This window comes from Dyella solisilvae, assembly GCF_003351225.1.
GTDB classification, from domain to species: domain Bacteria; phylum Pseudomonadota; class Gammaproteobacteria; order Xanthomonadales; family Rhodanobacteraceae; genus Dyella; species Dyella solisilvae.
Map to the genome: position 1 here is coordinate 746882 of NZ_QQSY01000002.1, position 57671 is coordinate 804552.

The following is a 57671-nucleotide window of genomic DNA, read 5'->3' on the forward strand; positions in this document are numbered from 1 at the left end:
AGGTCTTGCGGAACATGGACGCGAGCTCGTCGAACAAGGGGCCACGCACATCGGCCTGATAGCGCACCTGATTGCCCTGCTCGCTGCGAATCACCAGGCCGGTGTCGGTCAACTTGTCCAGCTCCCGCCCCAGCGTCCCCGCGTGGCTGCCAGTCAGGCGAGCCAGCTCCCGGAGGTGGAAGCTTTCCTGCGGATTGAGCAGCAACTGCGCCAGCACCCGTTGCCGGGCGCCCGGGAACAGCAGATCCATCAGGGCGGAAGTGTTGCTCATATGGCAACGAATGTTGCCTTTATTGCAACATCCGCACAAGAGCTGCCGGCGGGATGCGGCCCATCAACCCTCGCTATAGCTTCGGCTCAGCAGGGGCTTGGCCTTTTCCAGGTCGGCCATGGTGCGCAACGTCAACTCCAGGTCGCCTGTGCCCCAGTGGCCAATCTGACGGACGTCGCGACTGAAGCCCTCCTCCAGCGCCACCGTTTCCGGATTCACCTTCAGGATGGCCAGCATCTTGTTCGGATACATCACCACGCTGACGAAGTTCTTCAGACGACGAAATGCGTTGTACAGCTTGAGGCGCCGCTCCTGTACGTCGTCGCCAAGCGACCGGACATAGGAGGCCAATGCGTCATAAAGCTCGCGCGTTTCGGGCAATGCTCCGGCGTACTGGTCGTCGAAGCTCTTGTCCTTGCCGCCTGCCTTGGCGTTCGCAACGGCGGGGACAGCGTCGGGTTTTACGGCAGTAGCGTCGGTCACGCTCACCGCGTTAACCAATTCAAGCAGCAGCAAGTCGTCAGCAAACAGCCTGTAGCGCAGCAACTCGATGTTGCGAGGAATCTGCTGCACGGCGTGTTCGTCGTAACGGGTGAAATCCCCCGCGATGCACAGCAGCCGTGTGCCGCTCCAGTCAATGGAGTCGGCCGTCTCCTTGCCTAGCTTCTCCATCACCAGCCAGCGAAATTCGGCCTGGTGATCCAAGAGCCAGTCCAGATAGAACAGACCCTGGTTGATGACGTTCTCGTTGCTGTGTCGCTTGTATTCGATGATTACCGGGCTGCCATTTTCGTCCAGCCCAAGCGAATCGATGCGGCCTTTGTGAGTCTTCCCCGTCGCATATTCGGTGGCAAGGAAGCGCACGCCGAGAAAGGTCACCATCTGCGCTTCGATCAGGTTTTGCAACTGACGCTCCAACGCTACGGTGCGCCCGGGCAATTCGGTGGCGCTTCGTTCACTGATGCGAAAGAGCCGGATGTCGGTCATGCGGGAAGCTCCGTTTCCTCAGGGACCGTGCCGCGTACGTCAATCTGGCCGGTAACGGCAGCGGCGATGAGGGCGCTGCGGCGTTCTTTGAGGAGGGCGATAATGCGCCCGGCCTCGCCATCAAGGTCATCGAGCCTCATCGTTTCTGTCTCCAAAAACGCGAAAATTGCGCGCTGCTCTTCAAACGGCGGTTCGGCAAGTACATAGTTGCGAATAGTTCCGACATTCACATGTGGCGAGGTCGCGCCAACAGTGTCCAACTGGCCTTGCCTGTAGGTGCTCAATGAATTGAGTTGCCACATCAAGTAGCCCGCATGCATTGCATCAGAAGTTCGAAACTGCATCATTCGCTGCCCTAGACAGAACTCGTCGTCGCGAGGAATTTGAGCCGCGAGTCCCCAGCGCTCACCTTCCCGCCCGTAGACAATGTCATCCTTCTTCAAGAACTGCCGACGGATGCGATTCCGATACTCCAACTCGCTCACGGCGTACATCTTGTCAGTATGGAGCTCCCCTTCAGTCAAATCCGCCGTTCTTACTACCTTGTATGGCCCCTCCTCATCGTAGACGGGGGTTTCGTGCGGACAATCGACAATCATTGAAGTCGCGTACTTTAGCCGCGAGATCTTCCAATGGGCCGGCACCTCTCCCAGCCACACCAAGCCGGAATCCTTCATGGGGGCGTCGGGGTTAAGACCTCGGGTGACGGCGTGGGAGATGGTGGCCTGGCGCTTTTCGGCCAGCAGCGCGATCAGCTTTTCCTGTTCGGCAATCAGTGCGTCGATTTTGGCGGTTTCGCGATCCAAAAATGCTGCAATGGCAGCCTGCTCAATTGTTGGCGGGAAAGGCGCCTGCTCGTTGAAATAGCGGTCCTGATCAAGGTTCTGAATACCGGACGTCTGATTAATCGCCCCGACATTAACTCGCACGGAATACGCCGCGCTGTGCACGTAGTTCCAGTAGGACGGGAACATGCCCGAAGCTAGCGTCATCTTTGCAACGAAATTGGAGCAAACCGCCGGGACGGTGCACTGGTACATCACTACTTGCCCGACCGGCTGGAGCTCACCTCCACCAGACTTTTCGAGGAGCAAATTTCCCTTCTCAAGAATCCGCCCCACTCGCTCTTTTTCCGAAACATTTCGCAGGGTCGGAATTTTGCCTTTCACAACAAGTCTTGATCGATCAAAGTCGGCCACTCGCACACAAGCAATATCGTCGCCATTGCCGTTCGGCTCCCCACCCCAGATGCCGTTTCTGCAGGACTCGATGGAAGCCTTGAAGCGATCGATACGCCAATGGGTAGGCACGTTTCCCAGCCACTCCACCCCACTGCTCCGATACTCCGGATACTTTGGCAAACTCATTCCGCCAACTCCCCAAGCATCTTCATGATGCTGGCCGACACTGCCTTCAGCTCCTCGTCAATCTCATGCAGGCTGCGCGGCGGTTCAAACACATAGAAGTGGCGGTTGAACGGAATCTCGTAGCCGACCTTGCTCTTGTCCTCGTCAATCCAGGCGTCCGCCGCGTGCGGCAGCACTTTGCGCTGGAAGTAGGCATGGATGTCCTCGCCCAGCGGCACATTTTCGGTATCGCGCAGCGCGCTGTCGGCCTGCGGCTTGCCTTTCTGCTTGCCCTTGAGGCCTAGCACCACCTCGCCCGCCTCGTCGCGCAACGGACGCTCGACGGTGATGGTGGTGTAGCCGAAATCCTGGTTATTGAAGATGCGCGAGATGGGTGCGCGCTTGAGCTTGCCGCCCTCCGGCTCGACGGGTGCCTTGTCCGAGGTCGTGACCAGCTGCTCAGCGATCTGCTTGCCGTCGGCATCGAACACGGTGACGAGTTCGGCCTCGGTGAACTCACCGAACAGGCGAGTGACGGTGGCGATGTGCTCGTCGCTCATCTCCTTGCGCTTGGAGCCCAGGCTTTTGCGCATTTTCTGCCAGAAGCTTCCGGCGTCGATCAGCTGCACCTTGCCCTTGCGCTGCGCGGGTTTCTTGTTGGAGATGATCCACACGTAGGTGGCGATGCCGGTGTTGTAGAACATGTCGGTGGGCAGGCCGATGATGGCTTCCACCAGGTCGTTCTCCAGCACGTAGCGCCGGATTTCGCTCTCGCCGCTGCCGGCGCCGCCAGTAAACAGCGGTGAGCCGTTGAGCACGATGCCAAAGCGGGTACCGCCTTCGCCGTTCGCCACCGGCGCCATCTTCGACACGAGGTGCATGAGAAACAGCATCGAGCCATCGGACACGCGCGGCAGGCCGGGGCCGAAGCGGCCGTCGAAGCCTTTTTCCTCGTGCTCCTTGCGCACCACCTTCTCAACCTTTTTCCATTCCACGCCAAAGGGCGGATTGGAAAGCATGTAGTCGAACTTGCGTCCGCCGTGGCCGTCTTCGCTCAAGGTATTGCCGGCGATGATGTTGGCCACATCCTGGCCGCGGATCAGCATGTCGGCCTTGCAGATGGCATAGGACTCGTCGTTGAGCTCCTGGCCAAACAAGGTGAGGCGTGCGGCGGGGTTGTGTTCCAGCAGGTGCTCGGCGGCCACCGAGAGCATGCCGCCGGTGCCGGCCGTGGGGTCGTAGATGGTGCGCACCACGGCGTTGCCGGGGGTGAGCACGTCGTTGTCCTCGATGAAGATGAGGTTGACCATCAGGCGGATGACTTCGCGCGGGGTGAAGTGCTCACCGGCGGTTTCGTTGGAGAGTTCGGCGAACTTGCGGATCAGCTCCTCGAACACGAGGCCCATCTGCGCGTTGTCGACGCGCTGCGGATGCAGGTCGACGTTGGCGAATTTCTCGGTGACCAGGTACAGCAGGTCCGCCTTGGCCAGACGCTCGATCTGCGTGTAGAAGTCGAATCGTTCGAAGATGTCACGCGCCGAGGGCGAGAAACCCTGGATGTAGGCGTAGAGGTTCTGGCGGATGTGGTCCTGATCGCCCAGGAGCTTGGGCAGGTCCAGCTCCGAAGTGTTGTAGAACGACTGCCCAGACTTGCGCAGCAGGAACGGATCGGGATTGAGGCCCGCCTGGGTCTTGGCGGCAAATTCGGCAAGCACCGCCGGCTTCGTCGCCTCCAGCACGCAGTCCAGGCGACGCAGCACGGTGAACGGCAGGATCACGCGCCCGTATTCGGACTGCTTGTAGTCACCGCGCAGCAAGTCGGCGACAGACCAGATGAGGGCGGATAGCGCGGATTGATTCATGGTGTGCGGTACGTCCTTGAAAGGGTCACAGTCTTGGCAAAGTAGTGTGCCGGAAACGGGTGGTGATCTCGTTGAGATGTGCGCGGCCCATGGCGCGCCCTGGGGCCAGGCATGCTCCGATATGGTTCTCCCGCAGCCTGAGACGCGGCCACGCCTCACGGCAACCAGCCACGCGCAGCTCTCGAGCGATCTCACGCCGCCCCTGGAAGGGCAAGCGAACTAATGAGAGGGGAGACAAATAGCGCGCCCACGCTCGGGAACAATTCCGGCCCTGCGGGAGGCTGGGCTCTGGAAATCACCGGGAACGTCTGATTGGCAGGGCTCGAAGCCCGAATGGTGGCTATGGGTGGACTCGAACCACCGACCCCAGCATTATGAGAGCTAGTTCGATGTAGTACATCGATCCACTTAAAGTTACATGGTAACTGCGAAGCAAAACTGCCAAGTAGTACAAAATACTACGTATATTCATATAGATATATAGTTACAAGATTCTAACCGATGTGTCGGCGGAATCAGGGAAATTTCTGGCACGGCCGTCCTGAACAGCACTCTTTGTAGATTGAGGTAGTTAGATCGCTGTCACGTACGTTGCGGACGGGCTGACTCCAGCACTATTGTGTCGGCATGGACTCGCGGGCTTCCCAACTCCGTGTGTTGGACCAACTGGATGGCGTCGCCATCCCGGGGGCGTGGGCCAAGGCTGTGGCAGATGCCTTGAACTACCTGTGGGCTTCAGCCGCTCCGGAAGACCGCACGATCTTGTTCCCGCTCGGTCACTTCCTTGCCGAGAATGCGAATGAACTGGCCCTCCTCAGGGCGACGGGCTCGCCTGGCGCCCGACCACCCCCGGGTAGCCGCCAAGACAATCCGGTCTCCGCCACACTCCTTCTCTTTCGCCCCGAGATGCAGTTTCCCGGGTTGAACCGGTTGCTCCTCGTCCTAGCGACGGCGGCAATCGAGGTGGGATCTTCGGTGCCAGACAAGCAGCGAAGGCGGATCGCCGGGCTGGCCGGGATCATTCGCGGCGCACTAGAGGACCGCGATTCGCCCCTTCGATTGATTCTCGGGGATTCCCCTTCTCTGCCGAGGATGATTCTCAGCGTCGACACGCAGTTTCGAGATGGCGGTGATCGACTGCACCAAACGTTTGGGGCGGCTTGGCGACAGTGGATACGTGACACCCTCATCCGCTGGATTCGGGCCGACCCCATTCAGCTCTCAGCCGCTCTTCGACCACACGCTCTCCTCCTGGATATCGAAGCTCCCAGCCAAGAGGTTGGCGGGGGTGCCGACCCCGATGACCAGTCGGTCGTCCAATGCGACGTGTCGGAGCCTGCATCGGAGGGGGAGCCCGAAGATTCGCCGCGGATCAGGAAGTGCAAGGCCATCGCCAATGGAATGGTGCGAGCCAGCGGGGGGGACCTCTACTCGCCTGTTGACCAGATTGCACCCAGCGAACTAATCACAACGCTCGCGAAGGCTGCGATGCAAGCCGCCAAGGCAGCCGTCGCAACCGGTCATTCTGTCGAGGCAGAGGGACCCGCGGCGCTGGCCTTGGCGCTTGCGACAGGAATCCGCGAGTTGGATCTGGAGCTCGTCGTCTGGGGTACAAAAGCATCAGACAAGACGATCGCCATCGATCCCAACCATCCATGGCTGTACCGCTGCATCTGCATGCCCCCGTATGCCGTCAAGCCGCCATCCACCTTGAATGGCTGGCTGGAGGAACCGGCTGAGCAACTGGCTTGGCCATTGCCACCAGGCCTGCATCATGTGTTGCGGCAGATATCCCCCAGTGGGGCACCCACGGTTGGCACCGCAGTGCTCCCCCGGCGCTCCATGCCGGCGGCGGATCGCTACCACCTTTGGGGCATCAGCCAACGCCTGGCGCCGGAGATCGGCCTCGCCCCGAGTCAGGTTCGACTTGCCCTTGCCGCCGAGCTCACGCAAAGGTTTGGTTCCGAGATCGCGCAGCTGGTACTTGGAGACACGTTCTCCTTGTCTGCCGCCCCGGCACATTATTCGGCGCAACCGGGAGGGGAGGTGGTTGCCGCTGTCACGGCCATCCAGCAGCGCTGGTTCGGCGAAACCGTCCAATCAGCACCCGGGGCATCACAGACACTGGGGTCGAAGCTCGTCTTGACCGATGAAGCGGCTCGGCGCTGGCCTGCGCAACTACGACAACAGATGCGTTCCGCATCCCACCAAAGGAAGGGTTCCGAGATTGCCCAATGGCGCGCCCACAGGGATCACCTTGTGGGCGCCCTCTGTGCGGTGACCGGAGCGAGACCGCACAGCTGGCTCGGAGAGATCGACCTCGATCAGGTGGTTCCCGAATTCGCAGTGATCGTCATCACCGACAAGGCCAGTGACATGCTGCGGATGACACGCATCGCTGCAACCGGTCGCCGATGGCTGGCAGACCTCAGGATCTTCCTGGACCGTCTGTGCCAACTGGCCGATGGCGCCCCTGATACTGAAGCCGCCCGCCACGCTGTGCGCATCCTTCGTTCCGACGCCCCCCTTTTCTCAATGCCGGATGGCGAGGGGGGCCCGCTAACAGTGGCCGAATTCCGCTGCACCATGCCAGAGCCGCTGCGGGACACGCCTAACCACTATCGCCATCGCCTCAATGCGTGTTTGCAACGCGAACACGTCGATGCGGAGCTGCGGCATGCACAACTGGGCTGGGTAGTGACCCCGGCCCATGCGCTGGCCGACTTGTCTCCCTGGAGCGCGAAAGCGTTCGGCGACGTGATGGCACCCGTGCTGGACGAAATCATGGTCCGCGACGGCTGGTATCCACCGACTCAGCGCACGCCCAGATGGTCGTGGGACGGTGTGCCCGAGCGTCCACTGAAGGACTGGGCATCCGTGGCTCAAGCGCATGCGTCTAAGCACGATGAAAACGTCCGTCGCCTGAAAGCCAAGTTGGTGGAACGCTGGAAGGAAGTGTCCGGTGACGTCTGCGAACGCCTGGCCCAAGCCGTCGCCGAATACTTTCCGTCCCTACGCATCAATATTGAAACCCGCCGCCTTGAGCTTGCATCCGACTTGCAGAAGGCTCCTGCGGTGGAGATGTCCCAGGCCCATTACGGCTTGCTCTGTGATCGGGTCCGCCAAGGGGATAAAGAACCCAACGATGCGACCGAAGGCATTGCCGCCCGCATCCTTTTGTTTCGCATCATCCTGGCTGCCCGGCGACGCGGGTTGGTCCAGGGGCCGCTTCCGAGCCGGCCAATCTTGAGCGTTACATCGAATCCATCGCCATTCCTACCGGGACTGGGCCTGGCGGTCCGCCATGCGGAAGCGCTCCGATATCGGCTTCTCGAACGCGCATCGAAAGGGCGCGCACACGATCAAGGCCCATTGGCGACGACCAGCGTACTGGCGTACTCAGCCTATCGCGATCTCCCTTTGGCGACAGCTGCAGTAGCCGCCGCCGCCAAAGGGGTCCGGAGCCACGCCCGCGTCGACTGCATCCGCATTCCCGCCGTGGTTGATCGGGCCCTTGTCCCGATGGCGTTTGGTGGCTTGCCCGCCTTGGTGCTTGCGCGTCGGAGCCATGACGCACCAACCGCACGCGCGCCCGATCACGGGCAGGCGGCCGCCTGGTGGCGCCAGGCGCTTGCGTTACCCATGCCCATCCCCGAAGCAGATACCGAACTTCTGAGGCATGTGGAATTGCTTTTCCAGGCTGCGGGCCGGCTGGAACTGTCAGGGCCAGAGCGCACTGTGATGCTCGGCGATTCATCCCTTGCAGCGGTGCCGGTGGAACGCAGCGTCGCCAGGGACGACAAATGGCCGCTACGCACTGCGGAGCCGACGGGGGCAGATGATCGATCAGCAAGGGAACCCACATACGAGGATGAGCCCTCTCCGCCCCGCGCGGGCTCCAAGGCGTCGGACAGTCGTGACACTGCAAAGGGTTACGCCCGGCTAGTGGGTGCTCTCGACCCGGAAACCTTTCCGAAACTCACGGGAGGCAAGTCCGATAGCCACCATGGCTGGCGTGGCAAGCTCGAGACCCATCTCGCCAAGCTGCAGCGAGAGTTCGGCGAGCACACCAATCTCGGCTTGCTGATCGGTTACACGCGACACCGCCTGCGATACGGCGGACGTCGCAAGCCGCATCTCCAGCACGCGACGCTCGGCTGGCTGAGGCGGTTTGCCTCCGACCTGCTGGCCATCGCCGGTCAGCAGTCCATCCTCGAATGGGAAACGGACGAATTCCGCGCCCGGTACATGGCAGTGCTTGTCGGCAAGCCTGTCACCGCGCGCCGCCAGGCGTTCGATGCACTGATGCCCTTCCATCAGTATTTGGTCGAAGTCCATCAGATGCCAGAGATCCCTCTTGCCGAGCTTGCGGCGTTTGCCGGTGTTCGGGTGACCTTTGTGGATCCTGGCATGCTTACTGGCAGAGAGGTTGAGGGTGTGCTCGCGGAGCTCCACGCAGACCTGACAGCCGAAGCAGCCAGGGAGGATCGCACCCCCGAGGCAATGCGGTTACTGGAACTGCGAGAGATCATGTTCCTCATCCTCGAGGGAAGCGGTATTCGCCCGGCGAGCGCCTTCGGGCTGACGTTGGGGGATGTCGTATTGCTGGGGCTCGGGAGGGACTTTGTCCGCGTTCGTACCAGCGGCGGGTATGGCCGTGCCAAGAGCACCGCATCACTGGGATTCGTACCACTGGAAGGCTCCACCTGGGAAAAATCGCGCACTCGTCTGGTCGCATGGGTGGAGCAGGAAAAGAGGTCACTCAGCGACACGCCGTGGTGGAACGCGCCGTTGTTTGCGGTCAAGGCCGGTGAGAAGCGACGTTTCAGCCGCTCCTACCTCACCCGCAGAATCGACCAATTGCTGAAATGGGTCAGCGCAAACCGCAAGGCGCACACGTATTGGTTGAGAAAGAATCGAATCAGCGCACGACACGAGCAAGTGGCCGACCTATTGCAGCCGATGGCGCGTGATACCTATGCGGCCATGTGCATCTCTGGACACACGCTGATCCAGACACCCATGCAGCATTACATCAGCGATCCCGCAATCGCCTTTAGTGGTCAACTCCGCGAGGGACGCAGTGCCACTCGCGCCGACATCCTTGCCGTAACCAATCTGGATGCGCCCTCCCTCGACATGGCGTGGCTGCGCGCGGGTGCCGCGCGCTCACCACAACGGCTGGGCATCGTGTTCACTCGACTCAATTCGGTACCCGCACCGGCACCCGCAGAGCACCTGACCGAGCCACCACCACTGAAGCACCGCCAGACCATTAGTCCCAGGCATATCGATGGGTATGCCCGCGCCCTCCACCAGTACAGAGATCGGCATGAAGCCCTGCTACACAGCGGTTTGTCCGGAAGACAGGCGGATGCTATGGATCGGCTTGCGTCCGAATATGTCAGCCGGAAAGGGTTGGCGCCCTGGCCTCTGGCCCAGTTGCGTCAAAAACGCATTGTCCTAAAGCCGCCCCGTCACCTGAGCGGCACAAAGAAGCTGTTTGCCTTCCTGAGCGCCCCCCCTGACGCCGATACGAAGCTGCTTGCCGAAATTTTCGTGGAGCAGGCACACATCGAACGATTGCACCATTCGGACGTTCTCATGGTCCTTACGACGGCGCACCAGGTCGACGCTGCCCGACGATTCCTCGCGACCACCAACCTCGCGTTAGGAATAGATGTTTCCGCTGACTCGAACGTCCTGACGACACGCGGCGGCGGGGACAGAGGCATGTCCCACGCCGCCGCCTTCCGTTGGGTAATGGCCATCGTTTGGATTTTCACCAAACTCCAGATGAAGTGAGGCCTCGAGTCGACTTCAGTACTGGCTGCTAGGTTTCCAGCCGCGTCGCGTCGTCAACCGTCCACAGTTGCGCCTTACTTCCCCGCACGAGCGCACCGACCAGCATCGCCTGCCGATCGAGAATGTGACCGATCTCCGCCCACGTCCAGCGAGGATCGTCGCGGGGCAGCTGCACGCGGTGCTCGCCGTCGGTGACGAGCAGTTGGTGACCGCGCTGATCGTCCCGTACAAGTCCTTTGATGGCGAACGATCCCTCCTTGCGCAATTCGCTGTCGGGATCGGGTTGGGTGAAGGCGGCGGGCGGGAGAACCGGGAGTTTGCGTGCCTCGCCTGCGCAGACTGCAAACACGTCCAGACCAAAGACATGACGGGCACGCGATACGGCCTGAATAACCGCAACAAGGTCCAGCCGCTTCACCACTTGCGCGATCGGCAGCGGTCGTGCCAAGTCACCATTAGCCTGCACTTCGATGGCCGTTGCCTCGGTATCGACAGCGAAAGTAGTCAGATCATAGGGCGTCCCATCATGCTCATTGGGACGCACTTGCATCCGGACTTCTGCGCCATCCAGGACCAAGGCAGAAAACCGTGCTCCGAGGGCCTTACGCAGCGCCCGGTACACCGGACGCACTCCACCAAACTTGTTGATGTCAACTTCGGTCAGCGGGATCCGCCCGCTGTTTTCGCAGGCGTCGGCAAGCTTCAGAATAATCAATCCTTCGCTTTCGCGGTCAGCATTGTCAGACATGATTTTCTCCTCAATGAGTGGAGTGGGGTGGCTCGGTCCGGCCGCGCGAACAAAGGGCTGCCGGACCGAGCCGAACGCCGGTGCCCAAGAGGAATGAGATGTGCAAGGCTGGACGACGCGCGATGCGCCCGGGCCTCAAGGATTTGGCAGGTGCGACTGCGAGGAACTGAGTCGACCAAAATTTGGATGAGCAATGCGATGCGTCGCATTCAGGCGCAATCCCAATGCGGTAAAGATTCACTTCGAGTATTGCTGGCCACTCGACCGCGAAAACACCAACAGTGGCACCTTAGATGTCGGTGGCGACCGTCATTCGAGGGGGCTAGCCCGACGGGCGACACGAAGCGCAGCTATCAATAACGACAGCCACGACTGCTTGCTAGGCGTGGGATTCAGGTTTGGGTCGTGCGATTAGGAGGTCGCTACGACCGCACTTAGGTGGCACGCCCCATCTGCTCGATGGCCGGGAAAGCACTAGCTTTCCGGCGTGATCTGCCGCCCAGAGGGCCAGCTAAATGTTGAGCAGGCGATCCCCCCTGCAATGGGACGGGCACCGCCCGTAGGGCTACAGTCGTCCAAATGAGCGCAGGCGTCAACTATGACCTCGTCTCGCGGCTACTTTCGTGGTCCCGTGGCTTCTCCCCGCCGATGTCTTTACGGGACGAGGTGCGACTGATGAAGCAAAAAGTGCCGATAAAGATTTGGTGCTGGCCAAACCAATCGACCTTCCAGATCCGAGAGTGTCAAATGCGTCAGGGACTCTTCGCCGCCGTCTGCGTCGTCGCTGCGCTTGCAGCGCTCGCAGGTACCTTCCCAGTTGGTGGTCCGCTCGGATTCGTAACTTCGAGCTGTGTCACCGGGTAGACCCACGCCAGATAGGCGAGGAAGAAGGCAAACGCCATGACGAGAACGCTCAAGCCAACTCCGGACGAATCGAATTCCATACCGAAGAACTTTGCCACGAAGCGGCGGGGATCCGGTTGCCCATCCACTGCCGGCGCAACACCCTGTCCTTCACGGACAAACTGGAGATAGGCCAGATAGAGCGCAATGATGAATGCGCCTGTGACGACGAAGAAAATCATCATCGAGGCGACGTGGTGCCAGATCCAGGTTTCGCGGCGCAGATTGGCGTCACCCACCTTTTCCTGGACTCGTAGGTTTGCCACTAGCAAATCCTTCGTGAATCCACAGACCGCTGGCGCGTGCACCCGGTCTGCCGAACACGCCTGCACCCAGTCTTTAGTGCCAGCGTCATAGGGACCAGGTGCGGCTCGCAGATAAGTAATTAGTGAGAACGCGGCGCCGATGGCGCAGATTGCGAGGGCGGTGAGGAGCAAGGCTTTTGCAGCAGGAAAGGCGCGATCGACGGTCATGAATGCTCTCCTTAGCAAACCCCATTCGGCGGAACAGACTGGCCGTTGGGACACACTTTCGGCTTTGCAGGCGGGTTTTTAGGGCCATTGCTCGTCGGAAGCGGATTCGGGCCTAGATCCCCGTAGTTAGTCCCAATCTGACCATCACCATCACCGCCACTTCCCGGACCCGGTGGCGCCGTTTCTTGATGGTCGCCAGGAGGCCTTGTTGGGGGCGTTTGGCCTTGCTGTTTTGGCTGCGTGGAGTGGTCGTCGTTGCTCTCATGACCGGGGGACCAGGTGTGGATCTCGCCGGTATTTGGATCCCGGTACTGGATGACCACCGGGTCGAACTTCTGGGTTTGCACTCGGAGCGCACCAGTCACGGGATCAACGTACTTAATCCGAATCTCGTAGGACTTGGCCGCAGGCGCTTGACCTGGTAACGCGCCTGCCCCGAGCTGACCCGGGAACCGACCGACGGAATCCACGCTGGGCATGCCACCTGCCGCTCCTGGGCCTGGCATTCCACCGCCTGGCGCAGACTGGGCAGCCAACCCGAATGCCATTGTCATGGCCCCAACCAACGCCACCGCTGCACACGCCTTGGACATCGACATGTTCGCCTCCCTTACCCACGGGCCTGTCCACGGCCGCCCCCCCCCCGGAGTCGGCGTTCTACGTCATGGGTCACGGGGATTTTCGAAAGCGAGGGCTAAGAGGACAACCAGCCAAAAGAGAGAGGCCGCGGACTATCCAAACTCAAAGTCACTTGGATGTTACAGGCAGGCGAGTCGGTACAGATCTTGGCCATAGCAGACACCCCGAATGAAAGCCGTCCGATTAGCTTCCCCAATGGCAACTGCCAAACAGCTCTATGCATAGCTGTTCGGATCAACGGGCCCCTGCACACACAAGTGGATCTAGACCGCTCAGCCAATGGACGGCGGGAGCGCTATGAGTTGCCACCAAACGCTATGGCCCATATCGTGCAGCCGACGAGAAGTAACCGCGAGTTAGAAGAGCTTTGTGCCTAGGTAAACAAGGCCAATGGCAGCATCTCCCATGATGCCGGATCCGAGACTAATGAGTAATACATAGGGCAAAGCCGGCCTGGCCATCACTGTCGTATTCAGCGGCAGCAAAAAATTCCTGACACATAGGCTTCCTAGACCGACTCCCCCACGACCCGATCGGTGCTCGTGGCCGAGCATGCAGCCCCACAGACAACCCGCCGAGAGCCCAGGTCTGGGAGGGCGTGCTATTCAGCGTCGACCCGCAGAAGCCGCGCTCGGCTCACATTGCCTCGAGCCAGCGCGTGAAACTTCCACGTCTGCCCAGGTTCCAGGTCGTGGACTTCATCCACTGCGCGCCCGACAATATGCCAGTTCGCGTCGAAGAGCTTGAATGTAACTCGTGCCTTGCGCACGGAATCACTGCCGACGTTGGTGAGCGTCCCCACAACCCGATTGCGGCCCGGATGAACGTCGCGCTCGACGCGGTAGGTCTCGACACGAACGCCTGGGTCATGCCTCTCGGCGGCCTGCGTGTCCACGGTGAATACGACGATGCCAACCGCAATCGCGAAGGCAGCGAGCTGGCATTGAACTCTTGTGCCCAGACATTTGGCGCCGAGTCTGCTGCTTAGTCCCACACTGATCCCCTACGTACTGCTGATATGACTGCCCGCTGGAAGGCGAATCGGCGACGGCGTGCTCACGTCGCCGCGCGACCAACCTTACCAGTCTAGCGGCACGCTTGGCTCTGGTTTCGCGCCACGACGGCAGGTAATTCGTTACTCCTTTTGGTCGATTGTTTGCATATCGCCGCCCTCCGATAGTCTCGGGCCATTGTGCGGTCGACTCGGCGACATCGAGCGCCGGGGATTCCATCTAGCTTTGTTGCAGCACCCCTCAGGGGTGACGGGCGTCTGCGGGGCTTAGCACACCAAACGTGTCTAGGCAGGTGATCGGAGTTCAACCCAAAAGGAGCGCAGTCGATGACTCGTTACGGCTTCTGGATTTGTTGTGCCGCATCTCTGCTTTTGTGCGCATGTGGCAGCGCTTCAGTGAAGTACAGCAACTACACCGTCGGCCCGGTTGGAAGCCCCAGTGACGATGACGTCAAGAAGCTCCTTGAGAACGTGTCTGATGGAGCGCAGACGGTAGTTCTCCCCAACAGTCGCCTGATCATTGTCGCCAGCGCCGCTCAATCGCCGGCGGCCGCGGAGTTGCCTGGTGGCAAGGTTGGAGCTGGGCCGGCTGACGGTGCTCTGGGAAAGAAGCCGCCACAGAAGGTGGTGAAGAAAGCGGCGGGCACACCGCCGGCAAAGGGAGGCGGTGTGGCTCCAGCGCCTGGTCGCGGAGCTGCGGCTGCGGCTGCGGCTGGCGGCGGCGGTGCTGCAGGCGCGCATCTAGGAGGTGCGGCCGCGGCGGGCGGCGGTGCTGCCGCCCCCGGCGCCCCATCCCCGAAGGCAGACCCGCCAAAAAAGGAGGATTTGCCGGGAGCTACGGCGGATGACAGCTCGAAACCTCCGCAGGCAAGTAATCCGCCGGAGCCGTCCGTCGTGACGGTCAATCTGACCTCGGCCGATAAGAAGACCGTGTACTCCGTCTCGGTAGTGCCGGTCGAAAGCAATGTTTCCTACCTCGTCTCGGGACAGAACGACTTCTTCTCAGAGAACGACCTGAGTATCGAGCGGCTGGCCAACTCGCGTATTCCGAAGACGGCGTCAAACACGTTCACGGACGAAACGGAATCACGCGTCAAAACGATCTCGAGCATCGTCGGCTCGGTCGTGTCCGCATTCGGTGCGGCTGCCGCGGCTGCCCCAGGGCATGAGCCAGCGAAAGTCCCCGCGACTGATCAGTACACGTGCTCCCCAGTAGAGGAGATCACCGTGGCCTCCTCTTCAAGCACAGCATCCGCGCCGGAGACGTGGACTGGTGTGACCCGTGTGAAGGACGCGAACAACAAGGAGAAGGACTGCATGACGGTCACCATCGTCAAACCATCACTCACGCCGAACCTGGTACCGATCAGCAAGCTAGCGGCGATCATGGAGCACGGCGATTCAGACATCTCTAAGGTGTGGTTCGTGCCAGCATGCATGACTGTGGAGATCACCATTCAGCAGGGCGACGCCACGAGTCCAAACGCCAATAATTCAGTAGCCACGGGAACCATGACCCTGATTGACCCGGACTACGTCGAACCGTTGCCGCTGCCGAAGAAAGGACACATTGCCATGCATCCGATTTGCAGTGCAGACCTCGTCGACACCAATACGGACAAGTATCAGTCCACGTTCGACACAATTACCGCCATCGCTGCGGCCGTGCCTGCCAAGTCTGGCAACCAGACAACATCTACGACAAAGGCGGCCGCCCCGGCTCCAGCGCCCGCAAAGCCAGCGCCTGCGGCTGGTGCGAAAGCCGGTTCCCCCTAGGAGATGTGTTATGCCAAAGGGTCACAAGCATCGTAATCAGACGGACACCTCCGTCGACTCGTTCGCAACGTACATGCGGAACCTGAAAGCTGGACGGACCAGCGGAGTGGCAAAGGGCGACCACAAACGCGCTCATATCGAACGCATTCGGAAATTCCTGGTCGACCGATACGCCGGTGCTACGAGCGACAGGCACGAAGTCCATGACGGTCAGATCTACGACTTCTTCCCGGATGAGGATCAGCCGGCGGTTCGTCGGGGAAATAAGAAATCCGAGGCCGCTGCGCCAACCGTGCAAATCCCCGGACTGGTTCCGGCCTTTCGGTCGCCTCCGCCGCACATGCCGGGCTATGTCCCGGTGCGTCGATTCTCGCTAGAGGATTTGGCGCGCCCCGGCGCGTTCGATCGCTTTAATCAGAAATATGGGGCTAGGCCAAGGTCGCTATTGAGAAGCGCTGGCGCGTATGCCCCAGGGTACGACGGCGAAGGACGCCGTTGGGCTTCCGTGTTCCAGAACGTCAAGAACTCCGGTGCGAGCGCCGTGCTGTCAGTCTGGCGGCCCGAGCTCGCCCCGGGGCAGCGATTCTCGCTGTCCCAGCTATGGATCGTGGGGAAGGGCCCCTACGGCACTCAGACCGTGGAGGTGGGTTGGCACGTCAACCCCGAGGAAACGCGTCACAACGATCCGGCCCCGTTCGTCTACTGGACCAACGACGACTACGCCAACGACTACCAGCACTACAACGACGATGTGCAGGGAGAATTCACCTACAAGCAAGGGGCGCCACGGATTCTCGGCCAGGCTTTCGGTAAGTGGAGCAGCATCGGAGGCGATCAGCAGGAGGTCTTCGTTGCGATCAGGTTCTACGAAGGCAATTGGTGCGTGTATATCGGTGGAGATCAAGAGAAAAATCACATCGGAAGCTTCCCCGGATCCCTCTTTCAGGGCGGATCACTAGCCACAGGCGTGGCCGACTCAGTGGAATTTGGCGGCGAAGTTTGCGGCGGACCACCCTACGCCCCGATGGGGAGTGGCCAGCTCGCGAGCGCCGGTTACCAACAGGCTGCCTACCAGCGGGAAATGGCCATCGTCGACCCGCAGGGAAACTCCGTTGAATTGCTGGACCTTCACCAGGACCAAGGGGTGCCAAACGAGTACACGACAGCGTTCGGTCGGACGGACGATGACGCCCGTTACTTCTACTTCGGTGGTCCCGGCGGGCCTTGAGCGGGCGATGCACACATCTAGTCGCCAGAGGAGATAGCTATGGAGCCCGATGTCATCAGAGCCGTGGGGGGCGTGACTACCGTCTTCGGTGTCATCGGTGTCATCGCCACCGCTTTTTTCAAGTGGCTCTCGGGGCGTGGTTCTTCGGAGCCAGGACATTGGAACGTCACCCTGCTGACGGCGGCGTTGGTCGCAATTGCCTTGGGCGTGCTCGCGGTAGTTGCCGTCACCGAACAGCAGCGCCCAGCTGCCGTTTCGGAGCAAAAGTCGCCTGCGCACCCTGCGACCGTCGCGAGCGCGCCGGTCGTGCCTAGCTGTAATCACTCGAGTCCTACCGTGCACGTGGCGTACAAGGGAAACCCCCTTGTGCTTGAGGACCAGGAGAACAACGGCAACGTAAACGCCACCATCGCGATGGGACAAAACACGTTTCGGGCGCAGCTTGAAGCGGACGGCCACACCAATGCGAAGATGCTGGACCCTCAGGTTCCGGAGGGCGGGCACGCCGGTCACCGTTGGTATCGCATCTACTTGTTCGCCACTTACGGGGGCGAAATGACATTTGGTCCCAATCCCCGTTGCCCTAATGCTCCTCCGACCGCATAGGTCGTAGCGGACTGCCCAAGACCTGCGCTGCCATCGCAGCCATCCATTTGCTTCGACTTTTCAGACCGCGGCGAGACCTCCGGGACACTTGTTGCCAGGCAGGTGCACACGCGCAACCGATCTTGGATTGCCCCGGAGATAACGGCACTTCCGGCCTATGATTTGAGCATAGGAGGAGGCCCCAAAAAGCAGTCAGCGGTTTACCCCGGAATTCAAAGAAGAAGCAGTTCGGCAAGTGGTTGGTCGTGGCCACTCGGTTGCCGAAGTGTCTGCTCGCCTCGGCGTGTCGAAGGGTCAAGGCAGAGAAACCCGACAAGACCGTTTAGCAAGCCGCCCAGCTGACCAAAACGAAGAGCGAAATCCTTCGCCTGCGTGCCCATCACCGACATCCGCAACTTGGTTCTGGGGAGTCCCTCACCGCATCCCGATTCCTTGACCTAGAATCAGACCAACCGGGGGCGAAGAGGTGGGCCGCGTGACGAACAGGGCTCGGTCAAAGGGGCGCCTATGAACGATATGCTGCCGGCTCGAGTCCAGCTGGACGGTTTCTTCTATCACGTCACCGGAAGCCACAAGGGCGGGTTTGGTCGTGTGTGGCTGCTAGATCGTCCCAGCAACGCGATCACGGGGTCGGTGTATCAGGAGCGCCTCGCCGTCAAAACCTTTGAAGGGCAAGATCAGGCGCTGGTTGTCAGCGAGCTGACGAACTGGATCATGCTCCATCATCCGTCGATCCTGCCGCTCCAGAAGATCGCCCGCCTCAACTACCGGATCGCGGCAGTGATGGAGCGCCGGCAAGGCTCATTGCAAGACATCCTGGACGAGAGAACGCTGACGTGGAGTGAGACCAGGACCGTGCTCATTCAAACGTGTGAGGCGCTGCACTACGCACAAGCCAAGCACCAGTTGGCGCACCTCGACATCAAACCTGGAAATATTGTCGTGGATGGGTCTCCACAACGAATTCAGGTAGCCGATTGGGGTATTTCTCGCCTCGTGCACAAGGGCCAGATAGACCGCCCCAACGGGTATACGCCGGGTTTCCTACCTCCTGAACGTCTGAAGGATAAGCCGTATTCCGGCACGTCATCCGACATCTTCGCCGTCGGGATCATGGCGATTGTCTGTCTGTGCGGCATACCCCCCTATGTGTACCTGGATCAGGGCAAGTGGGGGCCATTTGCGGTGCAGATCACCATGCAGCTTCACAATGGTCTGTACGTCAAGCGAGCCCAGGAGATGCTCCAGTCGTTCGCTGCTCCCATTTCGAAGCTGGTGCTGTCGTGCATTCACCCAGATCCGTCGAAGCGCTACAGCGACTATGAAGTCTTGCTGCGTGACCTGAGGGGCATCCCGTCATGATGGGGTCATTCTTCGATCGGTTCTTCAAGAAGGACGTTGAGTCTCCAGTTGACGTACCCGTGCTACCGCCTGGTGATATAGGGCACACCGTCGATCTGTGGATCGCGCAAGCAACGTCCTTGCGCGAACTGCGCCAGTACAAGCTTGAGAAGGCGAAGCTGGCCATCGCCGAAGCGGTGGCTCGTAAACGAGTCCAAGATCAGCCGGAATCCATGGAGGCCTGGTATGCGCTCGGGCGCATTTACTTCGAGGGTCAGAAACCCAAAGAGGCGGCCGAGGCGTTTTTTGCTATCAAAGATTGGGCGGAGAAGGCGGGGAGCGCCTTTTGGGCTCGAGAGGCGACGCAGGGCCTGGTGCGTGTCAGCGGGTTGGAATCCAGGTTGGAGCAGAATCTGCGAGGACGAAACATCAACGGCATGTTCTATGCGTGCCAGTCGTGCGGAATCCTCATTCTGTACCTCGGTACCCATTGCCCGTACTGCCGGTTTGCACCATCCACACCCGATGAGGCGGCGGCTGGGCTCGTGCTGTCCATCGATCATTTGCGCGCGCCGAAGCTGCTCCAAGTCGCTCGGGGCATCCAGCAAAAGGAAAAGCCCTGGGAGATCATTCATGGGTTCGGCGACGCCGTGCGGGCGATGGTGGACGACCCCGGTGTAGCCGCGATCCTGTCCAAGCTGAAGGAAAGTAGCGCTGATGACTTCCTGGATTTCCGGCCCTTGGAAAGGTGCTCCAGCTGCGGTTCGATCACGCACTCATCGTGGCTTCTTGCGTGCGACGAATGCGGGCAAGCGCTCAATAATCCCGACCTGGTGAATCTGGCCATCTGCGTTCACCACATCACCCAACATTTTGTATGGGGGATACACCGCTCCGAGGCGCCGGAATTCGCCGAATTCGTTACGCTGCTCGTGAACATCCAAAGCATGATCATCCGGCACCAACGGGGCCCGACGGACGCGGAGAGAGCCTGGGCGCGGCAGTTGCTCATGCGCATCAGCCCCATGTGGACGCAGAACATGGGTGGGTATGTGGACGCCACCTCACTGGACGCTATTCGCGGAACAGTGGTGGACGAATCGGTCAATCCTCAAATCGGCAGGACGATCCGTCACCTCGAGGGTGAGCTCCGCAACTTTGTGCGGCTAACCAGCGACCAGGTAGGGTTGTTCTGACAGAAGGGTTGGCCGTCGAACGGCGCCCCACGGGCGTCCGGCGGCCTTTCTAACATTACATTGCACGCTAACATTGACGATGTTATCGTGAGAATCAATGTTAGGAAAGACGCCATGACACCACTGGCACACGAGACTGAGGCTTATCTGCAAACCATCCTCCCAGGGTTGGTCGGCATGGTGCGCCCGGCGCCGACGGAACGGGTCGCGAACTTGCCCTATTACCTAGGGCAGCTCAAGCTGTACACGGTACAAGTCGCCGAGAGGGAGGTTGCCCTTGTCCTTGGACCCTTCGACGGCAAGAGGGGCGACACCAAGAAGATGCTGGCATCTCTCAGCAAATACCTGAATTTGCCTGTTATCTACGTCCTGAAGGGCCTGCAGTCCTTTGAACGAAAGCAGCTCATCGCGAGCGGCATTCAGTTCTTGGTCCCGGGGAACCAGCTCTTTGCGCCGAGCCTGGGCATGGACCTGAGGGAGTACTTCCGACCGGGGGCGACCGCCACCGAGGGCCAACTCAGCCCCTCTGCCCAGGCCATCCTCATCTGGCTACTGCTCATTGGTTATGAGGAACCCTGGGTGGCCGCCGAGGTCGCCGCCCGCCTGGGCTATACCGCCATGACCGCCACGCGTGCCGTGCGAGAACTCGAGGCTGCCGAACTGATCGAGCAGACGCGGCTCGGACGGAGGAAATGCATACACCTAATAGACGCACCCCGGCCGACGTGGGAGCGCGCCAAGCCGCTCATGCGCAATCCCGAGCTTCGGGTCGAGTTTGTGGGGCGTAGAAGGTTTGCCCATGGACAACACGGGATTCGTGTCGCCGGCCTCGATGCTTTGGCGACCCGGACCATGCTCGCCACACCGAATACCCATGCTTGGGCAGTCGAGCAGGCAGAGTGGGCAAAGATTCAACGGGGCATGCCGGCCGCAGATCCCTGGGACACAGCCGAGGTCATCCAGATCTGGGCTTACCCGCCGACCATTCTGCCGGACCAAACCACTGTGGACCCGCTGTCCCTCATTGTGAGCTTGCGAGATAACGACGACGAGCGCGTGCAACTAGCGATCGAGGAATTGGAGAAGACGCTGTGGCAGTGATCGCAGGCATGGACCGGTTCCGCGAGTGGTTCGCAGAGCATCAAGACCAATTCGTACTAATTGGCGGCTGCGCCGCCAGCACGGTGATGAATGAGGAGGGCCTCGAATTCCGGGCGACCAAGGACATCGACATGGTGCTCGTGGTCGAGGCCCTGACTCCCAAATTCGGTGAGCTGTTCTGGGCGTTCATCAAGGCGGGCGGCTACGAGATCAAACAGCAGAGCGATACGGGCAAACCATGCTTCTACCGTTTCGGCCGTCCACAGGATCTGTCCTTTCCAGCGATGGTGGAGCTGTTTGCGCGCACGCCGGACCTGATTAGCCCGCTGGCGGACAACAACAACCTGGCCCCAATCCCCATCGAGGAAGGTGTGTCGAGCCTTTCAGCTATCCTCCTCGATGACGCCTACTACCACTTCCTCGTCACCGGGCGGGACATCGTTCGAGGCATCCCGCTCATTCGGGAGGACCGATTAATACCCTTCAAGGCGAAGGCCTTTCTGGACCTCTCCGACAGGGGGGAGGATTCCAAGAAGGTACGCAAGCACCTGAGCGATGTTGTTGAGCTGACTGTTTTGCTGGCGCCGAACACGCGCATTGATCTCCCGGGTCAGATCCCGGACGACATGCGTCGCTTCCTTGAAGTCGCCTCAGCGCTGCCAGACAACGCACTGGCCCGCTACGGCGGACGCGCCCGCTTCGATCATGTACTGGCGTCCATAGCCAAGGCCTTTCAGCTCGGTGACCCAGTAACGGCATAGCGTCGCCTCGGCGGGGCGCCAGTTGCGTCAATCGGAGGCCGGGGTACATCCGGTGGGATGGTCGGTCCAGCCTTCGGTGTGCGCCAACCTCAGGGACTATTACTCGAATTGCATAGCTGTGCTGGCTGCGGGACCATCAAGCGACGACTCTCCCTCTAGGGCAATTTCCACCATCGTCAGTCTTCCTGGCGGCGCTTTCGATATTCCTCGACCTTCGCATCTACGGCCGCACAAAAGGCTTTCACGGCGGAGTCCTCTTCGGGACTGGGTAGTTTTACGTAATGCGGATCGCTCCGATCGTTTCGTAACTCGTCCACCGTCGCGTTGAGTGAAGTGCAGTGCGCTATTTTTCTTCCGGGCGGGCATCAGCCGACATAGTGCTTGCAATTTCAAACCAAAACTCGCTCGTGATTCGGACCTTACTCGCCTCACGCCGACTCAGATGAGCTTCGATGTTGAAGCTCGGATCACGAATACCATTTGGGCCTTCCCACTCCTTCTGCAATGCATCCCATTCACTCTCCGGGAATGCGGTGATTTCGAATTCCAGGACATCGTAGGCACCGTAAATGAGTCTTTGACGGAGAAGGCTCCACTTGATGCCGGAAAATTTTTGTCCCTCCTCGCGAAAGATGATCATCTCCTCGTAGATCCTCTTCTCAACGAAGGCGTACTCCACGCCAACAACGTCAAATGGGACTCCTGCCGGAACAACCGGGTCATTCTTGTCGATGACGCAGGCATCCTCCATGGAGTAGCCCCATCCTCCTCGGATGGGGAGTTCACCGATACTATTGAAGTCCTCCGCCAGGATTTGGCGCGGGCTCTCGCGGGTCACAAGCTTCGCAATCGGTTGCATGAAGAAATCTCCCTTCATTGAAATCATGCGCTTTTCTTCGCCCGCGCCGTGGCGGCGGAGTCAACATTGATGGCCATTGAGCCTGGCCAACGTCAGTCTCCCGTGGTACTTGGCTTAAGAATCAATCCAGAATGTCGTCATCACCAAGCACCCTTTTTGCCAAGGCGCGTGCGTGGTCGGCCAGGGCCCGACCCATTTGAGGAGCCGGAGAGGCGCCCGTCATCGTTGCAAGAAACTCCGCACGACGCCGGCACAACTCCCTCACCTGGAGCCGGAACACAGCTGCTTCGTTCGGCTGGCGCACCTTGAATGCCTGGTAGCCGGCCGGACCAAGGGTGCGGACGAGCCAGTCCAGGTACCCAACGGAATCGACGTTGCCTATGCCCTTATAGGCGAAACGGACGGAGGGCTTTTCGGACTGGCCCAATCTCGTCCAGCGACGCAGCAGGACCGCGGCCTCCACCGCATCGTCCGGCGGCGGGTTATGGACCGCCATGGTCGCCAACGCGATGGTTTCACTGCTGCCGGTAGCATGGTGCATGATGCAACCCCTACTCAGTATTCCGGTGCCATTGATTGACGCGGCCAATTCAGCCGGCCGAGGCGTCCGGAAGCTCTGCCTGCGTCGCGCCGTGGATGGCGCTGACGGCCCCGAGTGCGCGCGACAAGTCGCGGATAATCGCCTGCAACTTGACGTGTTGCTCGCGCTGGCGCCTCAGATAGAAGTCCCGCTGGCGGGGCGTCAGGGTGCGGACGAACTCCGCATCGGTCGAGAGGGGTGTGCTCATGATGACCTCCTTCTGGGTTGTCGAGACGCTGCCGGCGCACTGTGGGACAAGGCAAGCCAAAGCAGCCCTCACAAAAGAGAAGGCTCCGCTTTAGCAGCATTTTTACCCCGCCCTGCAAGCTGGACATTCAACTCGGCGGCAGGCGTATCTTACCATTGACTTGGCGGCATGCAAGCCACCTGCATGATAATATTTGGACGTCTATACGTCCGCCACGTCCGTGTTGTATATGGGGTTTCAGGGCCAACATCGCCACTGCAGCGACAAGCTCGCGACATTGCCATAGGCGACCGATCGGTTATGAGCAACATAGAGGCTGCAAGTACCCGTACGGGCATCGAAGATTTTATGGGATAGAGCTATCTCGACGCTGGGGCGTTGCGTGTCGTTTGTGCCAAGGGCCCCATTCCTAAAGCATCGGCACAGGATTAAAGTCGAGCTCATTCAACGAAGGATACGGCCAGTGCCAACCAAGGATTTCGAGGCGGCGTCGCTCAAGACGAAGCATCGGCAGGTGCGAGACGGACAGCCCGAGGATCTCCGAGTGAGGATACATCGCGCCATCAGTTGGCTCGATCGTGCCGAGCGCGAGGTTCAGGACATGGACGCTAGATTCATCTTTCTGTGGGTGTCGCTCAATGCGGCCTATGCCAGGGAATTCGGCTTTGAGCAGACGGAGCGTGAACAGACTCGTGCCTTCGTCAGCAAAGTGCTTTCCTGTGATCACGCGGGGCGTCTTCAGGAAGCCGTCTTCAAGCAATTCACTGGGCCCATCCGAACCTTGGTCGAGAACAAATTTGTCTTCGAGCCTTTCTGGCGAGCGATGCGCGAACACGACAGCGGCGACCGTTGGGAGGTCCAGTTTGCGTCCAGCAAGCGCATTGCATTGCGCGCACTCATGGACCGGCAGACCGATGTCGTGCTGTCCATCATCCTCGACCGCCTCTATGTGCTGCGCAACCAGCTGGTCCATGGGGGCGCCACTTGGAACAGCGGAGCCAATAGGGCCCAGGTGAAGGACGGTGCCGCCATCCTCGCCACCCTGATGCCGATCATCATCGACGTGATGATGGACGGTGACTCAGTCGATTTCGAACCGATCGCATTTCCGCACATCAAGGAGTAGGCCTTGACGCAGAGCCCTGTCCAACGCCTTTTCGATGGCCCCCTCGACATCGTGGGAGACGTCCATGGCGAGATCTCAGCGCTGGAGCAATTGCTGGAAAATATGGGCTATGCGCCGAACGGAGAACATCCCGCTGGGCGCCGCCTGGTGTTCCTTGGTGACCTGGTCGACCGTGGGGAGGACAGTCCCGCCGTTGTCAAACGCGTGTCCGACCTCGTCCGCAATGGCTTGGCCCAGTGCGTACTGGGAAACCATGAGCTCAACCTTTTGCTCGATTCACGCAAGGAAGGCAATGGCTGGTTCTACGCTCAAACCGACGACCATGATCATTCGCGCGGGCACTTTCGCGACGCGCCACGTGCTGACGCTTCGGAACGCGACGCGATCTTAAAGTGGTTCTCGACTCTTCCACTGGCGTTGGAGCGCGAGGATCTCCGCGTCGTGCATGCCTGCTGGCACCCGCCTGCGATCAATGACCTTCGCGACGATGCACGACCGGTGCGTGATCTCTGTGAGAATTGGTCGGAGCGCGTAGAGGCGTCCGCAGAGCACGATGGGTTGTATGCGGCGCGGAAGGAAGAGCTCCAGCAGTGGAAGAAAGCCCTTCATGATCCCGAGGCCTTGGTGCCCATGCTTCCTGCGATCGCCGCGATCGATGCGCGCACCCAGTCCATGAACCCAGTCAAGGTGCTAACGAGTGGATTGGAGAGGCAGACGTCACAGCCGTTCTTTAGTAACGGGAGGTGGCGCATGACAGAGCGAGAGGCCTGGTGGAACGAGTACAGCGACGAGCCAGCGGTAGTATTTGGTCACTACTGGCGCTGGCCTGGCGACGAGAGGGAAGCAACGGCCCGCAGCCGGGGGCCCAATCTTTTCGACGGAACGAGCACGTGGCAGTGGCTTGGCCCACTGGGGAATGCGATGTGCGTCGACTACTGCGCCGGGCTACGATGGCGCGAGCGCAAGTCAGGTGTACAACAACATGTCGGCCTACTTGCGGCCGTCCGCTGGCCGGAGCGGGACGTCATAACGTCCGGATGATCGCCTCACGCCAAAAAGGAATCGCGCTTCACTATGCCTAGGCCCGCTTGAGTTTGATAGACAATCTCGGACCAATAGTGGACTGCCCTGGAGATGGTCGCGCTTCCGGCCGGTGGCTGGACTACATCGGGGCGATGCCCATGCCTCCAGTAGCGGAGCGAATAAGAGCCCGGAATTAGAATTCACTAACGCATTCATTGATCGGCATCGATGGGCTCTTTGGCTTCTGCAGTAGATGCTAGTTGGGATGCACTTTCCGGCGCCTGTTCGCACCGGGCCAGTGATATCCATCCATATCCCTCGGGCAGTAGCGCGCCAGTGCTGCGCTCCGCAAGTAGCCGGTCAATGCGAGTCTCCGCAGCCTGCACAAAGTCGCCACTGACCGATTGAACCGCTCCCGACGGGGCGTTCTCCTGTGGTTCCAAGAGAAATTCCGATAGCTCGCGGGGATTCAATTGGATGTCGGCTCCACCCACCTGGTGCAGAGCAGTCAGCTCGCTGCGCATGCGACGCCCACGCTCGTCTTGCCAGTGGAGGATGGACAAGCCCAAGGCCCCGGCGTGTTCCCCTAGCGCAATTGGTGCAGTAAGCCCCTCAAAGTCGTAATCGAGCGACCTTGCCAGCAGGTACTTTACAAGGCGGTGATCCATGTCGAGCCGTTCAAACCGAACGCCTTCCGGCGCGAAAGTGCGGTCGAACGCGACCAGAGTCTCGGCATCCAGCCCCGGAAGATTTTCCCGCACTGAGGCTGGCAGGACGAGGCGCCATGCCATGCCGGGAAAGCGTTGACTCGGCTTCACCTCACCGCCGAGGGCGTAGATCATGCCACCGACGAAAGCGTGCAGGTGTTCGATCCCCATCTGAAGGGTGTCCTTGAGCTCATCCGCCTGATAGCTCACGGCGTGGTGAAACAAGTCGCGCTGCACCTCCGACGCCTGCCGGGCGCGCTCGATGGCTTCATCGATGCGCTCGGACGTGCGCTTGACCGTGGCACCACGCGCCTCTTCAAGGATCTCCTCGACATCAAGCAAGCCGGCCAACTCTCCAACGATGTCGCTAATCAGCGTCTCCCGCGTCATCTCTTCAACGGTGGCCAAGTCTCGCGCCACTTGTTCCAGCCGCTCATACATCTTGGCAACCACACCTTCATCCGCGGAGGCGAGGCTCTCCAAATTGAACGCTGAGACGTGATTTTGCTGGCCGTACCGGTAAAGGCGGCCAATCCGTTGTGCCAGCCGCATGGGGTTCCAAGGCAAGTCGAAATTGACCAGCATATGGCAACGCCGCTGCAAGTTGATGCCCTCGCCGCCCGCTTCGGTCGAGACAAGAAACTGACCGTTGCCCTCAAAATGTCGGATGGATTCGATGCGTTCTTCGACATCCATGCCGCCATTTATGACCGACACCTTGTGCGGTCCAAAGTTTTCTTCGAGCTTGTGCCTGATGTAATCCTGGGTACCCCGGTATTCCGTAAAAATTAGAAGCTTTTCATTGGGGTTGGCCGACAGAATTGGCGCCAAGATGCAGCTTAGGAAGGCGCTCATCTTGACGTCGTCAAGCAACGCCACCTCACACCCCCTGATTAACAGTCGCAGGCGATCGGCCTCGCCATCGAAGAACGCGGCCGATGGCGTCTCCTGAGCTTCCTCAAACTCACCCTGGAAACGATCGTCCTGGATCTCAAGCTGCTCGATCACCTTGGCGCTGCTGCTTGCCTCCAGGCGCGCCAGACGCCTTATGAGCGCTTGCATCAACGTGTAGATGGACGAAGCGGCAAGCTTGCGATAGACGGTCATGACGAAACCGATGGCTCGGCCGGTCGATGAACCGCTTGCCCGCGCTGCGCGATATCCCTCTTCGAGGTAGGCGGCCAGTTGGTCCTCCAGCTCGGTAAGCTCAGGGTTGGCGTCGACCTGTATCATCCTAGATGTCTGCCCCTTAAAGATGAAGTTTCCTTCAGCATCGGTGACGTCCGCTTTGCGATTGCGGAACACCATTCGCGACAATAGCGACTGATCGAAATCGATGCCCTCCATGTCTGAGGCCAATTCCGGCCGGAGCAAATGGAGCAACGCGACGAATTGATCTTGCCTGCCTTGGTGGGGGGTCGCCGTGAGCATTAAGATGTTGCGGGTACGGTGACGAAGGTGCTCGGCCAGTCGGAATCGATCCGACTTCTCATAGCTCTGACCCTTCTGTTTTCTTGTCAAACGGTGGGCTTCATCGAAGATCACCAGGTCCCAAGGCTCGGCTTCCATGATGCTGCCCAAGTGCGCCACTGCCTTGAGCTGGTCCATCGATGCGATCACGCGGTCGTAGAGCTTCCAGTGCGCAGTATCGCCAACTGAAAAATCAGTACCGTAGATTAGAAAGTCGTCCAGACCGAACTTTAGCTTGAGGTCCTCCTGCCACTGGCGCGTCAGCCCGGCAGGCACCACGATGAGAATCCTGCTTGCTAAGCTGCGCTGCCTGAGTGCGGCGACAATCAAGCCAGCCTCTATTGTTTTCCCAAGGCCCACATCGTCCGCAACGAGCCAATTCAAGTTGCCAGAGGCCAGGATGTGATGAACTAGATGAATCTGATGGGGTAGCGGATCGATGTCGAATCGCGAGAGTGCCCCAGTGTTCTCGTTCCAGAACACAAGCGCGTGTGCCAGCGTGCGCAGTCGAAATCTCTCGGCTGCATCCGGGCCACCCACATCGCCACGTTTGAATCGGAAGGCCGGGCCTTTGATGAAGCGAAAGCGTTGCCACGGCATCCAAAGACGCTCCCCGCGAGAAGCGAACTCCACCAGAAGCTGACGCTGCCCACCGATGTCCCGGATGGCACGTACAACGCCCGTACCTAGCGGTGGACCGTACCCCGGTGACGGGTCATGAAGGACGTCGTGTCCTCGCGCAAATCCGCAGGCAAGACGGTCCAGGCTCACCACGTCCACCTGCTTGGTGCGTAACCATTGAACGGTTGCGGACGCTCCGTGATTGGAGATCATGATCTTGTGTACAACCCCCGGATTTCGTTCAGCGTCCATCGTGTCCCGGAGGACTACCCAGGCGCCGAGGGCGGGAAGGAGATTGTTTGTCATAGATCACCTAAGAGGTTTGCCATAAGTCCTCCCCGTACGATATGTGCCCGCACCAGGTCTTCGGTACATGGATAGTCGAGCTCATCACCCCACCAGCCAGGCGAAAACGCGGGATTTCGCCCACCATCAAAGGTGCGCTCGTCTTCAGGGGGTAGATTGATCTGGTCGATAGTTTTGGGGCGCCGGTCAATCTTGGAGATCCGGTACTTGAATAAGTAATCCGAGAAGCGCGGATAGCTTCGACGGAGGTCACTCCGGTCGCACCAGTGGCTACGCTCGAACTCGATGAAGTCGATGGCCGATTCGAGGGACGCATCGGCACCAAGGAATTCGACGATGTTGATGGCGTTTGCCCAGGAGATGCGGTCGCGGGCCGGATACGTCTTTACGTGTTGGGCGCTCGCCTCGCAGCACGTGTCGAAATAGCCTGCCGATTCCCAGGCGTCGGAGATGCTGAAGGCCAGATACACTTCCTCGTAGCTCGAGCCCCGCTGCAGGAGGGATTCCACCTGCGCCTGAGGAGCGCCCCATCCGCGGGCCATGATGATCTCAGCCAACCAGTCCTTACGCTGCTGGGACCAGTCGCCGCGTTCAATCAGGAACTTCGCGGCAAGCTGCCTAGCTCTGACTTCGTTGGTGACGGCTCGTCCAAGACGATCAACCTGTTCCCCCAGTTCGTCTTCGGCAAGCCGCGGAGATGAGGCGCGATCATCAACCAACTCAAAGTCAAGGAGCTGATTGATATCGCCGTCTTCGAGGCCCCAAGCAGCCCAGCTGTCATCCGGCTCGAAGTCCAAAAAGTCGTGATAGCTGTCATCCAGCCCGAAGCCGTGGGGCTCTTGCAGATCTGAGCCATCATCGGTCGCATCAATGGGCTCGGAATGAATGAGGGTGAACGAAGGTGGGACGACATCATCTGGCGACATCTCCCATGGCGACGGACTCTCTGACCGCGGCGCACCGCGGGGTGTTAGGGGGCCCACTGGCTCGATGGGTGTCGCCACCGCTGCTGCGTCCACCAACTGCTGTACCGAGGATTGGCTGGTTGAGGTGGGCTCCTGTCGATGAGAATAGGACCCACTGCCAGACTCGTTCGTGCTGCTCAGCTCCCGCAAAGGACCCAGGATTTCATCGAGATCCTCATTGGATAGAGCGTCGTGCAGATAGCCTGACTCGCGGGGTTCCACCGCCCCTGAGCTCTTTGTTGGAAGCGCTCTATCGCGCCCCAGCCGGCGTTCACGAAAAAAGCGGCGCAGCGCAGCCGCACGCTCACTGAGTCCCTCGGACATTCAGCCCCCCGCTGAATTTGTCGCTCCCTCGCTGAACCGACCTCAAGGGCATCGTCCAGCTACCCGAAAACAAGCCTATATCATTCGATTCTCACCTGACGAGACGCGAAACGGGGGGGGCAGGGGGGCGAAGGGGGGCGTAATTTCTTTTTCACTTGTCTGGACATCGCCCCCGAAGCGCCATCGTTGGTCCTATTACCGGTCAACGTCGCTTCGACATATGAAATGTAGGGTGCCGAAGGGCAATCCTTGGGCCGAAGGGAGTTTCTTAGAGACCCGTGTGCCAATTGTGGTCGTGCCCGGAGATCAAGGCACCGCCAGCCCGTGAAATAAGCATGGGGCGGGCGAGGGGCTCCGCGATCAGACTTAGCGCAGGCGTCAGGATAGATATGGGGCGATCACTGCGGCTGAAAATATCTGGCTGGCGTCCGCGAGCAGCTCGCTAGCATTCATCATTTGCCAGCACGGTGTTGTTGGTAGAGCTGAGGACCTTCTCTAGGAGCGCTCGTCCGGGTGACGCGCTTCTTTGGCGTCGGTATATGCTTTCCACATACCTTCGGCGTGGTCGCGCAGCTCTTTCCGAAGCGATCGGGGCTGCCGAACTTCGACCATATCCCCAAACCCAAGCAACCACCATCGCAAGGTCTCGTCGTTCTCCACGGTGGCTTCCACCTCTAGCCGAGAGCCGTCATCGAGGGCCTTGATCGTTTGGTCGGGCGAGAGGGGCGTTTCCCGCAGATGCTCCGCCGCCGCCTGGTCAAAATGCGCGACTAGCCGGATCAGGCCCTGCGAGTTGTATTTCGCCGCCTCCGCCGCGTATTTCTGGAAATCGAAGCGCGGAGGCTTTTTTCTTGGCGTGGCGAGAACTTCAGTGTGCGAAAGGCGATGCAGCGCCAGTTGCCGCACGTCCGCGTAGTCGTAGAGGGTGGCAACGAGGTAGTGCACGGGCCCCCGCACTATTAGGCCCAGCGGGTGGACAGTCAGCTCCTTCGCCGCGGTACTCCCCTTGGATCGATATCGCCCTGAGAGGCAGCATCCACGTGCCAACGCCTCTTGGACACACTCCATTACACCCCGCCCAATGGTGGGTGGCAGCAGCGCCAGTGAACTGGGGATCACCGCCGTTTCCCGATGCCAATGTTTCCAGCCCGTGGCGGCCACCTCCTGCTCAGCGCTGTCGAAGAGAGGGATCAGCTCCTTGAGCATCACCCTGGGTAGGAGAGTCCTCAGGTGCACCCGGGCCAACAACAGCGCCACGCTTTGCGAGGTCGTGAGCCGAGGCGTGAACTCCTGGTTGGCACCCTTTGCCCAGCACCAACCATATGGCTTGCCCTTGTCATCGACAGCCAGAGGAAACTGCTGCGAGAGCGCCTGCAGATCCCGCTCGACCGTGCGGCGCGTAACCGAAATCTTCCGATCTTCCAGGGCAGCCATGAGATCCCCAACCGTCGCCTTGCGCGGCCATGGCGGCATGCATCGCAACAGCGCCCACTGGCGCGCGAGGGTCCGCTCAGTCTCCTGGCGCATGGCTTCCTCCTTGGTTTAGCAGGCGATCCTAGCACCAGGTGCGACGTAATTTGACGCATCTGCGTAGATCATGCGTGCATCCCATTGCTGGATTTGGTGCCCCATGTTTGAAGCCATCGCCACTTCACCCCAAGCCGTTGACCCGTTTGACCATCTCCTCGCTCGCCGGGACATGGCCACGCTGTGGATCATGCGGATCCTTCTTCGCATGTGCGACGAGGATTGGTTGTGGAAGCGACCCAGCCTGCGTCGACAGTTGTTCTCGCGCCTCCAACTCCTCAATGTGCAAGTGGCAGACGAGGAGCAACGCCACCTGTGTATTGAATGCTTGTCCTGCACTCTGGACGCCATGGAAGAACAAGCGTCGCTCTATTGCCATGACCCCGTACTAGCGGCGAATCTGGACCTGCTATCTGGGCAACTTTCCCTTTCATCACTTGAGGCCAAGGTGCTTTCCCTGGCGGTGCTGCTTCGCTCGGATGACCTGATCGATCAACTGGCTGACGAAACCTTTCGGTCTATCAACCTGCCGCGGCAGCTCGCCATGGTTCTCGATGAACCGATCGAGGAGTTGGCCCAAATCACTCACAGCGCAGGCTTGCTCCATCGAACCGGGTTGATCGAGTTTTCATCCGGCGGGCCACTTGCTGGCAACATTTCCGTCAAGCGAGGAAGCCTTCGCCGCCTTGCAACAATCTCGCTTTCGTCCCCCGACGAACTGTTTGATGGCATCGTGCGTGCGGCTCCTCACGGCCAATTGCAACTGGAAGATTACGCCCACGTCAAAGAGACCCTGGATGCCTTGCATCACCTGATTGGCGAAGCACTTGAACGGCAGCGCACTGCCGTCAACGTTCTGCTTTACGGTCCGCCCGGAACCGGTAAGACCCAACTGGCTCGCTGGTTGGCCGATCAATTGGCGACACCGCTTTACGACGTATCGCCGCACGAGATGGGTGGCATATCGGGCACGGGGGAGCGACCCGACGCCCGCCTCGCGAAGGCCGCCACCTGCCTGCATCTTTTAAGGGGCCGTCGCGCCATGCTGGCCATGGATGAATGCGACGCAATTTTCGGAGAAGGGACAGGCCCCTTGAGTGGCGTTGCTGCCAATCCAGTCAAGGCATGGGTCAACGATCTATTGGAAACAAACCCCGTTCCCATGATCTGGATCGCGAACTCTGTCCGCGACATGGACAGTGCCTTCGTGCGCCGATTTGATATGGTGGTTCGGCTCGACACCCCACCGATGAAGCAGCGCCTGAAGCTTTTGGAGCAGGCCTGCGGACAACATGTGTCTCACGCGCAACTGCGCCGTATTGCAGCGGCAGACAAGGCAACACCTGGCGTACTGACACGCGCGATCGACGTCATGGACCGCGTGCATGCTCATGGGGGGGAGCAGAACTCCGGGGCGCTGCTCGAATCACTCCTGGACGGTACCCTACGGGCGCAGGGCCATCCCACGATCCACATGGCCTACCGCCACAGCGCAGCAACCGATTACGACACGCGATTCTGCAACGCCAATGTCGATCTCGATGCGCTATCGGAGGGCCTGCGCCGCACGGGTCAGGGGCGAATCCTGCTTTACGGGCCACCGGGCACAGGCAAGACTGCCTTCGGACATTGGCTGGCGACGGCGCTCGAGAGACCACTCGTTCTCAAGCGCGTTTCCGACCTCCAAAGCCGATGGGTGGGTGAAATGGAGCAGAACTTGGCACGCGCCTTTGAACAGGCGCTACGCGAAGAAGCCGTGTTGCAGATCGACGAGGTCGATGGCTTCCTGCAGGACAGGCGATATTCCAGCCATGGATGGGAGCGTACACAGGTCAACGAGTTCCTCACCCAGCTGGAGTCCTTCGAAGGAATCTTCATTGGCTCCACCAACCTGCTGGGAGGCTTGGAGCCGGCCGCCATGCGCCGCTTCGACCACAAAATTGAAATGGGCTACCTCCAACCGGAACAGGCATGGCTGCTGTTCCAACGAAAACTCTCTGACTGGGGTGTAGGGATGCCCGATGCCGACGACTGCCGCCGCCGACTGGCAGGCCTGACCCGACTTACACCGGGAGATTTCTCGCTGATGGCCAGGCGACATGCGCTTATCCCCTACCGGGATGCCTCGACTGTGGTGGGTGCGCTTTCGGAAGAGCTTAATCTCAAGGACGGCCCCGCTCGGCGCATCGGCTTTACCTAATGCAACGATTCGGCAAAACGCCCATTGGCGGCCATACAAGCCGGCCGGATGGAATGTTTTACGACACAAAAGGCAACGTGTCGGCAAGCACCAACCACCGAACCGGAAGACAGATGGCGTCTAAATCAAAGCATTGATTCACGTCCCAGCGGCTAGCAGGTACGTAATCCGGAGGCCGCTGAACACACCTCCGGCAGGGGCTGAACACGGCGTCCATGCTGAATCGTCAATCTGGATACCGGTGAAGTGCGCACACCACACATCTTCGCCGCCGTGCTGGACGCCTCCAGCTACATCTATGCCCGCGCGACGCCCAGCGGGACGCAGATGTACAGGCGGGGCGGGGTGGCCTGGCGCAGGCCCTGCAGCACTTTGGCGCCGTGCCGGCTATGGCGGTGCCCAAGCATCCGCGTGCCCTATTCACACATGCGGCTCAGCGCGAGTCCACAGTCAATCGCGCGACGCTGGTACGTGCGCAACGTTAAGGCATGACGACCCCCGTCTTCCGTCCTCGCTACCCGAAGGACAATGCCGAGGTCCAGGTCGATGTACAGGTGATTGAACGCTGGATCGTGGCGCGCTCGTGTCATCACTCTTGCACCTCGATCAGCACGCTCTGGCGCTTAGGACGTTCCTCAGACGGGGCCGCCAGCCAACCCGTAACATCATAAAATCCTCCCATACGAGCTGGCCAATTTGTCGAGAAGGTCTTGATGGCGGGTTTCCAGGTCAGCAAGCTTGAAGTTCGTCAGCTTCAATACGCCTACGGAGTTGGGTAGGTTCTCGACCCGTTCCGCAAAGTAGCGGTCACGTTTGGCGGTGAAGTCGAGATTGCCCAGCGAAGTGTTCTTTCGGCGGGATAGCAGCATCAGATTACCAAGACGGTGCAACCAGTGGTCGCGCTGCACGTCGGTGAAGTCCTTGACCCACTGACTAGTCTGATCCGGGTTCTGCGGCAGGATGTGCTCGACGCTGATTTCGTCCGGCAAGTTCAGCGGGGCAGCGTGGCTCGCCAGCAAGTACTCCAAGCGCAGAAGCACGTACCTAGCAAAGCGCCGGCCGTAGATCGAGCTGTCCAGCAAATCCAGCAACTGCTTGCGGTCGATGTCGAAGACGTTGCTCGCGAAAACGTCACCAGGCGTCGTGGCCATCTCGATGGCCTTAAGTACCTCATTCATGTTGCTGATACGTTGAGTGGGCGTCAGCTGCACGATCCAGTCGGCAGAGAACTTGTTGTCGATGCGGTCGATCAAATCGAGAAGGTTCTTCGCCTTGAACTTTCGGTACCAGACCAGCACCGGTGGAATCCAGTCCGTAGCTGGCAGACCCTTGCGCATGACGTTGATGCGGTTTCGGTAGGCGTTACCCAGGGTCTCTGGCAGCCCCTCGAACAGGATGGCTTCATCAAACGCATCCTTGTACGCCTTCACAGCCTCAAAGGTCGCGGTGCCTAGCGCCAGCAACGGCGGCTTCGCGCCATAGATGCGCTCATCGAACTCCTTCAGCAAGCCCTCTCGTGCCTTGTCCTTCACGAAGATGGTGCGCACCAGCGACAGGAAGCGGTCGAACTCGTCTCGCCCCATCTCGCCTTCGACCGTCTCCCAGTACGTAGCCCATCTAGTGCGCTCGGTGTCCTTAGTGACCGCACCCAGGTTCTTGGCCTTCAGGATGTCGCTGTTGGACAGCGGAATGCCGCGGTCATTGAGGATGGTGAAAAGCCGAAAGGCATCGTCCAAATCCTCTGTGGCCACGTAGATGAATAGGGTGTTGTTCAATAGGTAGCTAACGAAACGATCGAAGTCCGCCGGGCCGCTAAACCGGTCTGTGTCATTGAAACAGTCATGAATCGTCTGCATCCCCGCTGCCATGCTGGCCAGCGATAGGTTTGTGCTTGCCGCTATGTCCTTCAGATCGGCGCTACTCGTGCCGCCGTCGAACTTCACGAACCGCTCGATGAAATTCCCCACGTTGTCTCGGATGTCATAGACGAGCCGATTGCGCCCTGGAATGTTCTTCCACTTGTTTTCCTTTTGGTAGAGCATCTCCTGGCAGGCGTCTTTCAGATCTTTATCGGCCACCCGATCGCGTATACAGGAGAGAATCAACATCAAGGTGGTCAGCCGCTGCTGGCCATCCAGTAGTTCGTGTTCCTCGAAGCTCACACCATCCTCGGTGCGCGTGGCCCTACGCAACACCATCGAGCCAAGGAAGTACTGGCCATCGGGGTTGTGCTCGCTGGCGTGGCCAACGTCATCGATCAGCTCCGAAATCTCGTCCTTTCCCCAAACATAGGCGCGTTGATAGTCTGGAACTCTGAACCAGAACCGCGAGAACACTTCTTGGATGACGACTTTGGCGCTGTCAATCTGGCCTTTCTTGTCGGTGCTCATGAATTCCCCTGGATTACTCGATCGCTGTCGCCGTGCCGGTGGCTACCAACGCGTAGCCGTCCCAGCGATTGCGTCAGGATAATCTCGGCTTCTTTGAATTTCGACAGGACTAAGCGCCGTCGGGGTTGATCACGGTGAAGTTGAGCTTGCTGGCGATCGGGAACTGCACGTGCGCATGGGGGGATGTCCGACCTGAGCGTCGTGGCCAATGGCGTCGACCTCAATGCCCTCTGGGAAAAGGCATTTTGCCAGAGCAACAACCTGGTGCCCTCCGTCCGCCAAGGCCAGAAGGAACTCGTTATCGGAGTTGGCATTGGCGTAAGTCGTGTCGTCAAAGTATTTCAGTTTGGCGGGGCACGTGATCGCCGTGCTGAATCGACTCTTGGTCAGATAGCGCATCTGCTTCGCTCCTCAAGGGAAGGATCTAGATCGACAACCCGATGGCCCGAGAGCCGCCGACATGAGGGTGAGGAGCCCTTACTGCCGTCTGCTCTTGGTGGGGCCATTACCGAGGATGCCGGACCCGACGATGTAAGCCGGCCAGCCGAGCACGAGGGCCAGGCCGACGGCGAAAAAGCCCACGATGCCACCGATCACGCTAAACCCGGCCAGCATGAGGGGCTCCGACAGCCAGTGGCCCGGGCCAAAGCCCGATGGCGCCCCTTGGGACCACCACCCGAGGCAAGCCAGGCCAAAGACTGCCGCCGCCACGACTGGCAACCCAACCACGACACTCATCCAGAAATGACGATCAAAACGGACCTCAACAGGCTTGGCGTGCATGGGCGCATTTCCTCCATCGTTGGCTAGTCGATTCAGCAACAAGTTTCTTCAGGTCGGGGGGCCTGCCTCTTGGGCCCGCCCGTCGCTCCTAACGCACGCGAGTGCCAGAAGCAGCTGGCCATATCGCAATGCAGCTCGGTGATTGGGCTACCCGATATGCCAGGTAGCTCACCATAAGAATCAGTCTGCGCAAGCCCTCTTCTTGCTCTTATCGCCATCAATGCTCGGTCGGTCTGCGAGTCCCGGAGGGATCATCAGGGACCTAAGGCCCCGGTCACGACTAAATCATGGATTGATATCAGGAGTTGAGACTGCGCTACGTGCGTCCTGCGAGGCCGTTCCAGTGGCTGTCCAGGATGGACAGACGCGCTGCCGAAAGCCTTCAAATTGGTCTTTGCCACGGGTTTTCGATGGGGGTGTTTAACCACGCTCTCTGCAGAAGTGACGTATGTCGCGAGCCGCCAAGGACCACTTGCGCCGATTGCGCCTGGGTATACAGAAGGTGGACCATCCATCCTTCGAGGAAGCAATCCATGATCAAGACCATCGCCGGTTTCACGCTGAATCACATTTACACCTGCGCCTATGTCGCCCACTTTGGCGTGTCATTCGAAGCCTTCTCCAAGGACCCCTTGGGAACACTCGAAGCGATTGATCAGTCCGACGCCATTGCCATCATGCTCTCGGGGTACCGCCCTTTGCTTCCCAAGCAGAAAAGGCTGCAGCAGATCAACGAGGCTCGCTGGAGGTCCGAGGGCCACGACGTCGCCGCGTTGCGCGCTAGCCGCCTAGTCAACGTTGAGATTTGTTACGAACCGGTCAACTTGCCCGTGCGGGACTCCATTGACCTGCCTCCAGCGAGCGAGCCGATCTCGCACTTCGCTCCCTCTTCATGCGACCTGCTCGATCAGACTGGCACCTGGCTTGACCACAGCATTCCGCGTGCAGGGGACTCGTTCGGCAGCAACGTCGCTCACAGCTCGGGCAACCTCTTGGGCGACCTTTTCTCCGTCAACCCCAGTACAGGCTACCCCATGCTTCCTGGTGGAATGATCGATGTCACTGGCACGGCGTTCGGCGCGAGCCCCATCACCTTTGGGTGATCCCGCTGCGTATTAGTCGCCAGGGGCGGGGCGCGGGGCATGCGCACCTTGTGACATAGCACGATGCAACGCGATGCCAGCTGAGGTGAAAACACCATCTGGCCCGCCTGGCGGTGACTATGAAAGTCTAATTTCGCACTTCCTGCCATCCTGCCTGGGGACTCTAAGGTCCCCTGGCAGGAGAAGCACCGTGTACAAGCACGTCTTTATTCCCAGAGAAGAGCTGTATCAGAAGGTCTGGGCTCAACCCGTCTCCGCAGTTGCCGGGGAATTTGGCGTATCAGGCGTTGCTTTAGGCAAGGCATGCCGGCGGGCCAGGATACCTCTGCCTGGCCGTGGGTACTGGGCTGCCCTGCAGAGTGGCCGCAAGATCAGAATTCCGCGGCTCCCCACGCTCACGCCCGGTCAGCCTGGTGTAGCGCAAATTCGTGTGCGAGAGAGTCGGCCCGCACCCTACGTTGACGTAGCAACCCCAGCACACCATCCGATCACGGTACCCACCAAGCTCGTCAGGCCGCACCGCTTGGTCGCGGAACTCAAGGCTGCGGCTGTCGATGCCGACGAGGACAAAGGAGTTCTGGTTCTCAATTACAAGAAGGTCCTTCGCGTCCGAACGTCGTCCACGCACCTACGGCGCGCGCTGATTCTCATGAACACGCTGATTAAGCACTTTGAGGCCCTCGGTCTGTCTGTCCGCATCGGCAGTGCGTACATCGAAACTGAGCTGGTCCTTAAGGAAGGAGCTGTCCGATTTCGACTGGATGAGCGCACCAAGCGGACTGAACCATCACACGATCGTTCTGGAAGGACGAAGCGATCACGGATCGAGTCCGAATACTTACCGTGGCAGCCTCGATACACCATGGTCCCCACTGGCGAGTTCACTTTGAGTTTCGGCCAGTACCAGTTAAGCGGCTGCCGATGTCTCTGGAAGGACAAGCCCGGTCAGCCACTCGAATCACAGCTACATCAAGTCCTCGGGGCGGTACCCTCCTGGGAAGCGGCACTCAAGGCGCAGCGCCAGGAGAGAGAACGCTGGGAGCGACTCGCAAGAGAGGCCGAGGAGCGGCAAATCGCCGCCGCTCACGCCGCCGAAATCCTTCGTCTCCAGCGAGCCAGGCTCGTGAACCAGCTGACAGCGTGGGAGCGGGCCAAACGACTGCGCCGTTTCGTCGAAGCGCTTAAACTTTCCGAGTCACGGATGCCTGAAATCGAGGCATGGGTTAGCTGGGTGACAGAACAGGCGGCGGAGCTCGATCCGCTATGCCACGACCTTCACGCGCTCAGCAACTTCCACTTGCAGCTGGAGTCGCAGTTCACTGGACACCGCCATCTGGATGAGCCCACCGAGAATTGGTGGGACGAGAGCACCATAGCCTCGGCCTCTGCAGGTAACCCGTGATCGCGCCCGCGCGGATTTCTTCGACTACGCTCATCGAAGACACGGCGACTGAGCTGGACTCTGCCAGATAAAGTGGGGCACCCAAATGTCACGGCATGCTGGGGTCATGTCCTGACGACGACGTACCTGAGACCACCGTCGACAGACCTTGCAGGCAGATCGGCGGCCCGGGCCCTGGCCGCGATCCTTCCTGACAGGCTACTTAGAGGCGTGCCAATCCCCGGCGAGCGCTGTCGCGATCGGCCTTACTGATCACCTGCCGAATCGCCTCGAGATGAAAGCGACCCTGGGCAAAGCGTGTCCGGCTGAGTAACAGTGCAGTCAGGGCGTCAGCCAAATCGACCTGCTCAACGCGAAGCGCTTCGAGCGGCTTGTGCATCAGCTCAACACCCAGCACCTCGTGCCCCAGCATCAGCGCCCGCGGGGTACAGAAGCCGTCCGCCGTATAGCTGATCGTCTTGCCGATGTCGTGAAGTAGTGACACCGCGATCGCGAGATCGCGTTCAGCTTCGGTGAACATGACCGAGTCGGGGTCAGACCGCGACATGTCGCTAGCCACCCGCTCGGCAACTTCAACACTGTGGCGCGCCAGTCCCCCCGCCCAGGCGTGGTGGCGCGTACCCGCCGTCGCCTCCCAAAACCCCTGAAAGACCTGCCTCAGGGAAAACACATCGCCGATGAAGCGGCGAAGCATCGGCGTCTCAACCCTTTCCAAGAGATCATGAAAGTGTTCCGCGAGATCGGCATCCGGGCAGATCCGAAGCGCCCCCAAGTCGATCGGATCCAAAGCGTTGTCACGCTTGACGCTCACGACATGCAGGACCCCATTCGGCATGCTGAGAATCACCGCCTCGACTTTGTCCACGACATCGCCGTCGCAGGCACTGGGACGGTCTACCCAACACTGGACAGGGAAGACGCCATCTTGCGTCACCAAGAGAGCAGGGCACGACGGCGGATCGATCTGGGACACGTCATCCCACAGAAGGAGGCCTTCACGAACATACCGGTGGGCGTCTGCTGCGATTTCGAACGCCTCATGACACATGCGATTCATAGATATTTGCTCCATTTAGGTGAATGTAGGCGGGGAATAGCTCTAGCGTTTCTTGGTTAGGTGTCTTCGCGCGGAACCTCCTTCTCCTGATCGGGCTTCTCGATAAGCAACTTTGCGAGTGCCTCGCGCAGCTGATCCGGGCTCATGCCATCGATGTCCCGAAGTGCGCCTGGCTTCTGCGCCCCTTTTGCTGGCGCCAACCGACTGTTGAGCAGACCGGCGAATGCCTGACCGTCCTGCCGTGTCAGGTTCGGCACAAAGCGCGAATACACGCGAAACAACATGTCCGTGTTGCTGTGACCCAAGGTGTGCGCGATCCACTCGGGGTTCTCGCCCGCCGCGAGCATCAGCGTTGCGGCGGTATGGCGTGTCTGGTACGGGCGCCGCATCTCCAGCTGCAAGTACCTGAGCAGCGGGTACCAGATCCGATTGGTGAAGTTATGCCCATCGATGGGCCCACCGGCCCGCGTGGAAAACACCCACGGCACGTTGGGATCACGCCGTTGCCACTGCGCCTCGATGGCTTCGCGCACCATCGGCTGCATGGGGATGTCACGCACCGAGGACTGGGTCTTGGCGTCGTCCTCGCTTTCTCCGTCCACCAGTGTCTCGCGCACCAGGATCAGATTCCGCTCCAAATCGACGTACTTCCACTTCAGACCATTGATCTCGCCTGAGCGCATGCCGGTGAAGAACCGCGTGACCAGATAGTTGCGGTAATCCACCCGCACGGTATCCAGGATCCGGTTGACTTCCGCGAGCGAGAACGGCTGCACATCCGTCTTCTTCTGCTTGAGCGGCTTCACGCCGCGGAAAGCCGGCACCATGTCAAAGCGATCTGCCGCCTCATTCAAGATCTGGCGAAGGAAGCACATGATCTTGTTGATGCGTGCGTTGCCCAGCGTGCCCTTGCGGCCCTTGCGCTTGGCGACCTCGGCGCGAAAGGCCAGCACTTCGGCCTTACCGATGTCGCCCACGGCTCGGGCGCCGAACACGGGAATCAGGAGCTTGTCCAGATCCTCACGCACGCAGGCGCGATGGCGCGAGCGCCATTGCGGTGACAGTTCCAGATACCACAGCTCGGCAAAGTCCGAGAACAGCGGCGTGGTCGACCTCACGACCGGCATGGGCGGCACGCTCGCCTTCGGCGCGGCAGCCGCAGACTGCCCCACGTGTGGTGCCCCGAATTGCGGGGCACGCGAACTGCCAGGGAAGGTCGCCGCATAGTCGAAGCTCCCCTGTGCAATGTCCTTCTCGATGTGCTTGAGAAGCGCCTGAACCCTACGGCGATTTTCAGCAGTGTCCTTGAGCGCCGTTTGCTCGCGGCAACGCACGCCGCGATAGAAGAAGTCCAGATACAGCATCCCGGTGTCAGGACGTGCCCGTACCTTAGCCATGGGCCATGCTCCCGTTGGCCATCGGGATCAGGGGAGCGCGGGAGGCCGACGAGTTGCCAATGTCACGGGCAATGGTTTCCCAGATGAAAAGCAGCTTGCGACCACCAAAGGGACGGATGTAGTGCACGCCCTCGATCAGGACCGCGTCCTTAAGGCGCGTGCGGATCGTACGGGGATCGTAATGAATGCGCTCGGCCAGCTGCTCAGTGGTGATGTACGTCGCTTCCATGATGCGTCTCCTTGGGATCGAGGGGTGATGGCCCGCTGTCGTTGCGGTCCTGACACCACGAAACCACCGAGCGCGATCCTGGCAAGCGCACTCCTCAACGCCGTGCACCAAATCCCTTGAAAACAAGCCACTTTTGGTACCCTGTCCATCCAGGACGGTTGCGATCACATTTCGGCATGGCGCCTTCGATCGCCAGCGGCTTGTCGGGCGACCTGCCTGCGTTTGTGCGAAAGTCCCCATGTTTTCAGGCATGAAGGCGCGTCATCCCCTTTCCTGCATGGCGGGAACACGTAGCCGCTTCGCGAATGTAATAACGCAAGGGCGTGCTCCGACGCAGTGCATGGCCGCACCATGCCTAAGCCCCTGTCCACATGGGACAGAGTGAGTCGGGTGCATCTACTCCATAATCGCCGCAGGTCACCGACGCCTTTGCCGCAGGCGGCCTGGCGCTGCGCCGAGCGAAGGACTCACGCCGAAAACGCTGTGCTGCTAATCGTTGGGGAAGGACCCGCATGGCCTATGCGCGAACGCGTGTGGTCGCGCGACAGGCACGGACGGCGGCTTGATAAGGCTGCCGTGGGATGGGGTCGACCCTCGCCAGAGAAAGAGGGTCGTGCCTTGAGCCTCCGCAACGGCGGATTTGGGTCGGTATCAGGGTGCTTGTAGGCCCCCTTCAGGAACTGCCCATTCGCTTCAATGTGCAACGAAGAGTGAGGTTCGCTTTGGGTGTTTCTTCGACCACGCGACTGCCACGGAACATGCCACGGATGTGCGAGCCACCGGCTGCTCTCCACGGGGTGATATAGATCTGAAGCAATTCTCGATCAGCCTCCACAATGACGGACAACGTAGAGCACAAGACTGTGCAACAAACGGTTGGTTGCGATTATCAATCGAATGACAGAGTCTTAGTAACCGAAATCGGATGCTTGTCTGGCCCAACCCAGTTCGCATAGAGAGATCAGGGATGACCATATCTCGTCGACGCACCATCATCGCCCATGGCCAGCTGGCCACACGCGAGCTCCGCCTCCACGCCGCGCGCAATCGACATCACGGCGTCCAGATCATGTCTTTCGAACAGTTGACTGTTCGCCTCGCAGGCGGGTTCGCCCGATCGATCGACGATGAAAGCCTACGCACCGCGATCCAGGCTGTCCTGCTGACAACCGAGCTTGGCGAGCTGGAAAGCATCAAGCTGCTCCCTGGCATGGTCGATGCGGCGGCCGATACACTGCACAAGGCCTGGCGCGCCGGTATCGATCTTGCCACTCGAAGCGGCGAGCATCCTCGCCTAGACTCCATCGCGCGCTTGGAAGCCGCAGTCCTCGCACAACTACCGCCCAACATGAAGCGCCCGACCGACCTGGTGGTTGCGGCGTGTTTGCGCCTCGATCACGCCAAAACCGTCCTCGGTCCAATCGAATTCGTCGGCATCACCGAGCTTTCACCCTGCTGGCGCCCCCTACTTCAGGCGCTGACCGACCATACGCCGGTAATCTGGACGGCGGGACCACGCCCAACGCCATCGTGGCTCGACGCAACCGGCGTCTCGATCACCCGCGCCCCTCCGCAAGCGCCGGCCGTTCGTTCCGTCAGTGCGGCCACGACGTATCACGAGGCCATCGAAGCGATCCGTTGGGCGCGTAGCCTGTTGGCATCGGGTGAAGCCGAGGCCGCAGACATTGCCATCGCCGCAGCCTCGACAGCGGAATATGATGACTATTTCCAAGCGCTTCGCGCCGATGCGAACCTTGATCTGCACTTCGTACACGGCATCAAGGTCACCACAACCCGCGATGGCCAGGCCGCTGCCGCGCTCGCCGATATTCTGATCCGCGGCCTGTCACAAACCCGAATGCGCCGTCTGGCGGCGCTCTGCGGCCCCGAGTCCGGCCTATTCCACGCCCTTCCAAAGGGCTGGATGCGGATCCTACCGACAGACGCGCCGCTTGCCTCAGCGTCAGCTTGGGCGCGATTGCTCGACCACCTAGAAGTAACCGACTGGCCCGACGAACAGGATCATTCTGCAACTTTGCGCGGGATCATCGACCTACTGACCAAGGGTCACAGCGCTGCCGACGAGATCGGTACGGCGCTGCTTAGCGGTCGGGCGCTGGCGATCTGGCGCAAGGCTCTCCTGGCGGGCCCTTGGGGTTCGCTGGACACAACGCTGGAGACCCTCAAGCAGGATGATGGCCTTGATGCCTGCATTTCGGTCTCTTGGATGCCTGCCAACGCTCTGGCCGCGTCGCCACGCCGGTTCGTCCGATTGATTGGGCTAAATTCGTCGCGCTGGCCGCGCGGCATCTCCGAAGACCGCCTGATCTCAGACCACATCATTCCAACGGTCGAACTCAACCCGCTTCCCATCGGCGCGGCCGATCGTCGGGACTTCGACACGATTCTCGCCACAACGGAACACCAGATCGTTCTCTCCCGCGCTCGGCGGGATAGCGAAGGGCGGCTCCTTGGCCGTAGCTCACTGCTCAGCGCTCATGGCGACGAAGCCTACATCCGTCGCAACGCGGTCCCGGTCCACGCTTTCAGCGAGACCGATCGGTTGATTGCGCGCCCGCAAGAGTTCGCCCACGAACCACAGGCGATCAGTGCGACGACCGGCTGGCGCAACTGGCACCGCAAGGAGATCACCCCGCATGACGGACTGGTCCGCGCGGGTCATCCGCTCTTGCTCGCCATTTTGGGGCGGACCCAATCGGCCAGCTCGCTTCGCCTTCTCCTTCGAAGCCCGCTCGGCTTTGTGTGGCGCTATGGAATGCGTCTGCGGATGCCCGAGAGCAGCACCGAACCGCTTGTTCTCGACGCTCTGGGGATGGGCGACCTCGTCCATATGACGCTCGACCTGGCGCTCCGAAAACTGGAGGACGTGGGTGGCTTGGCCAACGCCAACGAAATCCAGATCGCCACGGCCGTGCAGCACGCTGGAAGCGACGTCGCCGCCGTCTGGGAAAGCGAGCGCGCAATCCCGCCTGCGGTGATCTGGCGCCGGACGCTGGACGACGCGCGCCTACTGACCAGCCGTGCTCTCACCTATGGCGATGAGCGACTGCCCGATGGCCGGTCCTATGGCGAAGTGGCCTTTGGCGGGGCCGAACCGAAGTCGGATACCGACGGGCCATGGGATCCGACCACTCCTGTCGAAATCCCGGGTACCGGATTTCGGATCGCCGGCTACATCGATCGTCTCGACCTTTCCGGTGATGGCAAGCGCGCCTTGGTCCGCGACTACAAAACCGGACGCACGCCGAAGGACAATATCAGTCTTGATGGCGGCCGCGAATTGCAGCGATGCCTCTATGCCTTCGCCGTCAAGGCGCTGCTTGGCGCCGAAGTATCGATCAGCGCGTCCCTTCTCTTCCCGCGAGACCAGATCGATCTGCAGCTCGCCGACCCAGAAGGCACGCTCATCAAGATCACCGACTATTTGAAGGCGGCGCGCGCCAACCTGACCGCCGGCAAAGCCCTAGTCGGGCCCGACACCGGGGGCAACTATGACGATCTCGCCTTCGCTCTGCCGGCGAACGCGGGCGCCACCTACTGCAAACGAAAGCTGCCCGCCGCGACCGAGATCTTCGGAGACGCCGCACAGGTCTGGGAGGCTCAGTGATGACCGCCGCAAGCAAAGCTCTGCGCGACGACGCTGCTCGCCGCGACGCGATCAACGTGCATGACCGATCGATTCTGGTCGAGGCCGGCGCGGGTTCGGGCAAGACGGCGGTGATGGCCGGTCGCATCGCTGCCATATTGGCAAAGGGCATCGCGCCCAAATCGATCGCTGCCGTGACCTTCACTGAGCTGGCCGCCAGCGAGTTGCTGATCCGAGTTCACGACTTCGTCAGCGACCTCGAGGCGGGGACGATTCCGACCGAACTACGGATCGCCTTCCCGAACGGCCTGTCCGATACCCACAAAGTCAACCTTGCTGGGGCATCGGCTGCGATCGACGAGATCACCTGTTCGACGATCCACGGCTTTTGTCAGCGCCTTATCAAACCCTATCCCGTGGAGGCCAATATCGATCCAGGCGCCAGCGTGATGGATCGAAATCAGGCCGACCTCGCCTTCATCGAGATCGTCGAGGCCTGGTTGCGCGAACAGCTTTCAGGCGGCGAAGGGGGGATCATCGCCGAAATGGTTCTGCAGGATCCCGGCGAGACGGTCGGGCTGATCCACAAGATAGTCGCGAATCTGCGCAAACGGCACATCGTATCGGCCCCAGCCGTGACGCCGCTCGCGCCACACCTTCGCACCTTTTGCGACGCATCAGATGCGTTCGTGAAATTCATTCGCACCGCGCCTGCTGTCGAAGAGGAGACGGCGGTATTCGCATGCCGCTTCGCCGGCATGGCGAAAGCCCTAGACAACGGCCCCGTAAGTGACACGCCCGTCGGACTGGTTCGACTCCTGGTTTCGCAGCCACACAGCGACCTCTGCACCAAGAGTGGCACGTTTTTGGCCTTCAAAAAGAAGGGCAAGTGGGTCGATGCGGCCAAGCGCGAAGGCTTGGCCAAGGCCGATGGCGAGCGCCTCAACACGGCTGCCGAAGGCCACTACGCGGCATGCTGCCAAGCATGGTTGACCATGCTCCAGAATGTCGCCAGTCGTGTACTTTCTGATTTGATTGCTCAGGTGCAGCCTGTCCTGCACCGCTTCAGGGACTACAAACGCTCGGCGGCGCTGCTGGATTTTGACGATCTAATCTTCGCCGCGCGCGACCTTCTGCGCGATCACGATGACGTTCGCCGCGCCCTGGCCGCTCGCTTTTCGCATGTCCTCGTCGACGAGTTTCAGGATACCGACCCGCTTCAGACTGAGATTTTTTGGCGGCTGTGTGGCGAGCCGCCCACCGATGGCGAAACGCTTAATTGGACCGCCTTTACCATACGTCCGGGCGCGCTATTCCTGGTTGGCGACCCTAAGCAGGCGATCTACCGCTTCCGCGGCGCGGACGTGGGCGCCTATGTTCGGGCTCGCGACGCCTTGCTCGCCCAGGATGCAGACAGCGTCCTATCGATCTCGACCAACTTCCGCTCATGCGCGCCAATCCTCTCCTATGTGAACGAGCGCTTCGAGTCGCTGTTGTCCAGCAATGGCCAACCGGGATTCACCGCGCTGGATCCGTTTCACGCCGATCGGGGCGAGGCGCTCTGCGTTGCGGCTCTGGACGTCGCCGTTGCAGATGAAAATGGCAAAGCGTCCGCCGAACACCAACGGGACGCCGAAGCTGAAGCCGTCGCCGCTATGTGCGCCCGCTTGATTGGCAGCGAGAAAATCCTCGATCGCCGCTCGGGCGCCAGCCGTGTCTGTAGGCCGGGCGACATTGCCTTGCTTGCGCCGACTGGGAGCGACCTGTGGCGATATGAGGAAGCGCTTGAGCGGCACGGCATCCCCGTGGCCACCCAAGCGGGAAAAGGCCTCTTTCGCCGTCAGGAAATTCAGGACCTAATCGCCCTGACACGCGTGCTCGCAGATCGGCGTGACACGCTAGCCTTGGGGGCGCTTTTGCGCGGCCCACTCGTCGGGCTGACGGAAGAAGAATTGCTCGACATCATCTGGGCGCTGCCCCGATCCGCGGATCAACCAGATGCCCTGCCGGGCCTGGACCTCGGCGTGGATGCCTGCGAGATCACCCATCCACTGGCACGATCGACAATTGAAAAGCTGCAAACCCTGTATCGCAGGACCAACAGCACCACACCCCACGACCTCTTGTCGCAAGCGGTCGACATAATGCGAGTTCGCCCGATCCTGCTCGAGCGACACCGGGGACAGGCCGAGCGCGCGCTTGCCAATGTCGACCTCTATCTCAGCCTGACCACGGCCTTCGCTGTTCGGGGTCTTCGAGCTTTTGCCGAGGCCATGACTGCGGCGTGGACGGACGAGGCCCGAGCGGTCGAAGGCCGACCCGATGCACAGGAAGAAGCCATCGCGCTTTACACCATGCATGCCGCCAAGGGGCTTGAGTGGCCAATCGTCGTGCCGGTTAACACGATGACTGGAATCATGGCGCCGGAAGGCGCCGTAACCGATCGGGACAGCAACGTCTTCTATTGCCCAGTCTTTGGAGTGAAGCCTACGGGATATGACGAGGTGCGCGATGCGGAAAAGGCGGAGCTCGATCGCGAGCGCATTCGCCTCTGGTATGTTGCCGCCACAAGGGCGCGTGAACTGCTAGTTCTGCCCCGGCTTGACGCCGCTCCGTCGAAATCAGCCTGGATCTCGCTCCTGGACCTGTCGCTTTCCGAGCTTCCAGCGCTCGGCCTCGAGCATCTCTCACCTGATATGGGGGCTACCACCACTACCGAGGGCAACAACCAGACCCGGGAAACCTTTGCCGCTGAGGCCGCTGCCATCGCCGCTCGCGAGCGCCGGCTTACTTGGCTGGCGCCGAGCCGAGACGAAGGCGACACCGGCCCAGCCCTGACACCGGAAGGCGGGGAAATCTGGGCGCCGAACGAGGGGCAACCACCTCAAGACGAGTCCGTTCCGTCCAGCGTTCAGGGTGGACGGGAACGTGGTTTGATCTTGCACAAGCTCCTTGAGGAAGTCCTTACCGGCGAGACTGAGGAGGGCGCCACCGTCGTGACCGAACGAGCGCGTGCGCTCATCGTCGCGATCGGCAAGGCTGCAGTCGACGATCCGGCTGCGGGCCTCTCACCCGTCGAGCTGTCGGGATGCGTGATCCGCACCCTTGCCTTGCCCGAAATCGTCGAACTTCGCCCTACGCTAGCATCCGAGTTCCCAGTCTATGCCTCGACTGTGATTGATGAGGTTGAACAGGCAGCCGTCGGCATCGCCGACGCCATCAGCTTCGACCCCGATGGCAAGCCGCGGGTGGTCATCGACTGGAAAAGCGATGTTCAGCCCGCTGCGGAAACCATCGATCACTACCGCGCGCAGGTTCGGAACTATCTGGACATGATCGGCGCCGAACGCGGGCTGATCGTGCTGGTGACCACGGGCGAAATCCTTACCGTGGCGCCGTCGCAAATTGGGGCTTCCAAGTAGATGGACGAACAGTACGGTTGGTATTTCACCGCGCCGTGGGATCCGGTGTCGGTTCGACGCGGGGACGCCTTCGGATTTCGTGCCGCGGCTGATTACTTCGCGGAATTGCTGGCACCCGGCTTGAGTAACAGCACTTTCGATGCAAGATGGATTTCTATTCTTTCGTGGTGCCTCCAATGGTCGGACGTCGCGTGGCGGAACGCCGGCGGCGGCGACCTGTCTCGACGTGACGACCAGCGTGCACGCTACGCATGGCTGCGACCTCTGGAGCTACTCTGGGTCGACCGCACTCTGCAATCCGGGCAGACCACAGGCCAGCTTCGTGGGCGACGAAGCATCGAGCGCTGGCGTAAAGCTGACCGGCGGCTTTCGAACTTCGCGATGAGCCCGGACCAATTCCGCCGGTACCGCCAAGTCGGCATGTATGGCGCCTACCGCGTGGTGCTACGCACCATCCCTGGGCTCACGACAGGCGACGGATGGACTCCCGACACGGCGGCTCGCGCGCTCGCAAACCTCGTCAACGACAGCCTCCCTCATGAGGCAGGGCTGAAGCTGACGCACTTCGAGAACGGTACAAGGTGGGGCAACTGGAGCGGTGGCGGCGAGGCTCGCTTTTGGGAGGAGCGCGGTTGGAAGCTCGCATGGGTGAAGGTCGGCGGCATCTTGCCAACGGCCGACGAAGCGATCCGCAAGCGACTCCCCGAGGCGGAACGTCGCCTTCTCGAGCCCGCGCTGTTTGGTGCCGGCTCCACTCGCCGCATCACGGCGGAGGTACTAGCCAGCGCGAAGGACGCGAAGACGCACGCCGACCTGTGCGACGTGCTCGCCAACTCCAGCACGCTCTCGAAGAGGATCAAGTCCTCATCGCTGGCATTGCTCCCTGACTTCACGCGATTCACTGATGCCGCCATGAGCGCCATGCGCGAGCTATGGAACGAGATCAACCAGGACGCCGCAAATCAGGCGCCCACTGTCGAGAAGCTGGCGCGATCTAGAGAGCTGCGATCGCGGCTCGACATTCTTCGCCATGCTGGCGCGGACTGGCTTCGCGCGCCCAATCGGAGCGAGTTCCAACACCAGCAGGTGGTCACCCACCTCGCCGAGTCGATGCGCGACGCACTGACTCCGGCTGAGCAACTTCGGGTGCTGGCGCGGCATCACGACGAACATGGCGGCGGCCGGCGTTGGTTCCGTGAGCAGGCCGGCAAGGTGGTGCCGCTCGTGAAGACCACCGACATTGCCGCGAGCGATTATCGGTTCAGATTACGGCCCATCTGCTTGCTGGCAGCCCAATGCGGTGTCGCCAACATGAACGCCGCGCTCGATGCCCTCGCTCAGCACGCGTCCGACGACGAGGAGGGTGACATTCTGTGACCACACCGAGTTGGAAAGACGTACTTCCCACACCACCTCCGGGGGGCCGACTCCTGGAAGTGTGGATGACGAGCTTCGACCAGCCGCAGGCCGGCCTCTTGGTCGAGCACCTGCTGCCATCGCTGCTGGGCGCAAATCACTCGCCCTCGCAGGACCTTAAGGAGCGCACGCTCTTCTTCGGCGAGATCGGCAATGCTCTCGAACGGCTTCGCGGTCGCCTCACGATCATTTCGTCTCCACTGTATGTTGCGCGGGAATCCTCGCAGTATCCGTGGCTATGGCGCTACGTGAGTCACTTCACGGTGGGCGCGCACTCCCGGGCCGTGCAGCACGCCAAACTCTGGGCCTTCCATTGGAAGGTCAAAGACGAGGAACACCTCGATTTGTACGTTTCCTCCACGAACCTCACAACCTCCGCGTTCAAGACGCAGGTGCAGGCAGGCTGGCAGGTGTCGTTGCCGCTTGGCCAGCGCAATAGCCAGGTCACGCGTCGAACATGGGGGGAACTGGTGCCGTTCCTCGTCGCGCTCGGCGATTCCGCAGGAGAAATTGCGGCGACACACATTGCGCGGCTCATCACTCTACTTGGCCGCGTGGAGTGCCCCGCCGACGTCACGTTCGTCGCGAGCATTCCAGGGAACAAGAGCGCCGCCTGCCAGCTTCAGCAATTCACGCCATCCGAGCTTCACGTGCTGACGCCGACCATCGGCGAGTGGAACGACCGCACGCTTTCAGATTGGAGCATCGACGTCGGAGTCGCTTCCGGCAAGGTCCACCTCAAGTGGATCTCCACGGAGCACCCGTGGATCGGAAGGCACTCATGGAACAAAGCCCAGTCTGGCTGGACGCTCTCAACTTCTGCCAGCGACACGTTGAAGAAGTACGTGCAACTCGAGTGCATTCCAAGTGAGGCGAGATTCGCCAAAGAACATCGTGATGGTGACGATCGATGGAGCCACGCCAAGCTATACCTGCTACGAAGCGGTCGAAAGCGCCGACTTCTTGTGACCTCGGCGAATTGGAGCCCGGCGGCATGGGGCGCTGGGAAGATCAAGCCGCGCAACTTCGAGCTCGGCGTCGTCTTCGAGTCCAAGTGGACAGATCTCGAAGCGCTCGGCGAGCCGTTCGATCCGCCGGACACCATGCCCTTTTGCGTTGACCGTACCGATGAAGAGCGCGCATCCGCTCTTGAATGGGCTGAAGCCAGTTGGGACGGTAAGCGGATTCTGCTTCGTGCTCGCAGCTCCGATTCCTCTACGCCGATTAGCGCGATCGTCTTCTTCTCCGACGGGAAGGAGGGAAACTGTGAGCTTGTAGATGGTGACCCCCCTAGGCCTTGGACGGAAATGCCTTGGACGGACGCAACCCAAACGCCGCTCTTCACACGGTTCACACAGGGCACCGAGTCAATAGAGATCGATATCCTCGACCTTCGCCTGCCCACCGAGTTCGCAAAGACGCCGTTGCCTGAGGTCGCCCCCGCCCTCGCCGAAGCGCTTCGGGAGGCCTTCCTGCTTCAGCGCTACGGTGGTGCGGTCGTCGATCCAGAGTCCATTTCCGGTTTGGGCGGCGGACACAAGTGGCCGGGTGCCGGTACGCCCGCTACCGACTATTCCGTGCAGGAGTGGCTCGAGGCGAGCGCCGCATTTGATGTAGTGGACAACTGGCGCAAAGCACTCACAGATGCAGAAACAAGTGCAGAAAGTGATGCGGCTCAAATTGAGCTGATAAAACAAGATGGTAAGGAGTTGCGTACCCTTTTCAAGGGGCGCGAAGGACCCGCTGCTGCACTGGTTGCGGAGGAGCTTGGCTGGCGAATGGACCAGGACGCCTGATGGCCGACCTTCAGCTCGACGCCCGCAAGTGGCGCTTCCTGGACAACCCGAATAAGTACGCGAATAGCGAAACGGCGGTGGACGCTGATCTGCAATGCGAGCCGCTCGAGCGACAATTCAGAACGGCGAAAGAGATCCTTTTCCGCTTCCAGAAAGGGCATAGCGTGCTTCTGGCCGATGACGTAGGGCTCGGCAAGACGACCGTGGCTGCACTCATAGCGTGGGTGATCGCCTGTCAGGGCAAACGCGTGCGGATCTACGCGCCGAACAAAGTCTTGCAGCGCCGATGGGCCGAGGAACTCGAGCGCCACGTGCCGATGCTCGAGCACTTTGGTGCGAGCTATGACCGCATCAAACAAGGCAACACCGGGACTAAGCAAGGTGACGTCGGTAAGTTGAACGCGGGCCGCATTCAGGTCTCGACCCACTTCAAATTGATCGAGAGCTACCGCAAAGGTGAAGAGCGCACCGCGTGCGACCTGATGATTATCGACGAGGCCCACCGCGCGAAGGGAGATGGCAGCAGGTTCAACGAGGCACTCCATAACCTGGGCGACCGCGCGACGCGAAAGCTGATCCTTACCGCCACGCCATTCAGCATAAGGCTTACCGATCTGGAGCAACTACTTTGCTTTGTCGGTGCAAAGAAAATTGATCTGGACAAGGTGCGTTACTATGCAAATAAGTTGAAGAGCCTTTATGAATTGGGAGGCGGTCACGACGTTGATGCTGAAGCCGATCGACTCGTAAGCGCCGCGAGGGCCGCTATCGACGGGCTTCAGCCGTACCTTATTCGTCATGGTATCGACGATCTGTCAGCAGCGGAGCGAGAGCACTTCGGCGCTGCCAGTGCGGGGCGTTGGGACATCCCGACGGCCCCGGCGACACGAGGGGACCTCGAGCTCCTGCTACGGATGGTTCGCCTCCTCGAGCTCACGCCGGAGCGCAAGGGTGTGCGCCGCAACGATCCGCGATTTCACATCGGCTGGCAGCAGGTTGGTACCGAGCTGAAACGGGTAAATCAGGCATATCAAGCGGCGAAGCGAGCCAATTGTGACAATGATTACATCGTTCTTGGTAGGCACATCGAAGAAGCCAAGAACTCGTTGCGCAAACGTCAAAAGGATCCACACCCGAAGGTTTTGGCTGTTAGTGGTGCCATCCGCTCCACTGTCGTGAACGGTGGTGAGAAAGTGCTCGTGTTCTGCCACCACCGCGCGACGGCGAGCGAGCTGCTTGGCGCGCTGGAGAAGTCGTTGAAGGCAGAGAAGGTTATGCGGATTGGGCCGCCCGAGAAGAAGGTGTGGAGTGCAGCGTGGGGGTCTTTGCTGAGGGCCGAGGAGCTGTGGCCGAACGAGCAGGTGCGGCCGCGCGATTGTGGTGAGCTGATGGAGCCTATTGTCGACTGGCTGTGCTCGTCTGGAATTCGATGGCAGGTTGCTGGATGGCTCGACAAACCGGCGACCAATGCAGAGGCTCTGGCCGATCAACTCAAGAAGTCGAGGCCGCGCCATGCCGACGCTGAGAAGGTTCCGACCATAGCTGAAGCAGCGCGGACGCTGGTGAAATCTCTTCTTGACGAGCAGTCAAAGTCAACGCGCGCACTACTTAGAAATATGAAGAGGAAGGGACGGGCAGTAGGTGCTTCGCATCTTCCAGGTCGACTTGACGAGGGCCTTCGGGTCATGGGCTGGTGGACGCACGATCACGGCGATCCACCGAAGACGCTGTACACCGGCAACGAGCCTGACATCGTGCTCGCGCTCTTCAACAGCCCGTTCGGGCCCGATGTGCTTGTCACGACCGACCGCCTGAGCGAGGGGGTCGATCTGCACCGCTACTGTCGTCACCTCATCCATTATGAGCTTGACCCGAGCCCCGTGCGGACGCTGCAACGTAATGGGCGCCTGCGTCGCGTAGGTTCGTGGGCGGCCCTGACGGGACGGCCAATCTGCTACGCGTATCCAGCCTTCGGCGGTACACGTGACGAGAGGGCCGTCGCCGTCATGGAGCAACGCATCAGTGCGTTTGGCTTGCTGCTTGGCGGAGTCCCGACGATTGAAGATCAATCGATTGAGAGGGACCAGAGCTTCGCTATGAAGGTTCTCGACAATGCGAGAAAGCGCCTCGAGAAGCTTAATCGGCATCTCCATGTCTGATCTCGGCAGAACATCTGGCTGGGCATAGGAGGCAAAACGCTCTGAACTCATTTGCGCAAGGGCCATTTGCGTTGAGCGGGAGGAAAGTCACTTCGCATGACACAAGCGCTAATGCTGACGGTAGGAGCATACAAGCACGACCAGTACTTAAACTTGCCTTCTAAGAGAGCCTCCCACATTGCTGTACGAGCCAAGTTTCAAGGCGGCCGCAGTCTAGACGGTGTTCACCAAAGCGCGACGGATCGATAGGCCAGGCAACCGGGCAACGCGGCTGGCTGTAGCGCGGAAGATATGGCTGAGGTGCTGTCGCGCAAAATGTTGGTAAGAGGGCTGGTGTAATCAATCTGCTGACAGATGCTTCGTTATCGGTTCGGCAGTCGCTTGGGCATCTTCGACGAGCACCGCTTGTTTTGAGTGAGTGGGCAGGCCAACCAACCCACTCCTAGCGCATCACCGCACCAACACAGCCATCGCCTTGGCGCGGGTCATCGCAACGTAGACGAGCTGTGCAAGATCTGAATCATCTGGTACAGCGCCAAGCATGCCATGGGCGAGTACGACGACTCGATCGAACTCGAGTCCCTTGGCACGATGCATTGTCGAAACCCGCACAGCATCGTTAACAGCCGAGTCGGCTGTATCAGACTCGATCATGCTTACCGCAATGTTAAGGGACCTCAACGCCTGTGCCACCTGATCACGGATGACCTTGGTATGTGTCATCACGCACACTGATGGCCGTGACGGATCCAATCCGTCACCCCACCATTGATGCACACGATCAATTGCAACCTGCACGGCTTCCTGCGAACCAGGCGCGTCAACAATCTCAGGAGAGGGCCCATGGGACAGCGACTTGTAGCGCTGGTTGTCGTCACGACCTCCATCGAGATCGTCGATCTCACGCCCCTCCAAAAGCGCCACTGCCTGCTTCCGAATTTCGTCGGTGGTGCGGTAATTGAGATACAGCTTGCGCGAACGCCCGCGGATATCGATGCCGCAATGTCCCATCACGGCGCGATGCTTGGCATAGATGCGCTGATGACCATCCCCGACGAAAAACAGATCGTTCCTCTCTTTGGCGATCATGGCTCGAATTAACCGTAGCGCCTGAGGACCAAAGTCCTGCGTTTCGTCTACCACGATGGCCGAATACGGTGCGGGCGCCTCGTCCAAAGCAAGGAGTTGCGCTGCATCGTGGTACGCATCATCCACGTCTTTCAGCCGCTTGGAACTGAGGAGCGTTCGATACTCCTCGAACACCGGCCAGACGAGATCACGCTTGGCACGCCCCAGGATGGTACGACGCCCAATCCGCGACACTTGCCGGTAGCCGTCGAGATCCTGCACGCCTTGAGCAGCCACCACTCGCTCCCATTCCTCGACATAGAATGCCTCGTCAAGATCGAGCTTTGGGCTCACCACCTGCATGGCCTTACCCCATGCGTCATCGTCCCGCTTGTAGATAATGCGGTGCTCGTAGTTCTTGCCACGCAGATATCGATGCACCCATCGGTCGAGATTAATGACCTCAAGCCGATTGATCGCCGCGTCATCCATGAAAAGCGACTTCATGTTCTGCGCAACGTCCAACGCGAGATTCCGGGTAAAGGTAGTGAAGAGAACCTTTTGACCCTCTACAGTTCGGTTTTGAGCCAACCACTTGGCGCGATGCATGGCCAGCACAGTTTTTCCCGTGCCTGCGCCGCCGAGGATGCGCACGGGACCACTCCGGTCCCCAGCCGCAAGCTTGCGCTGAAGCGGGTGAAGGAACACTCGCCACTGCGCCAACGGAGCATTTAGGATCTCGGCCATCTCACTGTCACTAGTGACGACAACGAAGCGCGACTGGCTTTCCGCAGAATCGAGGGCCGCTGCGAAATTCGCCGTGTCGATGGACTGATTCACACGGGTTTCGCGCTCACCGAGGATCGTCGAGACACTGTCACCCGTCAGCACTAGGAACAATCCCTCGTACGCCTCCAGCGGAAGCGATGCCTGGGCCGCATCCAGATCCCGTTCATCGCACATCCGTCGGACTAGCGGGAGCAATTCCACCGGTGTACCCAACTGGACCAGCTGCTCATCCGTAACCGATGCAAATAGAGGTGTAACTGACTCGTCGGCCGTCGCGACATTTGCCTGCGTTGCAGGCACAGAAGCCCCAGTAGGTGGGAGCTCGTCCACGGACTCCAGACTGACAATCTGGAGCGAGCCCGTAGCTGGATTGACTGCAATCTTGCGCCGTTCGGCCCAACGGTAAGCCTCATCATGGTGATCGACGTGCAGCAGGATGTAGATGTCGCCTAATTCAGGCTTGAAGACGATCCCGCGCCAATCCTGGTCGATCCGCACCGAGCGCAAATTGCCGTCGCGTGCACCCTTGATGGTTTCGTAGTTGATGCCGGCCGCCGTTGGGTCCTGCTGAAACTTGAGTGCCCACTTCACGATTCGGGCGTGCATGGCTGACGGTAACTTGCCGAGCTTCAGCAAGAAATCCTGGGACAGTGCAACACGGGGTGCAAGACTCATGGTTCGATTACTCCTTGATCATCTTCAATACATGGCTGGCCCACTCGGTATCGTCTCCGAGCACCACCTTCCATGCCTGCGCCTTCCAACGCTCCTCTTGTCCCACTTGCGAGGACATCAGTACAACCACATGCGCCGATTCCCAGACGAGCTCGGCCTCGGCGACCACCTCGCCATCAGACTCCCATTCGAAACCGACATGGTCTGGTGGTTCAACGTGCTGTGCATGCAAGAATTGCAGCCCAGCCCGCATGGACTCGAGAGTCGAGGCTAACGTCTGTGCCCAGACACCATCGCCATCGTCAGTAGCAGACACAGTGCGTCGATTGGCCAAGTCCGCATAGTCACCGTGCGCAATGCCTTCATCTTCAACCAAGAAGAGATTTGGCAGTACCTGCAATTGATTG

Annotated in this window: 39 protein-coding genes and 2 pseudogenes (2 of these 41 running past the window's edge); 19 read left to right on the forward strand and 22 right to left on the reverse strand. The window is 60.2% G+C overall.

The genetic code is table 11. The features are described 5' to 3' along the window. The 4 genes from DVT68_RS10515 to DVT68_RS10530 form a co-directional block, all read right to left on the reverse strand. A protein-coding gene (locus tag DVT68_RS10515) for a nucleotidyltransferase domain-containing protein (protein WP_114825008.1) crosses the window boundary here: on the reverse strand, positions 1-271 show its start. 359 nt of this gene lie to the left of the window's left edge; only the first 271 of its 630 coding nucleotides appear in the window; the start codon lies at positions 269-271; the stop codon falls past the left edge of the window. Between the two features lie 63 nt (positions 272-334). Beyond that, entirely contained in the window at positions 335-1258 is a 924-nt protein-coding gene (locus DVT68_RS10520) for a DUF5655 domain-containing protein (RefSeq protein ID WP_114825009.1), read from the reverse strand. Then, on the reverse strand, positions 1255-2625 hold the full coding sequence (locus DVT68_RS10525) for a restriction endonuclease subunit S (protein ID WP_114825010.1): 1371 nt from the start codon (positions 2623-2625) through the stop codon (positions 1255-1257). Before DVT68_RS10525 ends, DVT68_RS10520 begins: the two co-directional genes overlap by 4 nt. Beyond that, positions 2622-4466: a type I restriction-modification system subunit M gene (locus tag DVT68_RS10530; RefSeq protein ID WP_114825011.1), complete on the reverse strand. Its 1845-nt coding sequence runs from the start codon at positions 4464-4466 to the stop codon at positions 2622-2624. The genes DVT68_RS10525 and DVT68_RS10530 overlap by 4 nt, the downstream gene beginning before the upstream one ends. Before the next feature lie 717 nt (positions 4467-5183). Between DVT68_RS10530 and DVT68_RS10535 the strand changes: the two genes are divergently transcribed. Next, positions 5184-10271 (forward strand): hypothetical protein, encoded by a 5088-nt coding sequence (locus tag DVT68_RS10535; RefSeq protein ID WP_147281706.1) that lies wholly within the window; start codon positions 5184-5186, stop codon positions 10269-10271. Between the two features lie 28 nt (positions 10272-10299). Here DVT68_RS10535 and DVT68_RS10540 read toward each other — a convergent pair whose 3' ends face one another. The 4 genes and pseudogenes from DVT68_RS10540 to DVT68_RS20870 all read right to left on the reverse strand — a co-directional run bounded on the left by DVT68_RS10540 (position 10300) and on the right by DVT68_RS20870 (position 14028). Next, a complete protein-coding gene (locus tag DVT68_RS10540; protein ID WP_114825013.1) occupies positions 10300-11019 on the reverse strand; it encodes a hypothetical protein in 720 nt (239 codons plus the stop codon). Between the two features lie 752 nt (positions 11020-11771). Beyond that, positions 11772-12395 (reverse strand): hypothetical protein, encoded by a 624-nt coding sequence (locus tag DVT68_RS10545; protein WP_114825014.1) that lies wholly within the window; start codon positions 12393-12395, stop codon positions 11772-11774. 911 nt (positions 12396-13306) lie between these two features. Further along, positions 13307-13378, reverse strand: a pseudogene (locus DVT68_RS20865) (hypothetical protein); the annotation flags it as partial. Between the two features lie 257 nt (positions 13379-13635). Beyond that, positions 13636-14028: an FxLYD domain-containing protein gene (locus DVT68_RS20870; protein WP_425477473.1), complete on the reverse strand. Its 393-nt coding sequence runs from the start codon at positions 14026-14028 to the stop codon at positions 13636-13638. A gap of 912 nt (positions 14029-14940) precedes the next feature. On the opposite strand from DVT68_RS20870, the gene DVT68_RS20700 reads away from it, so the two are divergent. The 8 genes and pseudogenes from DVT68_RS20700 to DVT68_RS10590 all read left to right on the forward strand — a co-directional run bounded on the left by DVT68_RS20700 (position 14941) and on the right by DVT68_RS10590 (position 22055). Beyond that, complete coding sequence (locus tag DVT68_RS20700) at positions 14941-15822, forward strand: hypothetical protein (protein ID WP_114825016.1); 882 nt, start codon at positions 14941-14943, stop codon at positions 15820-15822. 10 nt (positions 15823-15832) lie between these two features. Next, a complete protein-coding gene (locus tag DVT68_RS10560; protein WP_114825017.1) occupies positions 15833-17050 on the forward strand; it encodes a neprosin family prolyl endopeptidase in 1218 nt (405 codons plus the stop codon). 39 nt (positions 17051-17089) lie between these two features. Further along, on the forward strand, positions 17090-17656 hold the full coding sequence (locus DVT68_RS10565) for a hypothetical protein (RefSeq protein ID WP_114825018.1): 567 nt from the start codon (positions 17090-17092) through the stop codon (positions 17654-17656). A 190-nt stretch (positions 17657-17846) separates the two neighbouring features. Then, positions 17847-17979, forward strand: a pseudogene (locus DVT68_RS10570) (transposase); the annotation flags it as partial. Positions 17980-18163: 184 nt separating this feature from the next. Continuing rightward, positions 18164-19018, forward strand: coding sequence for a serine/threonine-protein kinase (locus tag DVT68_RS10575; RefSeq protein ID WP_114825019.1), 855 nt, complete (start codon positions 18164-18166; stop codon positions 19016-19018). Then, positions 19015-20193, forward strand: coding sequence for a tetratricopeptide repeat protein (locus DVT68_RS10580; protein WP_114825020.1), 1179 nt, complete (start codon positions 19015-19017; stop codon positions 20191-20193). Before DVT68_RS10575 ends, DVT68_RS10580 begins: the two co-directional genes overlap by 4 nt. A gap of 114 nt (positions 20194-20307) precedes the next feature. Then, positions 20308-21294: a helix-turn-helix domain-containing protein gene (locus tag DVT68_RS10585; protein ID WP_114825021.1), complete on the forward strand. Its 987-nt coding sequence runs from the start codon at positions 20308-20310 to the stop codon at positions 21292-21294. After that, positions 21285-22055 carry a hypothetical protein gene (locus DVT68_RS10590; protein ID WP_147281709.1) on the forward strand — a complete coding sequence of 257 codons (771 nt, stop codon included), beginning with the start codon at positions 21285-21287 and terminating at the stop codon, positions 22053-22055. The genes DVT68_RS10585 and DVT68_RS10590 overlap by 10 nt, the downstream gene beginning before the upstream one ends. Before the next feature lie 343 nt (positions 22056-22398). Here DVT68_RS10590 and DVT68_RS10595 read toward each other — a convergent pair whose 3' ends face one another. The 3 genes from DVT68_RS10595 to DVT68_RS10605 form a co-directional block, all read right to left on the reverse strand. Next, the gene (locus DVT68_RS10595) at positions 22399-22941 is read right to left on the reverse strand and encodes a hypothetical protein (RefSeq protein WP_147281710.1); all 543 of its coding nucleotides are present in this window, start codon (positions 22939-22941) and stop codon (positions 22399-22401) included. Positions 22942-23035: 94 nt separating this feature from the next. Continuing rightward, positions 23036-23455, reverse strand: coding sequence for a hypothetical protein (locus tag DVT68_RS10600; protein ID WP_114825024.1), 420 nt, complete (start codon positions 23453-23455; stop codon positions 23036-23038). Positions 23456-23504: 49 nt separating this feature from the next. Next, on the reverse strand, positions 23505-23702 hold the full coding sequence (locus DVT68_RS10605) for a hypothetical protein (protein ID WP_114825025.1): 198 nt from the start codon (positions 23700-23702) through the stop codon (positions 23505-23507). 463 nt (positions 23703-24165) lie between these two features. On the opposite strand from DVT68_RS10605, the gene DVT68_RS10610 reads away from it, so the two are divergent. Continuing rightward, entirely contained in the window at positions 24166-24828 is a 663-nt protein-coding gene (locus tag DVT68_RS10610) for a HEPN domain-containing protein (protein ID WP_114825026.1), read from the forward strand. Positions 24829-24831: 3 nt separating this feature from the next. Then, positions 24832-25869, forward strand: coding sequence for a metallophosphoesterase (locus DVT68_RS10615; protein WP_114825027.1), 1038 nt, complete (start codon positions 24832-24834; stop codon positions 25867-25869). 194 nt (positions 25870-26063) lie between these two features. Here the strand turns inward: DVT68_RS10615 and DVT68_RS10620 are convergent, their stop codons facing one another. From DVT68_RS10620 to DVT68_RS10630, 3 genes are all read right to left on the reverse strand, one after another. Next, on the reverse strand, positions 26064-28955 hold the full coding sequence (locus DVT68_RS10620; protein WP_114825028.1) for a helicase-related protein: 2892 nt from the start codon (positions 28953-28955) through the stop codon (positions 26064-26066). Beyond that, positions 28952-30244, reverse strand: a complete 1293-nt coding sequence (locus DVT68_RS10625; protein WP_147281711.1) for a hypothetical protein — start codon at positions 30242-30244, stop codon at positions 28952-28954. Before DVT68_RS10625 ends, DVT68_RS10620 begins: the two co-directional genes overlap by 4 nt. Before the next feature lie 495 nt (positions 30245-30739). Further along, on the reverse strand, positions 30740-31771 hold the full coding sequence (locus tag DVT68_RS10630) for a helix-turn-helix transcriptional regulator (protein WP_114825030.1): 1032 nt from the start codon (positions 31769-31771) through the stop codon (positions 30740-30742). 103 nt (positions 31772-31874) lie between these two features. Here DVT68_RS10630 and DVT68_RS10635 point away from each other — a divergent pair, with 103 nt between their 5' ends. Continuing rightward, the gene (locus DVT68_RS10635; protein ID WP_158543489.1) at positions 31875-33971 is read left to right on the forward strand and encodes an AAA family ATPase; all 2097 of its coding nucleotides are present in this window, start codon (positions 31875-31877) and stop codon (positions 33969-33971) included. A gap of 665 nt (positions 33972-34636) precedes the next feature. On the opposite strand, the gene DVT68_RS10640 is transcribed toward DVT68_RS10635, so the two are convergent. The 3 genes from DVT68_RS10640 to DVT68_RS10650 form a co-directional block, all read right to left on the reverse strand. Next, complete coding sequence (locus DVT68_RS10640) at positions 34637-36361, reverse strand: DUF262 domain-containing protein (RefSeq protein WP_114825032.1); 1725 nt, start codon at positions 36359-36361, stop codon at positions 34637-34639. Positions 36362-36490: 129 nt separating this feature from the next. Further along, on the reverse strand, positions 36491-36760 hold the full coding sequence (locus DVT68_RS10645; RefSeq protein WP_114825033.1) for a hypothetical protein: 270 nt from the start codon (positions 36758-36760) through the stop codon (positions 36491-36493). A 78-nt stretch (positions 36761-36838) separates the two neighbouring features. Beyond that, positions 36839-37144: a hypothetical protein gene (locus DVT68_RS10650; RefSeq protein WP_114825034.1), complete on the reverse strand. Its 306-nt coding sequence runs from the start codon at positions 37142-37144 to the stop codon at positions 36839-36841. A gap of 533 nt (positions 37145-37677) precedes the next feature. On the opposite strand from DVT68_RS10650, the gene DVT68_RS10655 reads away from it, so the two are divergent. Beyond that, a complete protein-coding gene (locus tag DVT68_RS10655; protein WP_114825035.1) occupies positions 37678-38247 on the forward strand; it encodes a hypothetical protein in 570 nt (189 codons plus the stop codon). A 190-nt stretch (positions 38248-38437) separates the two neighbouring features. After that, entirely contained in the window at positions 38438-39649 is a 1212-nt protein-coding gene (locus DVT68_RS10660) for a hypothetical protein (RefSeq protein WP_147281712.1), read from the forward strand. Between the two features lie 202 nt (positions 39650-39851). On the opposite strand, the gene DVT68_RS10665 is transcribed toward DVT68_RS10660, so the two are convergent. From DVT68_RS10665 to DVT68_RS10675, 3 genes are read right to left on the reverse strand one after another with little or no spacing between them, the layout of a single operon-like run. After that, the gene (locus tag DVT68_RS10665; protein WP_158543490.1) at positions 39852-40706 is read right to left on the reverse strand and encodes an HDIG domain-containing metalloprotein; all 855 of its coding nucleotides are present in this window, start codon (positions 40704-40706) and stop codon (positions 39852-39854) included. 56 nt (positions 40707-40762) lie between these two features. Further along, positions 40763-42103, reverse strand: coding sequence for a site-specific integrase (locus DVT68_RS10670; protein WP_114825038.1), 1341 nt, complete (start codon positions 42101-42103; stop codon positions 40763-40765). After that, a complete protein-coding gene (locus DVT68_RS10675) occupies positions 42096-42332 on the reverse strand; it encodes a hypothetical protein (protein WP_114825039.1) in 237 nt (78 codons plus the stop codon). The genes DVT68_RS10670 and DVT68_RS10675 overlap by 8 nt, the downstream gene beginning before the upstream one ends. A 967-nt stretch (positions 42333-43299) precedes the next feature. On the opposite strand from DVT68_RS10675, the gene DVT68_RS10680 reads away from it, so the two are divergent. From DVT68_RS10680 to DVT68_RS10700, 5 genes are all read left to right on the forward strand, one after another. Continuing rightward, on the forward strand, positions 43300-45960 hold the full coding sequence (locus tag DVT68_RS10680; protein WP_114825040.1) for a PD-(D/E)XK nuclease family protein: 2661 nt from the start codon (positions 43300-43302) through the stop codon (positions 45958-45960). Continuing rightward, positions 45960-49361, forward strand: coding sequence for a UvrD-helicase domain-containing protein (locus DVT68_RS10685; protein ID WP_114825041.1), 3402 nt, complete (start codon positions 45960-45962; stop codon positions 49359-49361). The genes DVT68_RS10680 and DVT68_RS10685 overlap by 1 nt, the downstream gene beginning before the upstream one ends. Further along, a complete protein-coding gene (locus DVT68_RS10690; protein WP_114825042.1) occupies positions 49362-50738 on the forward strand; it encodes a hypothetical protein in 1377 nt (458 codons plus the stop codon). A 65-nt stretch (positions 50739-50803) separates the two neighbouring features. Next, positions 50804-52573 (forward strand): phospholipase D-like domain-containing protein, encoded by a 1770-nt coding sequence (locus DVT68_RS10695; RefSeq protein ID WP_114825043.1) that lies wholly within the window; start codon positions 50804-50806, stop codon positions 52571-52573. Then, complete coding sequence (locus DVT68_RS10700; protein ID WP_114825044.1) at positions 52573-54732, forward strand: DEAD/DEAH box helicase; 2160 nt, start codon at positions 52573-52575, stop codon at positions 54730-54732. The genes DVT68_RS10695 and DVT68_RS10700 overlap by 1 nt, the downstream gene beginning before the upstream one ends. A gap of 450 nt (positions 54733-55182) precedes the next feature. Here the strand turns inward: DVT68_RS10700 and DVT68_RS10705 are convergent, their stop codons facing one another. Together DVT68_RS10705 and DVT68_RS10710 are read right to left on the reverse strand one after the other, a co-directional pair. Next, a complete protein-coding gene (locus DVT68_RS10705; protein WP_114825045.1) occupies positions 55183-57264 on the reverse strand; it encodes a UvrD-helicase domain-containing protein in 2082 nt (693 codons plus the stop codon). A gap of 7 nt (positions 57265-57271) precedes the next feature. Further along, positions 57272-57671 carry the end of a DEAD/DEAH box helicase gene (locus tag DVT68_RS10710; RefSeq protein WP_114825046.1) on the reverse strand. It continues 5966 nt past the right edge of the window, so the window shows 400 of its 6366 coding nt (coding positions 5967-6366); its start codon lies beyond the right edge, outside the window — the gene reads right to left on this strand; the stop codon is at positions 57272-57274.

Excerpts from the sequence above, each read along its gene's own strand:
- DVT68_RS10520 (WP_114825009.1), bottom strand. The coding sequence starts at position 1,258 with ATGACCGACATCCGGCTCTTTCGCATCAGTGAACGAAGCGCCACCGAA.
- DVT68_RS10525 (WP_114825010.1), bottom strand. The coding sequence starts at position 2,625 with ATGAGTTTGCCAAAGTATCCGGAGTATCGGAGCAGTGGGGTGGAGTGG.
- DVT68_RS10530 (WP_114825011.1), bottom strand. The coding sequence starts at position 4,466 with ATGAATCAATCCGCGCTATCCGCCCTCATCTGGTCTGTCGCCGACTTG.
- DVT68_RS10540 (WP_114825013.1), bottom strand. The coding sequence starts at position 11,019 with ATGTCTGACAATGCTGACCGCGAAAGCGAAGGATTGATTATTCTGAAG.
- DVT68_RS10545 (WP_114825014.1), bottom strand. The coding sequence starts at position 12,395 with ATGACCGTCGATCGCGCCTTTCCTGCTGCAAAAGCCTTGCTCCTCACC.
- DVT68_RS10560 (WP_114825017.1), top strand. The coding sequence starts at position 15,833 with ATGCCAAAGGGTCACAAGCATCGTAATCAGACGGACACCTCCGTCGAC.
- DVT68_RS10565 (WP_114825018.1), top strand. The coding sequence starts at position 17,090 with ATGGAGCCCGATGTCATCAGAGCCGTGGGGGGCGTGACTACCGTCTTC.
- DVT68_RS10575 (WP_114825019.1), top strand. The coding sequence starts at position 18,164 with ATGAACGATATGCTGCCGGCTCGAGTCCAGCTGGACGGTTTCTTCTAT.
- DVT68_RS10580 (WP_114825020.1), top strand. The coding sequence starts at position 19,015 with ATGATGGGGTCATTCTTCGATCGGTTCTTCAAGAAGGACGTTGAGTCT.
- DVT68_RS10585 (WP_114825021.1), top strand. The coding sequence starts at position 20,308 with ATGACACCACTGGCACACGAGACTGAGGCTTATCTGCAAACCATCCTC.
- DVT68_RS10595 (WP_147281710.1), bottom strand. The coding sequence starts at position 22,941 with ATGATTTCAATGAAGGGAGATTTCTTCATGCAACCGATTGCGAAGCTT.
- DVT68_RS10600 (WP_114825024.1), bottom strand. The coding sequence starts at position 23,455 with ATGCACCATGCTACCGGCAGCAGTGAAACCATCGCGTTGGCGACCATG.
- DVT68_RS10605 (WP_114825025.1), bottom strand. The coding sequence starts at position 23,702 with ATGAGCACACCCCTCTCGACCGATGCGGAGTTCGTCCGCACCCTGACG.
- DVT68_RS10620 (WP_114825028.1), bottom strand. The coding sequence starts at position 28,955 with ATGACAAACAATCTCCTTCCCGCCCTCGGCGCCTGGGTAGTCCTCCGG.
- DVT68_RS10625 (WP_147281711.1), bottom strand. The coding sequence starts at position 30,244 with ATGTCCGAGGGACTCAGTGAGCGTGCGGCTGCGCTGCGCCGCTTTTTT.
- DVT68_RS10630 (WP_114825030.1), bottom strand. The coding sequence starts at position 31,771 with ATGCGCCAGGAGACTGAGCGGACCCTCGCGCGCCAGTGGGCGCTGTTG.
- DVT68_RS10635 (WP_158543489.1), top strand. The coding sequence starts at position 31,875 with ATGTTTGAAGCCATCGCCACTTCACCCCAAGCCGTTGACCCGTTTGAC.
- DVT68_RS10640 (WP_114825032.1), bottom strand. The coding sequence starts at position 36,361 with ATGAGCACCGACAAGAAAGGCCAGATTGACAGCGCCAAAGTCGTCATC.
- DVT68_RS10645 (WP_114825033.1), bottom strand. The coding sequence starts at position 36,760 with ATGCGCTATCTGACCAAGAGTCGATTCAGCACGGCGATCACGTGCCCC.
- DVT68_RS10650 (WP_114825034.1), bottom strand. The coding sequence starts at position 37,144 with ATGCACGCCAAGCCTGTTGAGGTCCGTTTTGATCGTCATTTCTGGATG.
- DVT68_RS10655 (WP_114825035.1), top strand. The coding sequence starts at position 37,678 with ATGATCAAGACCATCGCCGGTTTCACGCTGAATCACATTTACACCTGC.
- DVT68_RS10665 (WP_158543490.1), bottom strand. The coding sequence starts at position 40,706 with ATGAATCGCATGTGTCATGAGGCGTTCGAAATCGCAGCAGACGCCCAC.
- DVT68_RS10670 (WP_114825038.1), bottom strand. The coding sequence starts at position 42,103 with ATGGCTAAGGTACGGGCACGTCCTGACACCGGGATGCTGTATCTGGAC.
- DVT68_RS10675 (WP_114825039.1), bottom strand. The coding sequence starts at position 42,332 with ATGGAAGCGACGTACATCACCACTGAGCAGCTGGCCGAGCGCATTCAT.
- DVT68_RS10680 (WP_114825040.1), top strand. The coding sequence starts at position 43,300 with ATGACCATATCTCGTCGACGCACCATCATCGCCCATGGCCAGCTGGCC.
- DVT68_RS10685 (WP_114825041.1), top strand. The coding sequence starts at position 45,960 with ATGACCGCCGCAAGCAAAGCTCTGCGCGACGACGCTGCTCGCCGCGAC.
- DVT68_RS10690 (WP_114825042.1), top strand. The coding sequence starts at position 49,362 with ATGGACGAACAGTACGGTTGGTATTTCACCGCGCCGTGGGATCCGGTG.
- DVT68_RS10695 (WP_114825043.1), top strand. The coding sequence starts at position 50,804 with ATGACGAGCTTCGACCAGCCGCAGGCCGGCCTCTTGGTCGAGCACCTG.
- DVT68_RS10700 (WP_114825044.1), top strand. The coding sequence starts at position 52,573 with ATGGCCGACCTTCAGCTCGACGCCCGCAAGTGGCGCTTCCTGGACAAC.
- DVT68_RS10705 (WP_114825045.1), bottom strand. The coding sequence starts at position 57,264 with ATGAGTCTTGCACCCCGTGTTGCACTGTCCCAGGATTTCTTGCTGAAG.